Origin of the sequence: Bordetella genomosp. 4, assembly GCF_002261185.1 — a bacterium.
GTDB lineage: Bacteria > Pseudomonadota > Gammaproteobacteria > Burkholderiales > Burkholderiaceae_B > Bordetella_A.
In genome coordinates this window covers 112,835-169,089 of the sequence record NZ_NEVQ01000023.1, presented here as the reverse complement: position 1 = coordinate 169,089, position 56,255 = coordinate 112,835, and the positions used below count along the sequence as shown (strand labels likewise).

General features: G+C 60.6%; 52 protein-coding genes, 1 pseudogene and 1 riboswitch (2 of these 54 running past the window's edge). Of the genes and pseudogenes, 23 read left to right on the top strand and 30 right to left on the bottom strand.

The features are described 5' to 3' along the window. On the bottom strand, positions 1-416 hold the 5' end (the start) of the coding sequence (locus CAL20_RS25265) for an MFS transporter (protein ID WP_094839367.1). Its footprint begins 1,027 nt before the window's first position; the window shows 416 of its 1,443 coding nt (coding positions 1-416); its start codon is at positions 414-416; its stop codon lies off the left edge, out of view. 162 nt (positions 417-578) lie between these two features. Then, positions 579-1,145 (bottom strand): CoxG family protein, encoded by a 567-nt coding sequence (locus CAL20_RS25260; protein ID WP_094824136.1) that lies wholly within the window; start codon positions 1,143-1,145, stop codon positions 579-581. A 250-nt stretch (positions 1,146-1,395) separates the two neighbouring features. On the opposite strand from CAL20_RS25260, the gene CAL20_RS25255 reads away from it, so the two are divergent. The 3 genes from CAL20_RS25255 (at position 1,396) to CAL20_RS25245 (ending at position 6,033) form a co-directional block, all read left to right on the top strand. Then, positions 1,396-3,447, top strand: a complete 2,052-nt coding sequence (locus tag CAL20_RS25255; RefSeq protein ID WP_094839366.1) for an acyltransferase family protein — start codon at positions 1,396-1,398, stop codon at positions 3,445-3,447. A gap of 105 nt (positions 3,448-3,552) precedes the next feature. Next, positions 3,553-4,572 (top strand): lipopolysaccharide heptosyltransferase I, encoded by a 1,020-nt coding sequence (waaC, locus tag CAL20_RS25250; protein ID WP_094824138.1) that lies wholly within the window; start codon positions 3,553-3,555, stop codon positions 4,570-4,572. 21 nt (positions 4,573-4,593) lie between these two features. Then, positions 4,594-6,033, top strand: a complete 1,440-nt coding sequence (locus CAL20_RS25245; RefSeq protein ID WP_094839365.1) for a 3-deoxy-D-manno-octulosonic acid transferase — start codon at positions 4,594-4,596, stop codon at positions 6,031-6,033. A gap of 20 nt (positions 6,034-6,053) precedes the next feature. Here CAL20_RS25245 and CAL20_RS25240 read toward each other — a convergent pair whose 3' ends face one another. Continuing rightward, positions 6,054-7,331: an O-antigen ligase family protein gene (locus CAL20_RS25240; protein WP_094824140.1), complete on the bottom strand. Its 1,278-nt coding sequence runs from the start codon at positions 7,329-7,331 to the stop codon at positions 6,054-6,056. A 409-nt stretch (positions 7,332-7,740) separates the two neighbouring features. On the opposite strand from CAL20_RS25240, the gene CAL20_RS25235 reads away from it, so the two are divergent. Next, entirely contained in the window at positions 7,741-8,847 is a 1,107-nt protein-coding gene (locus tag CAL20_RS25235) for an MraY family glycosyltransferase (protein WP_094824141.1), read from the top strand. Continuing rightward, a complete protein-coding gene (locus CAL20_RS25230) occupies positions 8,847-9,980 on the top strand; it encodes a glycosyltransferase (protein ID WP_094839364.1) in 1,134 nt (377 codons plus the stop codon). Before CAL20_RS25235 ends, CAL20_RS25230 begins: the two co-directional genes overlap by 1 nt. Here the strand turns inward: CAL20_RS25230 and CAL20_RS25225 are convergent. The 11 genes from CAL20_RS25225 to CAL20_RS25170 form a co-directional block, all read right to left on the bottom strand. Then, the gene (locus tag CAL20_RS25225; protein WP_094824143.1) at positions 9,953-11,101 is read right to left on the bottom strand and encodes a glycosyltransferase family 4 protein; all 1,149 of its coding nucleotides are present in this window, start codon (positions 11,099-11,101) and stop codon (positions 9,953-9,955) included. The genes CAL20_RS25230 and CAL20_RS25225 overlap by 28 nt on opposite strands. After that, on the bottom strand, positions 11,098-14,757 hold the full coding sequence (locus tag CAL20_RS25220) for a glycosyltransferase (protein WP_094839363.1): 3,660 nt from the start codon (positions 14,755-14,757) through the stop codon (positions 11,098-11,100). The genes CAL20_RS25225 and CAL20_RS25220 overlap by 4 nt, the downstream gene beginning before the upstream one ends. Further along, the gene (locus CAL20_RS25215; protein WP_176456637.1) at positions 14,757-16,004 is read right to left on the bottom strand and encodes an FkbM family methyltransferase; all 1,248 of its coding nucleotides are present in this window, start codon (positions 16,002-16,004) and stop codon (positions 14,757-14,759) included. The genes CAL20_RS25220 and CAL20_RS25215 overlap by 1 nt, the downstream gene beginning before the upstream one ends. Then, positions 16,001-17,230 (bottom strand): ABC transporter ATP-binding protein, encoded by a 1,230-nt coding sequence (locus tag CAL20_RS25210; protein WP_094839362.1) that lies wholly within the window; start codon positions 17,228-17,230, stop codon positions 16,001-16,003. Before CAL20_RS25210 ends, CAL20_RS25215 begins: the two co-directional genes overlap by 4 nt. Next, complete coding sequence (locus tag CAL20_RS25205) at positions 17,230-18,015, bottom strand: ABC transporter permease (RefSeq protein ID WP_094839361.1); 786 nt, start codon at positions 18,013-18,015, stop codon at positions 17,230-17,232. The genes CAL20_RS25210 and CAL20_RS25205 overlap by 1 nt, the downstream gene beginning before the upstream one ends. A 153-nt stretch (positions 18,016-18,168) precedes the next feature. Then, entirely contained in the window at positions 18,169-19,581 is a 1,413-nt protein-coding gene (locus CAL20_RS25200) for a mannose-1-phosphate guanylyltransferase/mannose-6-phosphate isomerase (RefSeq protein WP_094839360.1), read from the bottom strand. A 168-nt stretch (positions 19,582-19,749) separates the two neighbouring features. Then, complete coding sequence (locus tag CAL20_RS25195) at positions 19,750-20,199, bottom strand: carboxymuconolactone decarboxylase family protein (protein WP_094824149.1); 450 nt, start codon at positions 20,197-20,199, stop codon at positions 19,750-19,752. 27 nt (positions 20,200-20,226) lie between these two features. Next, entirely contained in the window at positions 20,227-21,213 is a 987-nt protein-coding gene (locus tag CAL20_RS25190; protein ID WP_094839359.1) for a Bug family tripartite tricarboxylate transporter substrate binding protein, read from the bottom strand. 260 nt (positions 21,214-21,473) lie between these two features. After that, positions 21,474-21,626, bottom strand: a complete 153-nt coding sequence (locus CAL20_RS25690) for a hypothetical protein (protein WP_094824151.1) — start codon at positions 21,624-21,626, stop codon at positions 21,474-21,476. A gap of 10 nt (positions 21,627-21,636) precedes the next feature. Beyond that, positions 21,637-22,536 (bottom strand): type III pantothenate kinase, encoded by a 900-nt coding sequence (locus CAL20_RS25175; RefSeq protein ID WP_094824152.1) that lies wholly within the window; start codon positions 22,534-22,536, stop codon positions 21,637-21,639. After that, complete coding sequence (locus CAL20_RS25170) at positions 22,533-23,387, bottom strand: biotin--[acetyl-CoA-carboxylase] ligase (protein WP_094824153.1); 855 nt, start codon at positions 23,385-23,387, stop codon at positions 22,533-22,535. The genes CAL20_RS25175 and CAL20_RS25170 overlap by 4 nt, the downstream gene beginning before the upstream one ends. A gap of 268 nt (positions 23,388-23,655) precedes the next feature. On the opposite strand from CAL20_RS25170, the gene CAL20_RS25165 reads away from it, so the two are divergent. The 6 genes from CAL20_RS25165 (at position 23,656) to lipA (ending at position 28,956) form a co-directional block, all read left to right on the top strand. Beyond that, complete coding sequence (locus CAL20_RS25165; protein ID WP_094839394.1) at positions 23,656-24,309, top strand: alpha/beta hydrolase; 654 nt, start codon at positions 23,656-23,658, stop codon at positions 24,307-24,309. Between the two features lie 238 nt (positions 24,310-24,547). Continuing rightward, complete coding sequence (locus CAL20_RS25160; protein WP_094839357.1) at positions 24,548-25,801, top strand: D-alanyl-D-alanine carboxypeptidase family protein; 1,254 nt, start codon at positions 24,548-24,550, stop codon at positions 25,799-25,801. A gap of 226 nt (positions 25,802-26,027) precedes the next feature. Further along, positions 26,028-26,894, top strand: coding sequence for a D-amino acid aminotransferase (locus CAL20_RS25155; protein ID WP_094839356.1), 867 nt, complete (start codon positions 26,028-26,030; stop codon positions 26,892-26,894). 36 nt (positions 26,895-26,930) lie between these two features. Then, positions 26,931-27,206, top strand: a complete 276-nt coding sequence (locus CAL20_RS25150) for a YbeD family protein (protein WP_094824157.1) — start codon at positions 26,931-26,933, stop codon at positions 27,204-27,206. Positions 27,207-27,227: 21 nt separating this feature from the next. After that, positions 27,228-27,875 carry a lipoyl(octanoyl) transferase LipB gene (gene lipB / locus CAL20_RS25145; protein WP_094839355.1) on the top strand — a complete coding sequence of 216 codons (648 nt, stop codon included), beginning with the start codon at positions 27,228-27,230 and terminating at the stop codon, positions 27,873-27,875. Between the two features lie 76 nt (positions 27,876-27,951). Then, entirely contained in the window at positions 27,952-28,956 is a 1,005-nt protein-coding gene (lipA, locus tag CAL20_RS25140) for a lipoyl synthase (RefSeq protein ID WP_094824159.1), read from the top strand. A 5-nt stretch (positions 28,957-28,961) separates the two neighbouring features. Here the strand turns inward: lipA and CAL20_RS25135 are convergent, their stop codons facing one another. Continuing rightward, the gene (locus CAL20_RS25135; RefSeq protein WP_094824160.1) at positions 28,962-29,525 is read right to left on the bottom strand and encodes a cob(I)yrinic acid a,c-diamide adenosyltransferase; all 564 of its coding nucleotides are present in this window, start codon (positions 29,523-29,525) and stop codon (positions 28,962-28,964) included. 151 nt (positions 29,526-29,676) lie between these two features. Between CAL20_RS25135 and CAL20_RS25130 the strand changes: the two genes are divergently transcribed. Continuing rightward, entirely contained in the window at positions 29,677-30,018 is a 342-nt protein-coding gene (locus tag CAL20_RS25130; RefSeq protein WP_254924454.1) for a copper-binding protein, read from the top strand. A 24-nt stretch (positions 30,019-30,042) separates the two neighbouring features. Here CAL20_RS25130 and CAL20_RS25125 read toward each other — a convergent pair. From CAL20_RS25125 to CAL20_RS25110, 4 genes and pseudogenes are all read right to left on the bottom strand, one after another. Continuing rightward, a pseudogene (locus CAL20_RS25125) lies at positions 30,043-31,059 on the bottom strand (alpha/beta fold hydrolase). 210 nt (positions 31,060-31,269) lie between these two features. Then, positions 31,270-32,604 carry an ATP-dependent protease ATPase subunit HslU gene (gene hslU, locus CAL20_RS25120; RefSeq protein ID WP_094824161.1) on the bottom strand — a complete coding sequence of 445 codons (1,335 nt, stop codon included), beginning with the start codon at positions 32,602-32,604 and terminating at the stop codon, positions 31,270-31,272. Positions 32,605-32,641: 37 nt separating this feature from the next. Further along, positions 32,642-33,181, bottom strand: coding sequence for an ATP-dependent protease subunit HslV (gene hslV / locus CAL20_RS25115; protein ID WP_094824162.1), 540 nt, complete (start codon positions 33,179-33,181; stop codon positions 32,642-32,644). Positions 33,182-33,302: 121 nt separating this feature from the next. After that, positions 33,303-34,463: an MFS transporter gene (locus tag CAL20_RS25110; protein ID WP_179266740.1), complete on the bottom strand. Its 1,161-nt coding sequence runs from the start codon at positions 34,461-34,463 to the stop codon at positions 33,303-33,305. Positions 34,464-34,640: 177 nt separating this feature from the next. Between CAL20_RS25110 and CAL20_RS25105 the strand changes: the two genes are divergently transcribed. Continuing rightward, on the top strand, positions 34,641-35,087 hold the full coding sequence (locus CAL20_RS25105) for a winged helix-turn-helix transcriptional regulator (protein ID WP_094839353.1): 447 nt from the start codon (positions 34,641-34,643) through the stop codon (positions 35,085-35,087). A gap of 132 nt (positions 35,088-35,219) precedes the next feature. On the opposite strand, the gene dksA is transcribed toward CAL20_RS25105, so the two are convergent. The 3 genes from dksA to CAL20_RS25090 form a co-directional block, all read right to left on the bottom strand. Then, positions 35,220-35,684 carry an RNA polymerase-binding protein DksA gene (gene dksA, locus CAL20_RS25100; protein ID WP_094824165.1) on the bottom strand — a complete coding sequence of 155 codons (465 nt, stop codon included), beginning with the start codon at positions 35,682-35,684 and terminating at the stop codon, positions 35,220-35,222. Positions 35,685-35,741: 57 nt separating this feature from the next. Then, complete coding sequence (locus tag CAL20_RS25095) at positions 35,742-36,845, bottom strand: CobW family GTP-binding protein (protein WP_094839352.1); 1,104 nt, start codon at positions 36,843-36,845, stop codon at positions 35,742-35,744. A 410-nt stretch (positions 36,846-37,255) separates the two neighbouring features. Then, positions 37,256-37,768: a Fur family transcriptional regulator gene (locus CAL20_RS25090; protein ID WP_094824167.1), complete on the bottom strand. Its 513-nt coding sequence runs from the start codon at positions 37,766-37,768 to the stop codon at positions 37,256-37,258. A gap of 167 nt (positions 37,769-37,935) precedes the next feature. On the opposite strand from CAL20_RS25090, the gene CAL20_RS25685 reads away from it, so the two are divergent. The 7 genes from CAL20_RS25685 (at position 37,936) to CAL20_RS25060 (ending at position 45,370) form a co-directional block, all read left to right on the top strand. Continuing rightward, positions 37,936-38,085 carry a hypothetical protein gene (locus CAL20_RS25685; RefSeq protein ID WP_179266739.1) on the top strand — a complete coding sequence of 50 codons (150 nt, stop codon included), beginning with the start codon at positions 37,936-37,938 and terminating at the stop codon, positions 38,083-38,085. A gap of 11 nt (positions 38,086-38,096) precedes the next feature. Beyond that, complete coding sequence (locus tag CAL20_RS25085; RefSeq protein ID WP_094839351.1) at positions 38,097-38,846, top strand: metal ABC transporter ATP-binding protein; 750 nt, start codon at positions 38,097-38,099, stop codon at positions 38,844-38,846. A gap of 25 nt (positions 38,847-38,871) precedes the next feature. After that, entirely contained in the window at positions 38,872-39,747 is an 876-nt protein-coding gene (locus CAL20_RS25080) for a metal ABC transporter permease (protein WP_094839350.1), read from the top strand. A gap of 10 nt (positions 39,748-39,757) precedes the next feature. After that, positions 39,758-40,870 (top strand): metal ABC transporter solute-binding protein, Zn/Mn family, encoded by a 1,113-nt coding sequence (locus CAL20_RS25075; RefSeq protein WP_094839349.1) that lies wholly within the window; start codon positions 39,758-39,760, stop codon positions 40,868-40,870. Positions 40,871-40,875: 5 nt separating this feature from the next. Beyond that, positions 40,876-41,502 carry a DUF1007 family protein gene (locus CAL20_RS25070; protein WP_256981776.1) on the top strand — a complete coding sequence of 209 codons (627 nt, stop codon included), beginning with the start codon at positions 40,876-40,878 and terminating at the stop codon, positions 41,500-41,502. Continuing rightward, positions 41,502-42,626 carry a nickel/cobalt transporter gene (locus CAL20_RS25065; RefSeq protein ID WP_094839347.1) on the top strand — a complete coding sequence of 375 codons (1,125 nt, stop codon included), beginning with the start codon at positions 41,502-41,504 and terminating at the stop codon, positions 42,624-42,626. Before CAL20_RS25070 ends, CAL20_RS25065 begins: the two co-directional genes overlap by 1 nt. A 668-nt stretch (positions 42,627-43,294) precedes the next feature. After that, complete coding sequence (locus tag CAL20_RS25060) at positions 43,295-45,370, top strand: TonB-dependent receptor domain-containing protein (RefSeq protein WP_094839346.1); 2,076 nt, start codon at positions 43,295-43,297, stop codon at positions 45,368-45,370. 106 nt (positions 45,371-45,476) lie between these two features. Here CAL20_RS25060 and xerC read toward each other — a convergent pair whose 3' ends face one another. From xerC to CAL20_RS25035, 5 genes are all read right to left on the bottom strand, one after another. After that, positions 45,477-46,460 (bottom strand): tyrosine recombinase XerC, encoded by a 984-nt coding sequence (gene xerC / locus CAL20_RS25055; RefSeq protein WP_094839345.1) that lies wholly within the window; start codon positions 46,458-46,460, stop codon positions 45,477-45,479. A 138-nt stretch (positions 46,461-46,598) separates the two neighbouring features. After that, positions 46,599-47,282 carry a DUF484 family protein gene (locus CAL20_RS25050; protein WP_094824174.1) on the bottom strand — a complete coding sequence of 228 codons (684 nt, stop codon included), beginning with the start codon at positions 47,280-47,282 and terminating at the stop codon, positions 46,599-46,601. Positions 47,283-47,296: 14 nt separating this feature from the next. After that, positions 47,297-48,211, bottom strand: a complete 915-nt coding sequence (gene dapF, locus CAL20_RS25045) for a diaminopimelate epimerase (RefSeq protein ID WP_094824175.1) — start codon at positions 48,209-48,211, stop codon at positions 47,297-47,299. Between the two features lie 107 nt (positions 48,212-48,318). Next, positions 48,319-49,209, bottom strand: a complete 891-nt coding sequence (locus CAL20_RS25040) for a lysophospholipid acyltransferase family protein (protein ID WP_094839344.1) — start codon at positions 49,207-49,209, stop codon at positions 48,319-48,321. Beyond that, positions 49,202-50,116 carry a lysophospholipid acyltransferase family protein gene (locus CAL20_RS25035; RefSeq protein WP_094824177.1) on the bottom strand — a complete coding sequence of 305 codons (915 nt, stop codon included), beginning with the start codon at positions 50,114-50,116 and terminating at the stop codon, positions 49,202-49,204. Before CAL20_RS25035 ends, CAL20_RS25040 begins: the two co-directional genes overlap by 8 nt. Before the next feature lie 286 nt (positions 50,117-50,402). Between CAL20_RS25035 and metK the strand changes: the two genes are divergently transcribed. Beyond that, positions 50,403-51,566 carry a methionine adenosyltransferase gene (metK, locus tag CAL20_RS25030; RefSeq protein ID WP_094824178.1) on the top strand — a complete coding sequence of 388 codons (1,164 nt, stop codon included), beginning with the start codon at positions 50,403-50,405 and terminating at the stop codon, positions 51,564-51,566. 82 nt (positions 51,567-51,648) lie between these two features. On the opposite strand, the gene CAL20_RS25025 is transcribed toward metK, so the two are convergent. From CAL20_RS25025 to CAL20_RS25015, 3 genes are all read right to left on the bottom strand, one after another. Next, entirely contained in the window at positions 51,649-51,897 is a 249-nt protein-coding gene (locus CAL20_RS25025) for a DUF1289 domain-containing protein (RefSeq protein ID WP_094824179.1), read from the bottom strand. A 111-nt stretch (positions 51,898-52,008) separates the two neighbouring features. After that, positions 52,009-52,893 (bottom strand): alpha/beta fold hydrolase, encoded by an 885-nt coding sequence (locus CAL20_RS25020; RefSeq protein WP_254924457.1) that lies wholly within the window; start codon positions 52,891-52,893, stop codon positions 52,009-52,011. Positions 52,894-52,958: 65 nt separating this feature from the next. Continuing rightward, entirely contained in the window at positions 52,959-53,942 is a 984-nt protein-coding gene (locus tag CAL20_RS25015) for a Bug family tripartite tricarboxylate transporter substrate binding protein (protein ID WP_094824181.1), read from the bottom strand. Positions 53,943-54,086: 144 nt separating this feature from the next. On the opposite strand from CAL20_RS25015, the gene CAL20_RS25010 reads away from it, so the two are divergent. Further along, a complete protein-coding gene (locus CAL20_RS25010) occupies positions 54,087-55,010 on the top strand; it encodes a LysR family transcriptional regulator (RefSeq protein WP_094824182.1) in 924 nt (307 codons plus the stop codon). Between the two features lie 94 nt (positions 55,011-55,104). Next, complete coding sequence (locus tag CAL20_RS25005; protein ID WP_094824183.1) at positions 55,105-56,175, top strand: glycosyltransferase family 4 protein; 1,071 nt, start codon at positions 55,105-55,107, stop codon at positions 56,173-56,175. 63 nt (positions 56,176-56,238) lie between these two features. Continuing rightward, a riboswitch (S-adenosyl-L-homocysteine riboswitch) is annotated at positions 56,239-56,255 on the top strand (it continues 106 nt past the right edge of the window).

Here is a 56,255-nt window from a genome sequence, read left to right as displayed (position 1 = left end):
AAGTCCGCTGGCGCGGCAAAAGCCGTGGCGATCATCATGCCGCCGCCTATGCCTTGCAACGTACGGAACGCAATCAGTTGCGGCATGGATTGGGCCAGGCCACAGGAGATCGAGCCCAGCGCAATGATCGCCACAGACAGCAGCATCAAGGGCTTGCGCCCGAATAAATCGCCCAGGCGTCCAAAAATCAAAATGGACGCCGCGGTGGCAAGCAGATAGCCGGTTCCAACCCAGGCGTACAGCGCCATGCCATTGAGGGCTTGTGCGACGCGGGGCAGCGTCGTGCTGACAATGGTGGAATCAAAGGCGGCCAACACGACGGTAGCCGACACGCCCATCATCGCCATCAGCAAATCGCGCTTGGAGCGGGGGGGCTCCGGGGCGGTATCGGCAGAGGGCGTCGCAGGTGTGGTCATGCCGCCAAGGATATCATTGACAGGTCAGCGATCTAATCGTGAACGAAGGGCGATTCAAAGAAAATTCGACGATTCACATCATTCGCGCCTGCGTTCAAGGGATTGATCATGTTATGCCAGCAGTCGAACCGGAGCATGACAGTCCGTATCGCAGGCGCCATCCTATTTGAACAATGCGTGATATCCCACAATCATGACTACCACGGCTGCCACGGCCAGCCACGACCAGCGTGACGAGGCCAGGCCACGTTCGGGCTCTTGCACCGGTGGTGGAGGAGCGGTACGTGGAACCTTCGACATGTGATCGATGAAGGCCGCAAAGAATTTTTCCACCAGCTTGCCGCCGGCCTTCATGAGGATGGGTTCGCCGACCTTGCCCAGCGATCCTCCAGCCATGGCGGCGACCGTATAGGCCAGCCGCGTGCCGTCGTCCTTCTCGGATAAATTGATCTGCGCAGTCCCGATCGCCAGACAAGCAGTCGGGCTTTTACCCTCGAAGGCCAGCGCGCAACTGTGAGGCGGCTTCAGTTCGGAAAGCAAAACTTCTCCTTCGTAACTGGCTTCTACGCCGCCCACATTGGCATGCAAGGACAAGGCATACTCTGTCGGGGATCGTTTTTCGATTTTGACGCAACCCGGCAGGCATTTCTGCAGCACAGCAGGGTCCATGAGCGCGTCCCAGGTTTGGTGCTGGGTGGACGGAATCCATTGAGCATCGGCTATGCGCATGGCGGTCTCCTTGGTCTGCTTTTGAATTCATTGTGGACCTGACTGCCGCCGTTGTCATCTGTCTCGCGTCCGGTTCCCGTCGCAACACTGACACCTCGCCGTAGGGGAAATTAAAAATATGTAGCGAAATAGTACATTTAGACACGAGTAAACTAGGACAAAACCCAATATAAACAGCGGCTAGCATTAGGCATGGCCTGCATGCATGGAGTTTCCTGGGTGTTTTTACGCATGAGTTGTGCCACGCCGTATGTCGTCTTCTTTGTATTCCCCTGAATATCGTCCCGATATAGATGGTTTGCGCGCACTGGCCGTGCTGTCAGTGGTGCTGTGTCACGCAGGTGTGGCCGGCTTTGGCGGTGGCTACGTTGGCGTCGATATCTTCTTTGTGATTTCTGGCTATTTGATCACTGGGCAAATATTGTCCGGTCTGTATCAACGCGAATTTTCCTTCTGCGATTTTTACGCACGGCGCGCCAAACGCATCGTGCCGGCCTTGTTGGCGGTGGTTGCGTTCACCTTGGCCGCGAGCTTTTATCTGTTGATGCCGGACGAGTTGGCCGAGACAGGCAGGGCTGCTTGGCAGACGGCCTATTTTTTCTCGAATCACTATTTCTGGGGCTTGGGCAACGGTCACTGGGACTACATCGCCCAGGGCACGCAACCGCTGTGGCATCTTTGGTCGCTGGCTGTGGGCGTGCAATTCATGATCGTGCTGCCGGGCTTGCTGGTGCTGCTTTTTCGGGTGGGCCGACGCACCGATCCGGCGGGGCCGCGTCTTTTCGCGCCACCGCCCATATGGGTGGTGCGCAGCGTATTGATCGGGCTGGCACTAGTGTCGTTCGCCGTGAGCGGCGCGCTATTGCAAGCCGATCCGTCGGCCGCGTTTTATCTGCTGCCATCCCGGGCGTGGGAGTTGTTGTTTGGCGGCGTCATTGCATCGCTGGCAGGGTCGCGCCTGAGCCGGCCGCCACTGTGGTTCGCGGAAATTTGCTCGATTGTCGGGTTGATCTGCCTGCTGTGGGGGGTGTTGACCTATACCCAGGCGACGCCGTTTCCTGCCACGCACGCCTTGGTGCCGGTAGCCGGTACTGGCCTGATTCTCTACGCGGGCTATTCGCGCACGCCGGCCTGGATGACGCGGCTGCTGTCTTTACGGGCGTTCGTGCATGTTGGGCTGATGTCCTATTCGCTGTACTTGTGGCATTGGCCCTTGTGGGTCCTGTCGCGCTCGACAGTGTGGTCGGTCCACGGGTGGCCGCAAATCCCGGTGACGGGGTATCTTGCGCTCACCCTCCTGATTTCCTGGCTTTCTTGGCGTGGGATAGAGCGGCCTTTCCGGACGGGATGGTTTTCGAAGGCGGGGTCCAGGACGATACTTGCTGGGGCCCTGGGCGTGTGTATCGCATGTGTTGGCGCGGGATGGTGGACCATACATGCCAGCCGCACCGACCAGCAGAGCTTGCCGCCGGTACTGACGCAATTGGATCATGACACGAGCGTCGCGCCAGGTATCGAGTGCGAGGGCAAGCCGGAGCTCGACGCGATCCGTCTGGGGCAGTCCGGATGTGGGTTGGGGGATCCTGCGGTGGGGGCGTCTCAACCGGACTTCATCTTGCTGGGAGACTCGCATGCGCGGATGTGGGTCGGTGCATTCGATGCGTTGGCACGTGAATTGCAGTTGCATGGTCTTGCCATGGCGTATGCCAACTGCGCACCGTTGCGCGGCGCGGCTTCGCCGGTCCGCACCGATTGTGCTCAGATCACCGATGCCGCGCTGGAATATGTCGCGCGCTCTCCCGTTCAGCAGGTAATTTTGGCTGGTTTTTGGACCGAGGCAGAGGCCACGGCTTTTGCGGGGCCGGCAGTCGCGGCGAATGGTTCGCCGATGCCGGCATTGACGTTCAGTACCTCGTTACGCGACACCATTCGATATCTGCAGCAGGCCGGCAAAGCCGTAACCTTGATTCTGGATGTGCCGCGGCTGGCCAATGACGATGTTCCTCGCGATTCAGCTTTGCTTAGTGTCAACCAGAAAGGGACCGATGTGTTCGGGCCCAGTCTGGCCGATCATATGGCCCGCCAGGCGACTATCGTGAGGAGCATCGAGGAAGTCTGGCCGACGGTGAAGCCTTTTGGCATTGTGGATCCTGCCGTTGAGCTGTGCGCCACGGGGCAATGCCTGGTGGCGCGCGACGGGCGCACCTGGTACCGCAACGCGCACCAGGTGACCGACGACGCCGCTCGAGAATTGCGCGCGGTCTTTTTACCGCTATTGCGATCTGTGTCCGCACCGCGATGAGGCTGCCCACCAGGACGGGCACCATAAAGTTTACGTTTGTTGTAAATTGCCAGGATTCTGTTTTGCGGCCTGACCCGTGTTTTGTGGGTCCCCGCTAGTCCATTGATGGCAACCCGTATTCTTATTGTCCGTACTTCGTCGCTTGGCGATCTCGTGCACATGCTGCCCGCGATCTCCGATATTGCGCGCCATGTCCCCGATGCTGTCATCGACTGGGTCGCAGAGGAGGCATTTGCGGAAATACCGAGCTGGCACCCTGCCGTGCATGACGTGATCAAAGTGGCGCATCGGCGTTGGCGCAAGGCGTGGTGGTCCGAGCCCGTGAAAGCCGAGCGCCGGGCGTTGGCAGAGCGGTTGCGCTCGGTGAAGTACGACGTCGTGCTGGATATGCAAGCGCTGATGAAATCGGCCTGGCTCGTGCGCCAGACGCGCGGCGTGCGCCACGGGCTGGACTGGCGTTCGGCTCGAGAGCCTCTGGCATCGTTGTTTTACCAGGTACGTCACCGCGTCGAGTTCTGGCAGCCGGCCGTGACGCGGCAACGATTGTTGGCGTCTCTGGCGTTCGGCTATACCTACAGCGGCCCGCCGGATTTCGGATTGCAGGCGTTCGCGCAGCAGGCGCGGGCGCAGGCCCAGGCTTGCAAAGGCGTGGGTGATTGTGCCCGGCCGCACCATCATCTGAATACGGATCGTGGCTACGCCGTGATCATGCCGTCGGCCAGCCGTGACGACAAACTGTGGCCCGAGGAGGACTGGCGCGCCGTATTTACGCGGGTGCGCGAAGCCGGGTGCACATTGCGGTTGCTGGCAGGCAATCCGCAAGAGGCCGAACGCGCCCAGGCCCTGGTGGCCGGTTTCGACGGGGTCGAGGTGCTGCCCCGCATGGACTTGACGGCGATTGCCCGGCAATTGGCGGGTGCGCGCATCATGGTTGGGCTCGATAGCGGCTTGACGCACTTGTCGGCCGCCTTGGGACGCCCCACGGTGGGAATCTATCGGGCCTCCACCCCGGTACGCACGCCGTTGATCGGTTCGAATTTCACTGCAAGCCTCGGGGACCGTGGCGCTCCGCCGTCACGAGAGGCCGTCTTGGCCTCTGTCGACCAGGCATTGGCGGCAAGCTGATCGTGATGGCATCGGGCTGACATGCGACGCGGCACCTACACTCTGGCGTTGTATGCCCTGGCTCCCCTGGTCTGGCTTTGGATGGGGCGGCGTGCTCGCCGGGCCGGCGGCGACTGGGGTATTTTTTCAGGGGCAAGGTTCGGCCGCGCGGATGACCGCAGTCCGGCTCCCTTTGCCCGGCCGCCCATCTGGGTGCATGCCGTCAGCCTCGGAGAAACACGCGCGGCACAGCCTTTGATACAAGCCTTGCTGGAACGTGGATTACCAGTATTGTTGACGCATACGACAGCGACAGGCCGGGATGAAGGCGCTCGCTTGTTTGCCGAGGCCATCGCCGCCGGTCAATTGCGTCAGACATGGCTGCCCTATGATTTTCCTGGCGCCGTGCGCGGATTTTTGCGGCGTTATGGGCCCCGTTGCGGGCTGCTGATCGAGCGCGAGGTATGGCCGAACCTGTTGGCGCAGGCGCAGCGCCAAGGGATACGCATGGCGCTGATCAGTGCGCGATTTTCTGCCTCTTCGCTACGCCAGGCGGGATGGATGGGGCGGGCTTTGCGCGATGCGCTGGCGGGGCTGGATGCCGTGCTGGCACAAACCCCCGAAGACGCCCAGCGGCTGGAACAGGCGGGTGCGCGCCGGGTCAGCGTGACAGGCAATTTGAAATTCGATCTCAGCTTGCCCGCAGCGCAGGTCGAAGAGGGCCGGGCTTGGCATCAAGCGGTGGGGCGCCCAGTGGTGGCCGTGGCGAGCACGCGCGAAGGCGAAGACGCGTTATTCGTGCGAGCGATAAAGGCGCTACGCAACGCCCAGACGAACGGGATCGTCTCGAAAGCGGAATCCGGGGATACGTTGCTCGATATGGGGGCAGCGGCACGTGCCAGGAGCCAGCGGTCAGTGTTGTATCTGGTAATTCCCAGGCATCCGCAACGCTTTGAGGAGGTTGCCCAGCAACTGAATGCCGCGGGGCTGACATACATGCGGCGCACCCAAGCCCGCAAATACGCACCGCAAGACCTTGCGCCTCGGGCAATGCCGCAGCAGGGGCAATTGGCGCTGACGCAGACAGAAAGTTTGCCGCTCGCTGATCTCGATGTCGATGTGATGCTGGGAGACACGCTGGGCGAGATGCCGTTTTATTTCGCCGCGGCGGATGTGGCCATCGTTGCAGGCAGTTTCGTGCCGTTGGGTGGGCACAATCTGATCGAGGCCTGCGCCGCCGGCGTGCCGGTTATCGTCGGGCCACACACGTTCAATTTCAAACAGGCGGCAACCGATGCGATCGCCGCAGGCGCCGCACTGCGGGCCTCCGATGTGCCGGAAGCATTAGACGCAGCATTGGCCCTCTTGGACGACGAAAACCGTCGCCTGGCCATGAGCCGCGCGGCACGTGATTGGGCAGCCGCCCATGCCGGCGCTACCGAGCGGACCCTGCAGACGTTGCAGACGTGGTTGTCGTCTTAGCTGGCGAGCGCCGCGCGAGTTTATTTAGCCGGTAGCGCCGTTGTCGGCCCCTGTCCCAGGCCAGGCGCCGAAAGCGCGGTAAACAGCGCAATGAACGTCACGTACAGGCTGACCGTGCGCATGCCCCGGAACATGAGTTCGGTAAGGCCAAAGACGGCGAAACCCAGACACACCGCCAGTCCCATGGCCGCCGCCACGCGCTGCGCCTGCGGGACGTTATGGCGCATGCGGCCCGCGAACAGTGCCGCCGGGGCGAAATACAGAATGAGCAGGGCGAGGCCGCCAAGCAGGCCATTAGTGGCCAGCGCCAGCAGCAGATCGTTATGCGGTTCGCCGAAATCCCGGGCCACAAAAGACGAGACTCGACCCGCGGCAGCCAGCTGCTGCAGTTCGTCCGAGAATGTGGATTGACCGTCGATTCCCGACCAGGGAGAGTGTTTGATCGTATGCCATGCTGCGCCCCACAGCTGCAGACGTATGCACATGGACGTGTCGGCAGTGGGGGTCACGGTGACGCATTCGTGAATTTCGTGAACGCCTTGAGCGACGCGTTCACGCAATGCCGGGCTGGACGCACCGATAGCCAGTGCGGCCAGCCCAATGCCCAGCAGCGCAGCCAATGCCCGCATTGGGCGGTGGAGCCAGCCGGCCAGTACGATGCCGATCGCTGCAAAGACCGGGATGGCCATCCAGCCGGTGCGAGTTTGTGTCAGGACGAAACCCAGACAGGTGATGACCGCGACGGCGAGTTTGAACGCCTGTTCGGCTCGTCGATGGCGGGTGAGCTGCCAACTCAGGCTATAGAGAGTCAGCACGGCCATCAGCAGCATGAGGTTGCCGTAGCCGACGGCATTGAATTGGGGTGTCAGTGGACGCTCTAACGCTGGGCCTGCCAAATAGCACACGATAGCCGTGGCGCCAATGCCCGCGGCGTACACGCCCCAGACGAAATGGCGTAGCCGGTCACGGTCGATCAATAGAAAGCCCGCCAGCAGGAAAGGAAAGCCCAAGGCGATCCGCAGGCCGCGCTCAATGCCGGGGCCTTCCAAATGGCCGTTGAGCAACTGGCTGAGCAGGACGGCAGCCAGCGGCAGGCACAACACGAGCGCCAGCCAGCGGTAGGGATGCAGCAGCTGCAGCGCGCGTGCAGCAGGCGCGGTCAAGATAATGCAGAGACAGGCGAAAGCCAGTATGTAGACCAGACCGCTGCCTAAACCCACAGTGAGTGTCAGTACAGGCAGAAGTGCTACTAGTAAGGTAATGAGCAGCGAGGTACGGGGTAAAGATGATGGCGTCATGAAAAAGAAAGCGGCAGGCTGAGACGGCTTGGGCAGCCTATCGGCGCTGTCAAGCTGCTACGAAAGCGCGACAAAATTGTTACATAAGTTGTGTAAAATATTCTAAATCTACCTAGCCTAATGGAATCTTTTTGTGGTTTTTGCCACAGAGGTTGAAGGGCGTTGGGTTCTATTTCGCGGCTCAGACTACGAAGAGCGCAGAATCCAGGCTTAGTGGCTAGGAGGAGGCATTTGATCCAGCGAGTATAGCTGCGACTACTGAAATGAAGCGATAGATACGCATGCATCGGTGTCTGGCAGGGAGATGCGCAAATACCAGCGGATCAATCCAGAAACACTATGTATGGGTACCTACCTATAGAATCCGCACGGACCCCGGCAGCTTGGGGGGTTCTAACACTGCTTTGCTATGCAATATTTGTTGACGGCATTTCTTACCTCGTTGGTATTCACTGCGCTACTTGTTAGGTGCCGATCCTGGCGTAACGGCTGGACCCTGGATTCGGAACTGGGCAGCGTACAAAAGTTCCACGCCAAGCCTGTGCCGCGAGTGGGGGGCCTGTCGTTGGTGATCGCTATGGCTGCCACTTGTACGGTGGCCGGCTTTCGCGAGCCTGACGTTTTGTCGGGCATGCTGTTGCTGGGCCTGTCGGCTGCACCTGCCTTTTTGGGGGGATTCGCGGAGGACCTGACCAAGCGCGTACGGGTCTTGACCCGTTTGGCGTTGGCGATGGCGTCCGGGGCCCTGGCGTATTTTCTGCTCGATGCCGCGGTGACGCGGGTGGACATCATTGGCCTGGACTGGCTGCTGCAGTTCAGCGCCATATCGTTCGTTTTTACGATTGTGGCAATCGGCGGCGCAGCCAATGCCTTGAATATCATTGATGGGTATAACGGCTTGGCGGCAGTGGTGTCGGCGATGATTTTCGCTGGTTTCGCCTATGTCTGTTTTTATCTCGGCGACCGCATGCTGCTGATCGTGGCCCTGGGGATGCTGGGCGGCGTGATTGGCTTTCTGATCTGGAACTATCCGCGCGGCCATATCTTTCTGGGTGATGGCGGCGCCTATTTCCTGGGCTTCATGATCGGTGAATTGTCGGTGCTGTTGCTGGCGCGCCATCCCGAGGTGTCGGCCTGGTTCCCACTGCTGCTGTGTATCTACCCCGTATTCGAGACGCTATTTTCTATTTATCGCAAACGGTGGGTGCGCGGAAATTCGCCGGGGGCGCCTGACGGCGTGCATCTGCACATGCTGATCTACAAGCGTGTCGTACGATGGGTTGTGGGATCGCGCGAAGCGCACCATCTGACCTGGCGCAATTCCCTGACGTCGCCGTATTTGTGGCTGCTGTCGTCGTTAGGCGTCATCCCCGCTGTGCTGTTCTGGCAAATGCCCGTCGTGTTGATGGTGTGCGTGCTGGCATTTGCCACAGGGTACGTTGTGCTGTACCGAAAGTTGGTGCTTTTCCGTATTCCAAAATGGATGATTGTTAAGAAGAAGAGGCGCCGCCATTGATGCGAGTGACCCATGTCTTCAAAACCTTTGCGCCGGATACGTACGGGGGCATCGAGCATGCTATTCATACCCTGGCATCGCACACTGCGCCGCTGGGGGTGCAGAACAAGGTGGTCGTACTTACGCCTGGCCAGCCTCGACGTGAACGTTCGCCACATTACGAACTGGTGCGTTACAAGCGGCACCTGAACTTGGCTTCCACGGGCTTTTCTTTCAGCTTGTTCCGGCATTTCAAAGAAGAGTTGGCAGATACGGATCTGCTGCACTTGCATTTCCCCTGGCCGTTCGCAGATATTTGCTATCTGGCGCGAGGCGCGGGTATTCCTACGGTGCTGACCTATCACTCAGATGTGGTGAACCAGGCCCGGCTGAATACTTTTTACGCGCCATTGCGCGATCGCATGCTGGCACGCGTGTCGCGTATCGTGGCAACGTCTCCCAGCTTGGTCGACAGCAGTCCGGTGTTACGTCATTGGCGCGACAAGATCGACGTGATCCCGTTGGGTATTGAGCCATCTGTGCCGGCTCCTGGCGACGATGTGCGGGCGCTTGGATTCCATGAACGTTTTGGCACGCGTTTTTTCCTGTTTCTGGGCGTGCTGCGCTACTACAAGGGGTTGCATACGCTGGTGGATGCACTCAAGGGGCGCGATTATCCCGTCGTGTTGGCGGGGGACGGGCCAGAGCTGCCGGCGCTGCGTCGGCAGGCGCAACAGCTTGGTTTGAACAATCTGCATTTTGCGGGAGCCGTGTCTGATGACGACAAGCGAATATTGCTGAAAGCGGCTTACGGCTTTGTATTCCCTTCTCACCTGCGTTCTGAAGCATTCGGATTAGCCTTGGCCGAATCGGCTCAACAGGGTACACCGATGATTTCATGTGAGATCGGGACGGGCACCAGCTTCGTCAATCTGCACAACGAAAGCGGACTGGTCGTGCCGCCTGAAAACCCCGAGGCATTGGGAGCGGCGCTGGATCGATTCTGGAACGAGCCTGAGCAGGTGCAGCGGTGGGGCGAACAAGCGTATCGACGTTATGAGACGCTATTCACTGCCACGCGCATGGCAGGCAGTTATCGGGAATGTTATGAACGTGTATTGGCCGATCAAGCCAACCGCCGTGCTTCGGCATAGATTTCAACGGTCTGACGAGCGCAACGCTCCCAACTGAATTGCGAGGCGTGCGCCAGGCTGCGACTGACTTCTCTGCGGCGCCAGTCTTCGTCTTCCAGACCGCGTACGATGCATTCGCGTTGTGCGGCGATATCTTCCGCCTCGAACATCAGCGCACCCGGGCCGGCGACTTCTGGCAATGATGCGCGGTCTGAGCACACGATCGGCACACCGGATTTCATGGCTTCGAGTACTGGTAATCCAAAGCCTTCGTATAGCGAGGGAAACACGAAAAGCCGCGCCCCGGCAAATAAGGTCGCGAGTTGCTGGTTGGGTAGATAGTCCAGATAACGCAGCCAGCCAGCCGCTTCGGCCTGGCGTAGTCGGGCATGCAGCGTTTCGCTGGACCAGCCCTTGTGGCCCGCCAGAATCAATGGCCAACGTAGGCGCATTGACTCGGGCAGTCCTTCGTAGGCATCGAGCAGGGCGCTAATGTTCTTGCGGGGCTCCACCGTTCCCACGAATAGGGTGTATTCGTTGTGAGTCAATCCCAAGGGCGTCAGGACCGAGCGGGTCTCGCTCGCATCGCGAGGACGGAAATCGGGAGAGCCTGCCAGCGGTGTGGCTCTGATCCGGTCAGCGGACACGCCAAACAGCTGCATGACTTCGCTGCGCACGAACTCCGACGGGGTAATCAGGAAAGTGGCGCGTTTCAACGCGTCTTCGATCTCGCCGCGCATATAGCGCACCCGTTCAGCGGGATGGAACTGGGCGCAGCTATATACCGAGACGTCGTGAAACGTAGCGACCGATGGGCCCTTATGGCGCGGCAGATAAAAGTTCGGGCCGTGATAGACGGCGCCTTGGTGACGGCGCAGCGCACGGCCTCGCAGCGTGGGAAGCATGGCGCGGATGAGGCCGCGGCTCAACGGATTCTTCAGCAGCATGCCGCGCCAGTCCATTGCGACGCGCGGGGGCGTGTCTTGCTCGCCGGGCAGGTCGGTGGTGAATCCGAAGTTGCGCATCAACAGCAGTTCGGAAATCGCAGGCAGCAAGGCGAGTTGATGCGCCAACTCATAGGTGTAGCGACCGATGCCAGTCAAGGGGTAACGGATCGAATCGATCGACAGCACCACCTTCATTGACCGGCCCTCGTACACGACAAGGCGCAGAGCGTGCCATACAGTCGCCGAGCCAGGCGCTCATAGCGGTGATCGGCGCGCCAGCGTGTGGCCATGTCCAGAGTGCGTTGCACGTGATTCCGGTTTTGGGCGATATCGCGCAACAGCGTTTCCAACCCGCGGGCGATATCCGCCGGGGCGATGCCCGAGAGTCGGAAAACCGAATCGCCCAGATCGTCAAAGATGGATAGAGGGGTCACGACGACGGGTTTGCCCACTGCCAGACCATAGCGCACCGCGCCGCTGGCCGATTCGCCTGTCTTTTGATACGGGTACAGCATGATGTCCGTGCCACGCAGCAGCGCCAGGCTTTGCGCATCGGGGAGGAAGTCAGTGTGCAGTTCGACGTGATCTCCCAGATTCAACTCGGCGATGCGGGCACGGGCTTGGCGTATCAGCTCGGTCGATTCCGGTGCCGGATATTCGGCGTTGACCATGCGCAGCCGGACTGCCAGGCCAGCGCGGCGCATGATGTCCACCGCCTCGATCAACTCGATCAAGCCCTTGTGGGGCAGGAAAAAACCATAGCTTCCCAGCACGATTTCGCTCTTGCTGTCGGGGCGGCTGGCAGTGGCCTGCAAAGCGTCGTCGTCCACTGCGATGCCGTGCGGAAACAGCATGACGTTGTCTACCAGGTCTAATTGTTTCAGGCGATTCAGATCGCCCAGCGCATGCACGATGACGCGCGCACAGCGGCTCAGCGCATCGCGCAAAATGGCCAGCTTTTTGTGTGGCACGTGCGCGGGATCCACCGTGGCATGCATGACGACGGTGACAACACGCCCAGCATCGCATTGCGCCTGAAGGAAGCGTGCCAAGTTCTCCAGATTGAAAAAGCCATAGTTGAACTGCACGACCAACGTATCCAGGTTGCGTGCTTCGATTTGGGCCGAGAGTTCCGCCAGTGTTTCATGTTCGGCGGCGTCCCAGCAGCGCGATACGTTCTCGCCGTCGCGGGCGATGAGTTCAGGGTTGCGAGCAGCCAACACTTGGACGTGTGCGGGCAAGCAATGCAGCAGGTGTTCCGAGTAGGTGGCAATTCCGCAGCGCGTGTTCCAGGTCGTGATCCAGCCGATACGAGGCGCGGGCGAAGCTTGCGCCACCGCGCTGTCACGGGCATTGCGCACAATGCGGCCGGCAACGTCCTGCCAGGAAAAACGCGACAGCAGCAATTCGCGGCCGCGATTCACGCGCGCTTGGCGTGTTTCGGCAGATGCTTCGTAAACGTCTCGTATGGCGTCGCGCAAGGCGTCTATCTTGGGGTTTGCCCATACAGAGTCAAAGATGCCCAGGTGGCTTTGCGCATATTCAAAGTCGTAATCGACCAACCATGCAGTTTCCGGCGTGCAGAACTCCAGCTGTCCGCTCCATGCCGTCGTAACGACTGGCAAGCCGGATAGCATGGCCTCGGCCAGAGGCAGGCCAAAGCCCTCGGCTTTGCTCGGGGCAAGCAGCGCATGACATTGTTGGTACAACCCCTTGAGCTGCGCATCGCTCAGGTCGGCCTCGATAATCTGCACCTTGGGATACGACGGTTGCGCTGCGCGGGCCTGGGCCAACCAATCGTGGACTTCGTTGTGCGGATTGGCGAAGGTCTTGATGACCAGCACGACATCATCTTGCGCTGTAAAGGCCTGGCCATATGCTGCTAGCATGGCCTGGACGCCTTTGCGTGGAAAGCACGACGAGACGTGCAGGAAGCGGAATCCGGCGTCGGCTAGTGTCGCCGCACCGGTTTCGGCCTCGATGCGGTTCCAGTGGTCCACACCGTTACCGGACACGACACAAGGTACGTTCAGGCCATTGTCGACCATGACTTTGTGCACATGCTTCGAGACGACTGACATGCCTTGCAGACTGACGTTGAATGCGTCGATCCAGTCCAGCGGATAACCGGATTCTTCCCATGCATAGAGATGCATCAGATTCAGCCTCGCCTGCATGTCGTCGACTCGGGGAGGGTAGAGATTACGGCTGGCGACCCAGGCACTGCTGTGCGGCTGAGCGACGGCCCGCTCGTGCATCGTTGCCAGATCGGGATTGTGTTCGAGGAAGTTGGCATCGGGCTCGAAATCGCCCGGTCCTTCGGTGGAGTGCAGACTGACGTCGTGTCCCAACGCAGACAGGGCGCGAGCCAGCTCACGATTCATGATCGCCAGGCTGTACGAGCTGTCGAAAGGCCCTTCGATGCGCCAGTCGATGCGTTGTGGCAGTGCGCCTGCTCGAAAGAAGTCTTCGGCGACGGCCATATTGTGCGCAATGGCATTGGCCAGCAGCTTGAGATCGCGGTCCTCGAAGGGGGTTGCGCGGTGAATGGCGCTGATCGCCTCCAGCAGGGCACGGTAGCGAGTCTCAGCCGCTTGTTGGCGAGCTGCCCAGGAGGCGGCCGGGCCGTCGCGACGAGCCATGCGTTGCAAGAACTCCAACGTGAGTTGGCCCGCAGCTTCCCATGAGAATTTCTGTGCGCGCTGTCGTCCCCACTCGCGCAACGCTTGCAGGCGCCCGGGATCTCCGAGCGTGATGCGTATGCATTCGGCTATCGACTGTTCGTCCAAGGGATTGAACAGTGCATCGGGATTGCCGATGACCTCAGGCAAGCTGCTGGTATTGGAGCCGATGACTGCTGCACCGCAAGCCATTGCCTCCAGCGCGGGCAGGCCAAAACCTTCTTGCCACGAGGGAAACACGTACAGCTTGCAACAGCGATACAGCTGAGCCAATTCGTCGTCATTCACATAGCCGGTAAATACGACTTCTTGATCTTGCAGGCCGGATTGCGCGGCGATGCGGCGCAAGTTGTCGATATCACCTTGCGGCATCTTGCCGGCCAAGACTAATTGGTGACTTTGGCGCGTAGAGGCGTCCAGCAACGCGTAGGCGCGTACAAGCCGGGGTAGGTTCTTGCGTTCATCCGCTCCACCCGAGTAGAGCAAGAAGTCGCGATGAATGTCGTAACCGCGCAGGAATGCCTGGTCTTGTGCCGCACTGGAAGTAGCGGGTTGATGGAAGACAGGTGCGCATCCCTCAAGCGAGCAAATCACCCGTTGCGGATCCAAGCGCAGCGCCGCGCAAGCTTCCTGACGCGAGTATTCCGATACGGCTACCCACCCTGTCGCCGCCTGCAGGGTGTCGATTTTGCGTTGATAGAACTGTTTGTACGTCGGATTGGGATCCAGATAGTACGCTGCATTGCTCAGCGGAATCAGGTCGTGGATAGTGACAACCACGGGTATACCCAAGTCGGCCTCGAGGCCCGTGACGGCGTCATCGACGTAGCCTTCAAACAGGCTCGGAATGAATATGACGTCGGGATCCAACGCCTGCAGAAAAATCGTGCGGAGCTTTTCGGCGGCCAGGCGCCGCGGTGTGTTGCCAGGGTCGCGTTCATGTACCGGGCCGGCTGTTTGCCAAGTCAGTACGTGGCTGGCCGGCACCAGATCCTTAAAGGCGGCCTTGATAGGTTCGATGGTTTCCGGGAACAAGTCATTGACGAGCAAGATCAGTTCATGTTCACCGCGCAACTTGGCAATGGCTTGGGCGATCAAGACGGTATAACGGCCGATTCCGCGGAATCGGCTTTCAGTCTGCGCACCCTGCATGTCGATCAGCAGGCGCATCAGTGATTCTCCTTGCGCAGGGTTTGCAGCAGGTCGTTGTAGACGCGTCGGCCGCGCGGCGTCAGCAGCGCGTCGGCAGGCGGTGTCACGAAGTGCGGTGAAAAATCGGCTGCCGTGGCCTGGCTCATGCGGCTATACAGGCGAAACAACGGACCATACAGGCCGGTTTTATGGGCGAGGCGGGCCAGGGCGCTGCGCAGTCCGGGGCGCGCACGTACGAATCGGATGCCCAGGCGCGCGGCTTGGACCGCTCCCCGGCGTAACCGGCTTTTCAGACCTTGTTCTTGCAGTCGGGTACGCTGGATACCCAGCCAGCGTAACGGTGCGGTCACTCTCCATGAGGTGCTGTAGAACATGTCGGCCAGCCGTGCCTCGCGTTCAGCCAGATCGGCCGACAGCGCATCGAGCTTTGCATCGCGTTGAGCTAGCTGCTCGCTCAGCGTCGCAGTTTGCGTAGTCAGCCGCTCATTCAATGCAGCAGCCTCCGAACTCATTTGTTCGACCTGTTGCTGCAGCACCTTGATACGGGCCTCGTTGTCCAGCGCCCAGTCGTGCAACGCCTGTGTTTTAGCCGTATTGAAGGCATCAAAGACATTAGGCGGGTATTTCAGGGCCTCGAGTAGATCCTGATGTTCGTTGGCCACGTAAAAGCGGTTCAGCCCGTCGGAATAGGCATGCAGATAGCCTGCTTGCAGGAGCAGGGTTTCCCATTGCGCGTAGCTCTCGATTCTGGAATTTGGCAGAGTGGCCTCGGCCACCACGATCCATGGACGAAAGCGCGTAAAATCCATGCCGCGCAGGACTTCGTACTCGAATCCTTCGACGTCTATCTTCAGGAAATGAATGTCGGCAGGCCCATGTTCGGCACAGATATCCGCGAGCGTGCGGACATCGACGGTATGCCATTGACCCTTGTTGCCCTCTGCTTCATGGCGCGCCGCTACCTCGGCATCCATGGTTGCCCAACCGCGCACATTGCTTTCCCAGATCTTTAGCTGGCCGGGTTCAGCGCCAGCGCCGCAACCCAGATTGATGTCACGCGGCCGGTCAGCCCGCAGTTTTTTCAAGTGCTGCTGCAGTGGCTCGATATTGATGCCATGCCAGCCTCTATCGTAGAACAGCTTGGTAACGGAGTCCGTTTCCGGGTCGTTGGCACCAACGTCGATGTAGAAGCCTTCGGAGACAGATTTCAACGCTCGCCAGAGCATGATGTCTTCGAGGTTCTGCGCGTAAGACACGAGATTCATTTCAATGAGATTCCTATCTTGGGCTCCAGCCATGAACTGCCGATGAAATCGGTTTTGTCCATGTTGACGATCTGGAATACCAGGGCCAGATCGCGCCACTCGTAATTTTCATCGAGGTGGGTTTCGCTGTTCACCAGGGCGGTCTGAATGGAATACGTACCTGGGCCAAGGTTGAGCGGAAAATCACAATCATAGGTAAGGCGTTGTCCGGCACGGACGTCGTTGACGGGTTGACGCGTATGCGCCGTATTTGTGCCGTACATGACTTGTCCCAATCGGTCTTTGATACCGTAGCCCAGAATCAAGGTTTTGAGATCTTTGCGTACGTCGACTTGAATACGCAGGCGAACTTTCTCGCCCACATTCAGCGTCTGGGCAGCGACGCCCTTTTCGTTGATCAAGGCTATCTCGCTGACTGTCGCCTCGCCAGTTCCGGACACGGTTTGCAGCGTACCGTCCTCGAGTTCGGTCTGCTTGATTTCTATCAAGTGCCCTTCCCGCTGCGCGAGCAGGGCGTTGTAGTAGTCCATGACGGCTTCGGGCTTGCCCTCGTGAGCGATATTGCCCTGATTTAACAGAATGGCGCGGTCGCAGATGCTCTGGATGGCTTGCTTGTCGTGAGATACCAGCAGCAAGGTGGTGCCTTGCGCACGGAATTCACGAATCCGGTCGAAGCTTTTGTGCTGGAAATAAGCATCGCCCACCGATAGGGCTTCGTCGATGATCAGGATGTCGGGGCGGACAGCCGTGGCCACGCTGAATGCGAGCCGGACCTGCATGCCGCTGGAATAGACGCGTACCGGCATGTCGATGTATTCGCCGATTTCCGCAAAGGCCTCAATGTCGTTCATCAGGCCGTTGATCTGTTCGCCTGAATAACCCAGAAGCTGCCCCGCCATATAAACATTTTGGCGTCCGGTGAAGTCCGGGTGAAAGCCCATGCCTAGCTCCAGCATGGCGGCAACCCGGCCCGACAAGGAAATGGAACCCGTGGTCGGTTGTGTAGTGCCCGTGATCATCTTGAGCAGTGTGCTCTTGCCCGCCCCGTTGAACCCAATGATGCCTACCGCCTCGCCGGGCGCGACGGTGAAATCAATATCCTGGAGCACCCATTTCAGGCTGTGACGCTTACGCGACCCAGGCAAGATCCATTCTGCGAGCCGGTGCCAGCGGGTTGGATAATCCTTGTAGGCCTTGCCTACGTTCTTGACGACGATAGCACCCATTACAGTTCATCCACCATTTCGCCGACGTGTTTACGGAACAGGTTCATGCCAATAAAGCAGAGCACGATGCCCAGGATTGCGCAGGGCAAAAGACTGGACCAGGACGGGTAGCGATGTTCGACCAGGATGGTCTGGCAGGCACCGACGACGCCTGCCATGGGGTTGAACTCGAGCAAATGCTGGAAGCGTTCCGGAATGACGTTGCGAGGATAGACGATGGGGGTGAGCCAGAACCAGAATTGCAGGAAGATCCCAAAAAACTGGCCCACGTCGCGAAAGAACACATTCATGACTCCCAGCGTCATGCCCAGGCCAATTGCGAACACGATCAGGATGGCCAGTATGGGAATCAGCGCCAGGAATACCAGGCCGGGAAAGTTGCCGCTGATGATCAGAAATGCGACGAACAGGCCGAAAATAATGCAGAAGTTCAGAATGGCGCTGCCCAGAATGGTGACAGGCAGGCACAATCTGGGGAAGTTGATCTTCTTCAGCAGGTTGGCATTGTCGAGAAATACGTTTTGCGAGCGGCCGACGATTTCGGTGAACAAGCCCCAGGTCAACACACCGGCGCACAAATATACGCTGTAGGCGAACGTCGTATTGGCGCCGGGCAGTTTTGCCCGCATCACACCGGAAAAGATCACGGTGTAGATCAGAATCATCGCCAGCGGATTGATGACATTCCAGGCCGCGCCCAGCAGCGAGTTCTGGTATCTCGACTGGAATTCGCGTTTGATATTGCCGAGTATGAAGCCGCGGTAGGCGTACAGGGCTCTTAGCATAGTGTTCTTGGTGCGATAAGCATTACAGATGAGCGCACGGGAGCGGCACGGGTCTTTCGCGATGCTCGAGCGCGATGACTACCGGGATACTACAAAGAATAGCGGCTCCGTTTGGAGCCTTGGGGGGTAAACAAGCCGTTCCGTGCGTATAGTTCAGCACCGGCCGTAGACGTCTTCGAACCGTACGATATCGTCTTCGGCCAGGTAGGAGCCGCTTTGGACTTCGATCAGCACGAGGTCGATCTTGCCGGGGTTTTCAAGCCGATGTCTATGGCCGGCGGGAATGAACGTGGACTCGTTGCTGGCCACCAGCATTTCGCGATCGCCGTTGACGACGCGCGCCATGCCTTCCACGACGATCCAATGCTCGCTGCGGTGGTAGTGCATTTGCAGCGACAGTGAGGCGCCTGGCTTGACGACGATGCGTTTGATTTTAAAGCTCGGACCGTCTTCGAGCACAGTATAGGTGCCCCAAGGACGGTGCACGGTGCGGTGCAGCTTGACGCTTTCGTGGCCGGAGCCTTTCAATTGGCTGACGAGGGCCTTGACGTCTTGGGCGCGTGTCTTGTCGGACACCAGCAACGCATCGGGCGTGTCGACGATGATCAGATTGTCCACGCCGACCGCGCCTACCAAGCGCTCCTCGCTGCGGATGTAGCAGTTACTGACGTCGTGCAGGACGACTTCGCCTTCGACGCTGTTGCCTTGCCCATCGGTTTGTGCAAGATCGCCCAACGCGCTCCATGAGCCGATGTCGCTCCAGCCGATGTCGCACGTCACTACCGCGGCATCAGTGGTTTTTTCCATGATGGCGTAGTCGATCGAGATGTCTTCGGCCTGATGGAAGGCGTCGGCGTCCAGTTCGATTTGGAACTCTGTGTCGTTGCTCGTTTTCCGGCCGGTTTCAAGCGCTGCTGCGACGTCCTCGCTGATCTGCGGCGCATGCTTGCGCAGTTCGCGCAGGGCGGTTCCGGCCGTCAGACAGAAGATGCCGGCATTCCAGGCATAACGGCCGCTGTTGACATATTCGGTAGCCGTTTCCAGGTTCGGCTTTTCGACAAAACGCAATACGTCGGTGCCTTTGGCCTCGATATAGCCATAACCGGTCTCGGGCGACGAGGGCTTGATGCCGAAGGTGACGACCTTGCCTTGCTGGGCCAGTGTGATCGCTTTGGTGACGGCCTCGCTGAAGGCCGCCGCATCGGAAATCAGGTGGTCGGCGCTGAGCACCAGCAGGACGGCATCGTCTCCATGGCGGGCTTGCACGGTCAGTGCTGCCGCGGCCAACGCTGGGGCGGTATTGCGGCCCTCGGGCTCTAGAATGAAACCACGCGGTACCGTGATGCCAGTTTCGCGGTATTCGTCCACCGTTTTGAATAGCAGGTCGCGATTCGTGACTGAAACGATCTCCGCGACATCGGATAAGCTGCTTGCCCGCAAGAATGCCTTTTGCAGCAGGCTTTGGCCATCGGCCAAGCGAATGAACGGCTTGGGATGCAGTTGCCGGGAAACGGGCCAAAGGCGCGTGCCGGCTCCTCCGGACAAAATAACGGGGACAAGTTTCATAACGGTAATTCCGCTACTTATTACTAGATAGCGGTTTTGGGCATAGTCTTGAGATGAGGCATCATAAACGAATTTCGTAAATGTAACAGGAAGGAGTGTTGTCTAATCGCAAGGGTCTGTGAGCAGGTGCCGTAATGCCCGCGCCTGAATGTGCGGAAGACGCAGCCATTACTCCGCAAACAAATCCGCCTGCCGTGGATCCGCCGGCCGCAACTCATAACCGATGTCTGCCGCAACATCACGCAAGATGTTTTGCGCCAAATTAAACGCCGTATTCGCAGCCGGCACCCCCGCATAGATCGCATTCTGCAGCAGCACTTCCTTGAGCTCGTCCGGGGTAAGGCGCGAGTCATCTGCGGCAGTCAGCGCTGCGCGCACATGGAGCTCGAATTCTTCCCAACGCCCCAGCGCCAGCGTGACAGCCAGGACCATCATGCGGCGCGATTTGTGAGGCAGGCCGGGGCGGCTCCAGATGTCGTGCCATGCGTAGCGGGTGATGAGGTTCTGGTAGTCGGCGGTAAAGGAGGTGGCGCGGGACAGCGAGCGCTCGACCCATGCGTCGCCCAGGACGGCGCGGCGGTTTGTCAGACCGTGTTCAAAATCGTCTTGGCGGCTCATGGGTTCCTCCTTTTACTTATCGCAGATTTAATTGACCGTGATGTTATTGGCCTTGATCACCTCGGCCCAACGCGCTTGTTCTGTATCGATGAAACGCGCGAACTCTTCGGCATTGGAGCCGACCGGGGTCAGGCCCAGTTTGGCTAGTTTGTCGCGTGTTTCCGGACGTGCGAGGGCTTTTTGCACGAGATCCTGCAGCTTGGCCACGACCTCGGGCGCCGCGCCTGCGGGCAGGAAAAAGCCGTTCCACTCATACACATTGAAATCTTTGAGACTGGGATCGGACTCTGCCACGGTGGCGACATTGGGCAATTCAGGCATGCGCTTGTCGGAGGAGACAGCCAGCGCTTTGAGTTTGCCGCTGGTGACATAGTTCAGGCTGGATGCGGCGTTGGCGAAGTACACGTCGACCTGGCCGCCCATGACGTCAACGATGGCTGGCGCGCCACCCTTGTAGGGAATGTGTACGGCGTCGATGCCTGTGTCTTTTTTCAGTAGCTCAGCGGCCATCTGTGCGAGGCTGCCAGGCCCATAGGATGCATAGGTGTAGTGCCCGGGTTTTGCTTTGGCAGCGGCGATGAAGTCGGACAGATTGTTAAAGCTCGATTTTTCCGCGGCAACCAGGATATTCGGGACGGAGACTGCCTGCGATACCGGGATGAAGTCTTTCTTGGCATCGTAGGGCAGCTTGCGCAACCCCGGGTTGATGGTGAATGCCGAGGAGTCGTACAGCACGGTGTAGCCATCGGGTTTGGCGCGTGCGACGTAAGAGGCGCCGATCGAACCGCTGGCGCCGCCTTTGTTTTCGATGACGATGCTCTGTCCGGAAACCGCGCCCATGCCTTCGGCGATGATGCGTGCGGCGTTATCGGCGCCACCGCCAGCCGAATACGGCACGACCAGAGTGATGGGCTGATCGGGGTAGCCGGCGGCTTGGGACGCGGTGGCGGCTACGGTCAAGGTGCTGGCAATGGCTGCCAAGGCCAGCCAGCGCTGCGTATGGGCGCTTTTCATGGTGTCTACACTCCTGTTTCTGAACGAGGCCTTGTTGCGTTGGGAATTCTTAACGCAAAAAGAAGAAGGGCTCGTTTCGTGTGGCCGCCATCGTAGCGTGAGAGAGGGGCAGGGCCTGCCGGGCACCAGCACGGGTGTCCGGTTGATGGACGTTTTGAAACAAGTGTTCGTTGCGTGGCCGTTTTAAGCGAGGGGGCCGAGGTTGCCGGCTCGAGGCGGTCCGAGTTGGCTCGGCGCAACCGAACAGGGCTGCGCGCGGGTTACGGGCCGACGCGGATGCGTTCCACATTCAATTCCTGGCCGAATCTGGATCGGTCTCGGCCAGCATCGTCGGGCCGCGCGCCGACCCAACCCTGTCCCAGCGCATAGGCCCAGACGTTGGCGACGACGATCAGCAGAAAAAGCACGCGCATGAGGGTTCGCTCACAGGGATTGAGGGTCGGTTTGGGATGCGATGAGGGCCAGGCCGTCGAGGACAGGGCGGTCCAGATAGCATGGGACAGGGACCGGGCCCATCGTACTGCCCGCCTGCGCCAGCAGGCGCTGCGTTTCGTGTTCCATCTCGGGCCACCCGCCGCCTGCGACATAGAGCGCGGCAGGCTCGCCATAGCGCTGGCAGGCAGCCAGCCACTGCCGCACGACCGCGCCGGCCTGTGCGGCAGCGATGCCGGAGGCAATGGCTTGGTGCGTGTCAGTCGGAAAATCAGTGACGGACCCCTCGGCCAAGGGCAAATTGGCGGTGCCGCGAGCGAGCGAACTGCGCATCAAAGCCGGGCCAGGAAGAATCAGGCCACCGATAAAGGTGTCGTCGGGCCCTACTGTGTCGATAGTCGTAGCCGTGCCAAACGAAGCCAGCACGAATGGAGCGTGTCCGGCCGCCAAACGGCTGCGCACACCGAGTAGCGATACCAGGCGGTCGGCGCCGAGTTGCGTGGGCTGGGTGTAGCCGTTTTTCAAATGGAGTAGATGGGCGCCCGAGGTGACCCAATGTACGGGGCAGTTGTGGCGTGCAAGCGCATCGCGAATGCCGGCCCCTCGTTCGTCACCGGCAACATTGACGCCCAAGGCCGAGACGGGTTTGTGTGTCAGCGTGCCGAGCCAGTCTCCCAGCGCGTGCGGATCAAGATTATCAAAGGCGATCGCGGCGGGCTCGCGAGAGCCCGCGGCACCCGTCGAGCCGGTGAGGTTGGATTCATCGCCCGACGGTGCTGTGCTGCCAGCCGTGGATGCGCATTGAACATCGTCCGATGCGCCAGTCCCCGCGGACGGACGCAGCCAGCCGACCTTCAGACGACTGTTGCCTGAGTCGATCAGCAGAATCATGGCGCTCGCTCCGCGGTGCGTGGGCGAATCGAGATTTCGCCGACGGATACGGGGACGAGCCCCTGAGGTGTCTGCACCAGGAGCCGACCATGTTCGTCCAGGCCCTGCGCCGTGCCGCTGAATAGCACGGCGCCTTGGTCTATCACATTGATGTCGCGGCCTGCCAGGGCGTCAATAGCGCTGAATCGTTGGCGAAAGGCGTCGAACCCGGCGGTTTCCAGGTCCCGAACAGCCTGCCGCCAGGCATTTGCCGAGGCGCATACGATATCGGCCACGCTGACGGCGGGGCTGCCTGTTTGCTCAACGACGGTCGCCCAGTCAGCGACGGACCGGCCAAGCCTCTGCGAGAGCTGATCAGCGTCAGTCAGGTTCACCCCCATGCCGATCACAATGGTGTAGGTGTCCGGCAGAGCCAGATTACGGGTCGATTCGACCAGGACGCCCGCTAATTTGGCATCGTGCCATTGCACGTCGTTGGGCCATTTGACGCGCAGCGCGCCAGCGTCGGGTGCCAGGCTGCGCAGCGCCTCGCAGGCGGCCAGCCCGGCCAGAGGCGACAGGGCAGGCAGCCGATGGGGCGGCATGCGTACGGGAAAGGCGCACGAAAACATCAGCGTGGCCCCGATACGATTCTGCCAAGGGCGTCCGGCGCGTCCGCGGCCAGCCGCCTGCTGGTGGGTGCCTAGCAGCCAGGGGCCCGAACAGTGGCGCGCCCGCGCGAGCAAGTCGGCATTGGTCGACCCGGTGCTGGCAGGCCAGGCAATGTCCTGAAAGCCGTCCAATCGCGCAGACAGCTCGCGTACCAACGCCTCGGGCGTCGGCAGATCAATGGGGCGGGCATCAGTAAGCATGGCGGCGATTGTAGGGCACGAGGCCGGGAGGGGTCACGGCGCCTGTGACAAAACGGTTCACAACTGGCATGTCGGTAGGCGCTTGATCAAGCGTAGCGCCCTGCGCAAGCGCGCGGACTGCGCCAACGTAGGCCCGCAGGGCGGGCCACAGCAGAATTAACGATGAGGCCGTCGTTGCACAGGCGACGCGGCCTCAGCCCATCAAGCCAGACAGAGCGATGGCGAGGTTGGTAACATGCAGGCTGCTTTTTTAATTTGCGCCCACCTCATGTCTGCTCGTACCGAAATCCAGGCTTTTACCGGCGAGGCCGGCCGTATAGATTGCGCCATTGATTGGCCCGCTGGTACGCCACGGGGCTGGGCGTTGGTTCTGCATCCGCATTCTCTGCAAGGCGGGGCGCGGGATAACAAGGTGGTGACCACGATCTCCCGCGCATGCGTACAGCACGGCCTGGTTGCCGTGCGTCCGGATTTTCGCGGAGTAGGTCAATCCGAAGGACAGTTCGACAAGGCCCGCGGTGAGACACAGGACATGCTGGCGCTGGTCGCGCAAGTCCGGGAACGCTACCCTGAATGGGCGTCGGCGCCCTGGGTGTTGGCGGGGTTTTCCTTTGGAACGGCAGTCGCGGCACAGACATACGCGGGCCTGGCCGACGCGGGCGATACAGCGCTGCCTGTGGCATTGATGCTGATGGGAGCGGCGGTCCAGCGTTTTCAAGAGACAGAGGTCGCCGTACCGGCCGACACGCTGATGGTGCATGGCGAACAGGACGACGTGGTGCCTTTGTCTGAAACGCTGAACTGGGCGCGTCCACGGGATGTGCCGATTGTGGTCGTACCAGGCGCTTCGCATTTTTTCCACGGCAAGCTGCTCGTGTTGCGAGCCTTGGTGCAAGCACGCCTGAAGGTCGCCTTGGACTGATTCTCGCCCATTCGCAGGCTGCATGATGTCACGCATCGGGCCTGCCGGACCTTGTGCCATTGCGCCTTTACCGTTGTTGAACGTTATCGCTGCCGCGCGGTCAGACTGGCCTGCCTATAATGATGCTGCTTTTCATGAGGCCGGTTGTTGATGATGCGGCCTTTGACCGCCTGCAGGCTTGTTAACCCAATGTGTGTCACCCGCCTGAGTTGCTTTTGATCGTGGACCCTTTTTGCCGATGAAACTCACTCGTTCCTTTCCGTCTTCTGTTGCGTTTTCCCGCCGTGTCCTGGCTGGCGCGGTGTTGTCGGCGCTGATGGCGTCAACATCTGCCGCCTGGGCGCAACAACAGCAGCCGGCGGCGCCTACGCCAGCCGTAGCGGCTGCGGCCCCGGCCGGCGTCGCGCAGTTGGCGGAGCTATCGGCTGTGCCCGCGCCCACCATCGCAGCGCGTGCGTGGATCACCATTGACGTCACCAGCGGCCAGGTATTGGCTTCGTCGAATCCGGACATGCAAATCGAGCCAGCCTCGCTGACCAAGATCATGACGGCTTACGTGGTGTTCAATGCGTTGGACGAAAAACGGATCACGCTGGAGCAACAGGTACCGATTTCCGAGCACGCCTGGCGCACTGGTGGGTCGCGCATGTTTGTCGAACCGCGCAAGCCCGTCACGGTCAACGAACTCATTCAAGGCGTGATCGTGCAGTCCGGTAATGATGCGTCTGTGGCCTTGGCCGAGGCGGTGGGCGGCACCGAGGCGTCGTTTGCGACGCTGATGAACCAGGAGGCCGAGCGCCTGGGCATGGCTCATACGCATTTCATGAATGCCACGGGCTTGCCTGATCCGCAGCACATCACCACGGTGTCGGACCTGGCCAAACTGGCTGTGGCCCTTATCAAAGATCACCCCGAAGAATTCCACTACTACAAGCAAAAAGAGTTCACCTATAACAAGATTACGCAGCCCAACCGTAATCGCCTGTTATGGGCGGACCCCTCGGTCGACGGCATGAAAACCGGTCACACCGATGCGGCCGGTTATTGCCTGGTGTCGACTGCGTTGCGTGGCGACCGCCGCGTGTTGACCGTGCTGGCTGGCGCAGACAGCGAAGCCACGCGCGCCGAAGAAAGCCTGAAGCTTCTGAATTGGGGCTTCCAGAATTTTGACTCGGTCAAACTGTACGACCAGAATCAACCTGGCCTGGACGCTCGCGTCTGGGAAGGTACGGTCGAGACCGTCAAGCTCGGCCCGCCCACGCCTCCGATCTGGGTGACCGTCCCGCGCGGCAAGTCCGGCGAGATCAAACCCGTGGCGCAACGCACCGATCCGCTGGTCGCACCGCTGACCAAGGGCCAGCAAGTCGGTACGCTGCAATTGACGCTGGACGGCAAGGTCTTGCGTACTGAGCCGTTGGTGGTCCAGGATGCAGTCGAACGCGCCGGCTTTTTTGGCCGTATGGTCGACTTGGTCAAACGTCAGTTCGAATAGGCTTTTTTAGCGAACTAATACGCACTGTCGAGCTGGGGCAAGCAGGCCTATCCGCTGGCCCCCGGGTGAAAAAATCATCGGGGCGAGCAATCGCCGGGGCAGTGCAGTACATTTTCTTTTTTACGATTCATATCCATGAACAGGCACAGCGAAGGTTCGGCGTATAACGGCGATCCGAAGCTGTGCCTGTTCATTTTTTAGCTATCTTAGAATTTAGGGGCCATTCATGATTCCGGGCATGCCAGGCGATAGCCAGGTGTATCTCAACGGTGAGTTCACGCGCGTCGACGAGGCCAAAATCTCGGTGCTGGACCGGGGGTTCATTTTCGGTGATGGTATTTACGAGGTCGTGCCGGTCTATCACGGCAAGCCGTTTCGCATGACCGAGCATATGAATCGCCTGGACCGCAGCTTGCAGGCCTTGCGCATTCCATCACCGAAATCGCGCGAGCAATGGCTGGAGCTGGTAAATGAGCTGATCCGCCGCTCGGCGACACCGAGTTGCGTGGTCTATCTGCAAGTCACCCGCGGCGTCTACAAGCGCGAGCATGCCTTTCCCACAACGGAAATCACGCCCACGGTGTTCGGTATGACGACGGAATTCACGCCGCCCACGGCCGAGCAGCGCGAACGAGGCATCCGCGTGATCAGTATCCCTGACGAGCGCTGGCTGCATTGCGAAATCAAGTCCGTGTCATTACTGGGCAACGTACTGGCGCGTCAGCAGGCAGCCGAGGCGGGGGTGGACGAGGTGATCCAGTTCCGTGATGGCTTCATGACCGAAGGCTCGTCCAGCAATTTCTGGGTGGTGTCCGCGGGCAAGCTATTGGCGCCGCCGAAGGACAACTTGATCCTCGAAGGGATACGCTATGGTTTCATGGCCGAGTTGGCAGAGGAAACCGGTGTCCCGTTCGAAGCCCGTCGTATTACCCAGGACGAAGTCGCCTCGGCAGACGAAATCCTGGTGACCTCGGCGACCAAGGAAGTGCTGCCGGTGTTGCAACTTAATGGCAAGGCCGTCGGCAACGGCCGACCCGGCCCGGTTTATGCGAAGCTGCGGGCAGCGTATGATGCCCGTATTGCTGCTTTGTAAACCGACATTGCCCCTACGCGCATTGCGGTAATTGTTATGACTACCATCCCCCCCGAAGAATCGCTGATCGAGTATCCCTCGGACTTTCCCATCAAGGTCATGGGCAAACAGCATCCCGAGTTTGCCCAGACGCTGACCGAGGTGGTGCTGCAGTTCGACCCGGGATTTGACCCGGCCAAGGTCGAAATGCGGCCCAGCAAGGGCGGCAACTACATGGGCCTGACGTTCACTGTGCGCGCGACCTCGCGTGAGCAGCTCGACAATCTGTATCGCGCCCTGCATGGACATCCCATGGTGTCCATCGTCCTGTAAGGCTGGCCATTTGGCATTGTCATGATCAAATGGTTGACCCGGCCGGCCGAGTACGAGCCGGTATGGCAGGACATGCGGGCTTTTACCGCGGCGCGCAACGCGGGCACGCCCGACGAGGTTTGGCTGTGTGAGCACGCCCCGGTGTACACCCTGGGGCAGGCCGGCAAGCCCGAGCACCTGTTGAACCCGGGGGCGATTCCCATCGTGATGTCGGACCGCGGGGGCCAGGTGACCTATCACGGGCCCGGTCAGGTAGTGGCCTATTCTCTGTTCGATTTGCGCCGCGCCGGACTGTTTGTGCGCGACTATGTCCGTCTGCTGGAGGACGCGGCCATTGGCACATTGAGCGATTTTGGCATTACCGATGCCTGTCGGCAGCCCGGTGCGCCGGGCGTGTATGTGCCGTATGGCGCCGGCGGCCATGTGGCCAAAATTGCTGCATTAGGTATCAAAATACGTAACGGCTACGCCTATCATGGTGTTGCATTGAACGTAAACATGGATTTGTCGCCGTTTTTGGGCATCAACCCCTGTGGTTACGAGGGATTGGTGACCGTCGATATGGCGACTTGCGGGGCGCGGCAGGATCTGAAGACCGTCGGAGAACGCCTCGCGGAACGCTTGTTGACCGCCTTGCCGCCGCCTGTGCGCAAGGATGCTGCAGGTTGACGCGCTAAAATGCCCTTTTCTTCCCCCCGTCCAGCGCCGTGTTATCGACGTGCGCCGGTCATGACGAAGGTGATGTATGTCTACTCTTGAGCCCACTGCTGCTGCGACCGAAGTGCAAGCGACCGCCACAACGCCGGCCGCCTACGACGCCACGCAAAAGCAAAAGTCGCAGGCCAAGACCGCACGGATTCCGATCAAGATCGTGCCGGCCGAGCGCCTGAAAAAGCCCGAGTGGATCCGCGTCAAGGCCGCTGCGCCGGGGTCGCGTTTTTACGACATCAAGCGCATTCTGCGCGAGCACAATCTGCACACCGTGTGCGAGGAAGCCTCCTGCCCGAACATCGGCGAATGTTTCGGCAAAGGCACGGCCACCTTCATGATCATGGGTGACAAATGCACGCGGCGTTGCCCGTTCTGTGATGTGGGGCACGGCCGCCCCGATCCGCTGGATGCCAACGAGCCCGAGAATCTGGCGCGTACGATCGCCGCCATGAAACTCTCGTACGTGGTGATCACTTCGGTTGATCGCGACGACTTGCGGGATGGGGGCGCTGCCCACTTTGTGGATTGCATCTCGCGCATCCGTGCCTTGTCGCCTACGACGCGCATCGAGATTCTGGTGCCCGATTTCCGTGGCCGTCTGGAACGCGCGCTGGCGATTCTGAATGCTGGCCCCCCCGATGTGATGAACCACAACCTGGAAACCGTGCCCCGTTTGTACAAGCAGGCGCGTCCGGGCTCGGACTATGCACACTCACTGAAACTGCTGGCCGAGTTCAAGCAGCTGCATCCCGAGGTTCCGACCAAGTCCGGGCTGATGCTGGGACTGGGCGAGACTGACGAGGAAATCCTGCAGGTCATGCGCGACATGCGCGCCCATGGCGTCGATATGCTGACCATAGGCCAGTATCTGCAGCCCTCGGAACACCACCTGCCGGTGTTGCGCTACGTGCATCCCGACACGTTCGCCATGTTCGAGCGCGAGGCTTACGAGATGGGCTTTACGCACGCCGCCGTGGGCGCGATGGTGCGCTCGTCGTATCATGCCGACGAGCAGGCGCATGCCGCCGGCGTGAACTGAGATATTTATTGCGGCTGGGCCCGCGAATGGGCGCTGGTCCAGAACACATCGCTCGTTCCGTGGACCCCATTCAGGTGGCGGGCGAGTACAAACATCAGGTCTGACAACCGGTTCAGATATTGGCGCACCGAAGCATTGAGGACGTCGTGCCGTTCGAGGGTGATCACCGAGCGCTCTGCCCGGCGCGCTACGGTGCGAGCTACATGAGCCAGGGCAGCTACTCGGGAGCCGCCGGGCAAGATGAATTCGCGCAGCGGCGGCAGGGCGCCGTTATAGTGGGCCAGGCGCTCATCTAAAAACGCTACCTGAGCATCGGTCAGCGTGGTGTGGCCCGGGATGCAGAGCTCTGCGCCCAGGTCGAACAAATCGTGCTGAATCGTGCTCAGATCCGCCTGCACGGGATCGGGCAGGGATTCCGTGCGCAGCAGGCCGATGACACTGTTGAGCTCGTCCACATCCCCTAGCGCCGCCACACGCGGCTCATCTTTGCGCAGGCGGCTGCCATCGCCCAGGCCGGTCGTGCCATCGTCTCCGGTTCGTGTAGCGATGGCGGAAAGTCGGTTGCCCATGTAGAAGGTCTCTTTGCGTGGTGGTTATGTGTGGAAACAGATTGGTAGTGTAGTGCCGAGGGTAATGCCTGCGGACGCGTTATCCTGTATTCCTGTGCAGCGTCGGCAATAGCCAGCGTTCTGGGCCGCAAGTTCGGCCGAAGGAGAGGTGATGAACAAGATGCATCGCGTAGTGGGACGAGTGTCAATGGTTTTGGCGATAGCCCTGACCGGTGTGGCCCTCTGGCAGCCCGTGCCAGTCCTGGCTGCCGACCAGCAGCCATCAGCCAAGGACGCCACCGCGACGGCGAGTGGCGAAGTGCGGCGGGTCGACGCCGCGGCAGGCAAAGTCGCGATCAAGCATGACGCGATATCAGACTTGGAATTGCCCGCAATGACGCTCGTGTATCAGGCCAGCCCGGCTCTGTTGGCCAATATCAAGCCTGGCGACCGCGTGAGGTTCACGGCTGCCCGTCAAAATGGCAAATATGTCGTGACGGCGATCAGTAATTAGATCGCCGGCAGCGGGCACGGTGCGCTACAGCATCTGATCCAATTCCTTTACCAGACGCTCATGGAATCGCTGAGGATCCTGGATTTGCGGCGAGTGTCCTAATTCAGGGAAAGCCACCAGCCGGGCGCCCGGGATCGCCTGCGCAGTGGCGGGCCCCAAAGCTGCATAATTACCCAGCTTGGCAGCAACATCCGGGGCAGCTGCATCCTTGCCCGGTGCCGTGTTGTCCTTCTCGCCAATCAGCAAGAGAGTCGGTACGCGCACTTGGCCGAACTCATGTACCACCGGCTGGGTATACACCATGTCATAGGTCACGGCCTGGCTCCAGGCGACCTGCTCGCGCCCTTCGCCCTGATACATGCCGGCTGCCATCGCGACCCAGCGGTCGTATTCGGGCTTCCAGGTGCCGGCGTAATACGTGTTCTGCTAGTACTTCTTGATACCCGCAAAGCTCGTTTTCAATTCGCGTTCATACCATTCGTCCACGGTGCGATAGGGCACCCCCTTGGCCTTCCAGTCTTCCAGGCCGATGGGGTTCACCATCACCAGTGCATCGACGTGGTCCGGGTACATCAGGGCATAGCGCGTAGCCACCATGCCGCCCATGGAATGGCCCATGACCACCGCGCGCTCGATATCCAGGCTCTGCAGCAAGGCATGGGTATTGGCGGCCAGTTGATGGAAGCTGTATTGATAGGCGGCTGGTTTGCTCGATTTGCAGAAACCGATCTGGTCGGGCGCCACTACCCGGTAACCGGCGTTCGTCAGGGCGTCGATGGTGCCTTCCCAGGTGGCGCCGCAGAAATTCTTGCCGTGCAACAGCACGGCGGTGCGGCCATTGGGGCGTTCGGGCCGGATGTCCATGTAGGCCATGGACAACGACTGACCTTGCGAGGTCAGCTTGAATTCACTGACCTGGTGGGGATAATTGAAACGTTCGAGGCGGGGCCCATAGTCGGGCACGGCTGGCTGAGCGTGAACACCGGCGGCCACGAAAAGCGCTGTAGCGGCAAGGGTGGGTTTGAACATGCGAGCCTTCATTGAAGATGAACGAATTCATGCGACATCCTCTCGCTGCGATAGTTCAGCTTGTTGTCAGCGAGCGCTCGTACCGATGCTCGATTTGGGGTGTAACAGTGCAAACACGCCGGCCTTCGCCTGCATCCGTCGGAGCGCGTTGCAGCGCTCAGCGGGTATGACGAGGTCCAGGTGCCGCGTGCCGGCATTGGCCGGCACGCGGCGGCTTTTGCGTTACAGCACGTAGCGTGCCAGATCCTGGCTGGCAGCAGCTTCCGAGAGCTGGGCCTCCACGTAGGCTGCGTCGATCTTGACGGTCTTGCCGCTGCTGGCCGTCGCGTCGAAAGAGAGCTCCTCGAGCAGTTTTTCCATGACGGTGTACAGACGGCGCGCACCGATGTTTTCGGTGCGCTCGTTGACTGAAAACGCCAGCTCGGCCAGGCGCTCGATGCCGTCGGGGGTAAAGTCCAGATGCACGTCTTCGGTAGCCAGCAGTGCCGAGTATTGCTTGGTCAGCGAGGCGTCGGTATCGGAAAGGATGCGTACGAAGTCCTGGGCCGACAGCGATTCCAGTTCGACCCGGATCGGGAACCGCCCTTGCAACTCGGGAATCAGGTCGGACGGTCGCGACAGGTGGAACGCACCCGAGGCAATGAACAGGATGTGGTCGGTGCGCACCATGCCGTAGCGGGTGTTGACGGTGGTGCCTTCCACCAGCGGCAGCAAGTCACGTTGTACGCCCTGACGCGAGACGTCGGCGCCACCGCTTTCCTGGCGGGCGGCGATTTTGTCGATTTCGTCCAGAAAGACAATGCCGTTCTGCTCGACATTGGCGATTGCGACCGTACGCAGATCATCCTCGTTGATGCGCTTGGCGGCTTCTTCTTCGACGATGAGCTTGAAGGCCTCTTTGACCTTCATTTTCTTGGGCTTTTTCTTGTCGCGGGCCAGGCCTGCAAACATGCCGCGCAACTGCTCGGCCATTTCTTCCATGCCCGGCGGGGTCATGACGTCCATTTGAGGGACGGCCTGGGCGACTTCGATTTCGATTTCTAGGTCGTCGATCTTGCCCTCGCGCAGGCGTTTACGAAAGGTCTGACGGGCATTGCTATCGTCGTTACGCTCGGGCTCGCCGGAGGCGTTGCGGGCAGGCGGTACCAGGGCGTCCAGAATGCGGTCTTCGGCTGCGTCTTCTGCCTGCGTGCGCACACGGCGCATTTCCAGTTCGCGCGTTTGCTTGATCGAGTATTCGGTCAGGTCGCGGATGATGGTGTCGACATCACGGCCGACATAGCCGACTTCGGTGAACTTGGTGGCTTCGATTTTGATGAAAGGCGCGTTGGCCAGCTTGGCCAGGCGGCGGGCGATTTCGGTCTTGCCCACGCCGGTGGGGCCGATCATCAGGATGTTCTTGGGGTGGATCTCATGGCGCAGGGGCTCGTCGACTTGCTGACGGCGCCAGCGATTGCGCAACGCTACGGCCACTGCGCGCTTGGCGCGGTTCTGGCCAATGATGAATTTGTCGAGCTCGGAGACGATTTCCCCGGGGGTCATGGTGGATGCGGACATAAACGGAATCCTTGCTACAGCCGGCCGAAGCGGGCGCTTATTCGCCCAGCGTTTCGATGACGTGATTCTGGTTGGTGTAAATGCACAGGTCGCCGGCGATTTCCAGCGACTGTTTGACGATGTCTTGGGGCGGCAACTCGGTGTTGCGCAGCAGTGCGAGCGCCGCCGATTGGGCGTAGGCGCCGCCGGAACCGATGGCGGCCAGGCCATGTTCGGGTTCGAGCACGTCGCCGTTACCCGTCAGCACCAGGGTGTGCTCGGCGTCGGCCACGATGAGCATGGCTTCCAGGCGGCGCAGCACGCGGTCGGTGCGCCAGTCGCGCGTCAGCTCGACCGCGGCGCGCATCAGGTGCCCTTGGTGTTTTTCGAGTTTGGCTTCAAAGCGCTCTTGCAGGGTAAAGGCGTCTGCTGTGGCGCCGGCGAAGCCCGCCAGAATTTTGTCATGGTACAGGCGGCGGATTTTGCGGGCTGTACCTTTAATGACGATATTGCCCAGGGTGACTTGGCCATCGCCGCCCAGCGCGACACGGTTGCCGCGGCGCACGCAGACGATGGTGGTGGCGTGAAATTGTTCCATGCTTTCCTTCCTATGAAGGTCTGATCTGGGGGCGATGCGGCCGATTTCAAGGCGCCGCCCGAGCTTTAAGTGTATGCCGCCTGCCGGGACGCAGGCGTCAGTATTTCAGTATGTTTCTGTACTAATCGTGGACGCGTCGGATGGCTATCCAGAACAGCAGGGCCGACAGGCTGACTGCAGCCCCCAGGACGCACACGCCCTGCCAGCCGGCATAGGCGTAGGCCGCCGTCGTGCTGATCGCTCCCAGTCCGCTGCCGGCTGCGTAAAACAGCATGTACAGGCCCACCAGCCGACTGTGCGCCTCGGGTCGCGTGCGAAAGATCATGCTTTGGTTGGTGACGTGCAATGCCTGTCCTCCGAGGTCGAGCAGTACGATGCCTACTATCAGCGCCCAGAGTGACAGGTCCATCAGGGACAGGGGCCACCATGCCACTAGCAGCGCGGCCAGCGCCAGGGCACTGGTGCGTTCGCCGTGCCCTCGGTCGGCCCATCGACCGGCGCGGGCGGCCGCCAGCGCACCCACTGCGCCTACCAGGCCAAAGGCGCCAATAACGGTATGGGAAAAACCATAGGGGGGCGCGCTCAGCGGCAGTACCAGCGCGCTCCAGAAAATGTTGAACGCTGCGAACATCAGGAGTGCCAGCACGCCTCGTATCTGGAGCACCTTTTCCTGGCGCAGCAGCGTCAGCATGGACGCAATCAGGCGTGGATAGCTCATCCCGTCCGATACGGTTTTCAAGACCGGCAGACGTCTCCACAGCGGTAATGCCAGCATCAGCATCAGGACAGCCGCACTGAGATAGACGCCACGCCAGCCGGTCAGATCGCTGACGCCTCCCGCAAAGACACGCGCGAGCAGCAGGCCGATGAATACGCCGCTTTGAGCTGTCCCGACGACGCTGCCTCGCTCATGAGGGCCAGACACACTGGCGGCATAGGCGATCAGTCCCTGCGTCATGGCCGTACCCAGCAAGCCGACGCCGAGCATCCCAGCCAGCAGCACGGCGGCGGACTGCGCTGTGCCCACGACGATCAACGCTGCTACCAGCGCCAGCAGTTGGATTGCCATCAGACGCCGGCGATCCATCCGGTCTCCCAGCGGCACCAGCAACAGCAGCGCCAACGCGCAACCCAGCTGAGTGGCGGTAACCACGCCGCCGATCGCCGCCTGGCTGATGCCGAATGTCTGCGCCAAGGCGTCAAGCAATGGCTGGGCGTAATAGACGTTGGCCACGCTCAAGCCACTGGCGGTGGCAAACAGCCACACCAAACCACGGGGCATATCGACGCGCCTGCTCGGTGCATGGCTACGAACGTTCAGTGAGGGGCAGGCGAGACAGGGTTTCATGATCTGAATATGTTCAAACTAGTTTTAAAATAAAACTAGTTTGAATGCTAGGCGATGCAGTTTTAAAATGCAACTTGGTGGTGCGCTTGCATCAGATTGCCTGGAGACCTCATGGCTAGCCGCAAGACCATAGACGATGAACCGTGCCCGGTTGCACGCTGCGTCGATGTTGTTGGAGACCGCTGGTCATTGCTCATCGTGCGCGACGCCTTCGATGGCGTACGTCGTTTCGGCGATCTGCAACGCAGCCTGGGGGTGGCGCGCAATATTCTGTCTGATCGGCTGCGCAAGCTCGTCGATGCCGGTATCTTGCAAATGCAGGCGGCGTCGGACGGCACGGCCTATCAGGAATACGTGCTGACCAGCAAGGGGAAAAGCTTGTTTCCCATTGTGGTGGCGTTACGGCAGTGGGGCGAGCAGCACTTGTTCGAGCGGGGCGAGCGCCATTCGGTGCTGATCAATAAGCGCACGGGCAAGCCGGTTGCGCGGATGGTTCCGACTGATAAAGACGGGAGCGCATTGCCGCCCGATGCAACAGAAGTGCGCAAGATCAAGTAGGTAAACACACGCAGACAGATGATTGAACCGTTTCCGATCTGATGTCCACGGCAATATCCGGGCAATGAAAAAGGCCGCATTAGTTGACTAATGCGGCCCGGAAAGACGAAAACGAAAACGCAAAAGGAGGGATTAATCTCCGTAGAGCTTTTGACGCATTTCGCGCCGTTCTTGCGCCTCGAGAGAGAGCGTGGCGGTCGGGCGGGCCAGCAGGCGCGGGATGCCGATGGGTTCGCCGGTCTCTTCGCACCAGCCATATTCCCCGCTATCGATGCGGGCAATGGACTGCTGCACTTTCTTCAGCAGTTTGCGCTCGCGATCGCGAGTACGCAACTCGAGAGCGTGTTCTTCTTCGATGGTGGCGCGGTCGGCGGGGTCGGGCACGAATTGCGTTTCACGCAGGTGCTCGGTGGTCTCGCCGGCGTTGGCCAGGATGTCCTGTTCGAGTTGCTTGAGTCGCTCTTTGAAGAACGCCAGCTGGCGGTCGTTCATATATTCCGACTCGGGCATGGCCAGCAATTCTTCTTCGCTGGGCAGATCAATCGCCGTATCGCTAGTCGACTTGTTTGATTTTTTGGTTGCTGCCTTGGTAGCCATGAAAACACTCCACTATGAATCGATCCTGGCGCGATTGCGCGCGTCGGGATTGCGGCGTTAGCCCGCCAGGCACTGCTCCAAGCCCCGGGTGAAAATTTCCTGGGGCAGCTTGCGGCCGATAAAGACCATCTTGGTAGACGGCTTTTCGGCTGCGGTCCACGGCTTGCCGGGTTCGGCACCCATCATCATATGCACACCCTGGAACAACATGCGGCGGTTGATGCCTTTCATGTACAGGATGCCTTTATAGCGCATGAGGTCGGGACCGTAGACCTGCACCACACCGCCGAGGAATTCTTCCAGCCGCGCGGGATCGAACGGCTTGTTTGAACGGAAGACGAATGCACCGATCTCGTCGTCGTGGTGGTGATGATGGTGATGTTCGTGATGGCAATGCGCCCCGCATTCGCCCTCGTGGTCATGATCATGATCGTGATCATGGTCGTGGTCATGGCCGTGGCTGTGCGCCGCGTCGGGGTGCTCATCGGCCAGGAAATCCGGGTCGATGTCGAGAATGGAATTCAGATTAAAGCCGCTGATGTCGATGATGGACTTCAGGTCGACTTCGCCAAAATTGACCGGCGTAATGGGCGCGCGCGGATTGATACGCACCAGACGGGCACGCAGCGCTTCGTAGTCGGCCTCGTTGACCAGGTCCTTTTTGGAGACCAGGATACGGTCGGCAAAACCGACTTGTTTCTGAGCCTCGGACTGGGCGTCCAGCGTTGCCATGCCATGCTTGGCGTCGACCACCGTGACGACGGCGTCCAGACGGTAGTATTCGGCAATCTCGTCGTCCATGAAGAACGTCTGGCACACGGGGCCAGGGTTGGCCATGCCAGTGGTCTCGAGGATGACGCGTTCGAAATTGAGCTCGCCCGCCACGCGCTTGGCACGCAGGTCAGCCAGCGTGCGCATCAGGTCGCCACGTACCGTGCAGCAGACGCAGCCGTTGCTGAGCTCGATGATTTCTTCCTCGCTATCCTGCACGAGCAAGTCGTTGTCGATGCTCTCCGGCCCGAATTCGTTTTCGATGACGGCAACGCGTCGGCCGTGGAATTCGGTCAGGATGCGCTTGAGCAGGGTGGTCTTGCCTGCACCGAGAAAACCGGTGAGGATGGTGACGGGAACCATTTTGTCCAAACTGCGCTGGGTATTCATGGCAAGGCGGTAAGCTGAGAGCCCCAGGCGCACGCGTGCGTCCAAGGCATAAAAAAACAGGCGGCCGCGGTTGCGACCGGACGCAGGATTACAGCACAGTAAGGGCAGGTGGGCAAACCCCGGGACAACCCCGGCATCGCACTGCAGTTACAGAGGCATAAAGCGGCGCTGTAATCTATTCGATGCAGTTATATGGGGATGTATGGCTGCATTTCAAGAGGGCGGGGCTATCTGCCGTGCATAGAGGACGGATTGTCCGTCGAACTTCTCTATATGCTGCGTTGCAGCGGCAGACAGGCAGACTGACGGATGCATGTCATCGCGACCGCGTGACGCTGGCTTTTCAGGACATGCGAGACGGGGAGTATTGCCGGAAAATGCCCCCGGGACTCGCCGCCGGGTTAGCCATTTCAATGTGTATGGCCGTGATGATGGCGATGGCCGGCATCTGCCGGCTGTTTTTTCTGGCATTGAGGGCAGAGCGCCCGGATCTCGGTTTCGTGCGTGGCCAGGGCAAAGCCTGTCAAGGCCACGCGATCGGCCAATTGTTGGCTCATGGCGGGGTCGCTGACCTCGGCCACGGCTCCGCAGCCCGTACAGACCACCAGCAAATCATGCGGCGCGCCTGCCGCGTCGTGGCAGGCGGTCCAGGCATTGACCGCGTCCAGGCGGTGAATCAGCCCCTCGTCCATCAGAAAGTCCAGCGCCCGGTAGACCGTGGGAGGCGCTGCGCCCGGATGCTCGGCGCGCATGGCGTCCAGGAGTTCGTAGGCCTTGAGGCTGCGGCCGTGACGCAGGAGCAATTCCAGCACCTTGCGGCGAATCGGCGTCAGCCGGCGGCCGCGCTCGGCGCAGAGCGATTCGGCGATATTGAGTTGTTCGCCAATGGAGTCGGGGCGAGTGGAGCGAGGCGGGGTGGGCATTGATCGTGGCAGCCGGATAGCGCCGGACAGGCAATCCCGCGAAGGTATCAGAAAACGGGCCGTACGGGGAGCGCCAAGCCGGTCTTGCTCGTATTTGTTATGATATAACATAACTAATTGAATGAATAAACAGCCTGCTTTCCCGGAAATGGGCTGTATGTGTGGATATGTCTCATATTGTTTCTATTGGGCCCGTTCGTCCTCAAGGCTCAGCGCTGCGAGCCTCTGTTTTTTTCCGCTTGGGTGTCGCGGCCGTCGTGGCGGCGGGTCTGTGGGCGTTGACGGGATGGGCCATGGGCTGGTGGGCCGGCGTGTGAGCGGGGTTGCAATGCTTAACGCCGACACGGGGGCGGATACGAACGTGTCCAGCTATCCGGTGATCGGGTTGCGTGAGGCGGCCTTCGGTTGGCGCGGCCAGGCAGCGGTGCGAGCCGTATCCGGGCATTTTGACCGCGGCTCCATGACGGCCATTGCAGGGCCCAATGGCGCGGGGAAGTCCACTTTGGTCAAGGGCATGGTGGGGTTGATGCGTCCGTTGGCCGGCAGCCTGGATATCGATGCCCAGGATCGTCACCGTTTGGCGTGGCTGCCACAGGCCGCGGAAATAGACCGCTCCTTTCCCATCACGGTGCTGGACATGGTGGCCATGGGTGCATGGCGTCGTGTCGGCGCCTGGCGCGGCTTTGGTCATACGGAAACACAGCGGGCTTGGCAGGCGCTGGAGACTGTCGGATTGGCTGATGAGGCGGGCCGCATGGTGGGCGCGTTGTCAGGGGGGCAGATGCAACGGGCTTTGTTCGCCCGGTTGATGTTGCAGGACGCTCAGGTGCTGTTATTGGACGAGCCCTTTGCCGCCGTAGACAGCCACACCGCCGAGGTGCTGATGCAATTGCTATGCGAGTGGAATCGCCAAGGGCGCACCGTGGTGGCCGTATTGCACGATCTGGCCATGGTGCGTGCGCATTTTTCGCAGACCTTGTTGCTCGCCGGGCGGCAGATCGCTTGGGGGCCGACGGCCGAGGTACTGACGGCCCGCAATCTGGCAGCAGCGCGCGGCGTGCTTCGGGAATGGTTGTGAGGCGCGGCGTGGAAGGGGGATTGCGATGACGTTGCTGGACTGGACCGTGGCGCCGTTCGCCGACTATGCCTTTATGCGGCGCGCACTGGCGGGTACGTCGGCGGCGGCGTTAGGCGCGGCGCCGCTTGGCGTCTTTTTGGTGTTGCGGCGGATGAGCCTGATGGGTGACGCCATGTCGCACGCGATCTTGCCGGGTGTGGCGGCGGGCTTCCTGCTATCGGGTTTGTCGTTGTGGGCCATGCTGCTGGGCGGCTTGGTCACGGGTTTGCTGGTCGCTGTACTGGCGGGCGTCGTGGCCCGGCTGACGCCTTTGCGCGAAGACGCGAGTTTTGCGGCGTTCTATCTGATTTCATTGGGGTTGGGTGTATTGCTGGTATCGATGCGCGGCTCGAATATGGATTTGCTGCATGTGTTGTTCGGCACCGTGCTCGGCCTGGATGACGCGTCCCTGTTGCTGGTGACCAGCGTTGCGAGCGTGACGTTGATGGCGATGGCGCTGCTGTATCGGCTGCTCGTGGCCGAATGTCTGGACGCGGGCTTTCTGCGAGCCTGCGGCGGACGCGGCACGTTGGCGCATATGGCCTTTCTCGTTTTGGTTGTTGTGAATCTGGTAGCAGGGTTTCAGGTGATGGGGACCTTGATGGTGGTGGGCATGATGATGTTGCCTGCCGCTGCCGCGCGTTTCTGGCAGCCAACCGTGGCCGGGCAAATCGTCTTGTCAGCGATCTTTGGAATCGTGTCCGGCCTTTCTGGCCTCTTGTTTTCCTATCACTACAACTTGCCGGCATCGCCCGCCATCATTCTGGCGGCGGGGCTGGCGTATCTGGTTTCTGTGGCTTGCGGGCCGCAGGGTGGGTTACTGCACGGCCTGATGGCTCATGGCCGCACCCGTTTTCGCTAAAGGAAGAACGATGCACAACTATTCTGCCGCGCAAGCACGGCGCCGTATATTGATGATGCTGACGTTGGGGGCGGCCAGTGTGTGCGCGCCTGTTGTGGCGCATAGCGCCGAGCCGCTGCGAGTAGTCGCCAGCTTTTCAGTGTTGGGCGATATGGTGCGCGAAATCGGTGGCGACGATGTGTCGGTGACGACCTTGGTCGGCCCCGATGGCGATGCCCATTCGTACGAGCCCACGCCGGCGGCTGCACGCCAATTGAAAGCGGCCAGCGTCCTGGTAGAGAACGGATTGGATTTCGAAACGTGGTTGCCTCGCCTTGCGAAAGCCGCGGATTTTTCCGGGGCCACTATTGTTGCGACGGCAGGCATCACGCCGCGAAAAATGGCTGAGCAACAAGAAGGCGGTCATGGCCACGCCGGCGGCGGGGCGCATGATCACAGCGTCGGCAAGAAGCCGGCTCAAGGAAACGACGATACGCATGGCCACGACCATGATCATGATGAAGGTCAACATCACGATGAACACGAGCACGGCCATGACCACGATCATGATGACTCTCACGCTCACGCGGACGGCGGCCACCATCATCACCACGGTGATCAGGACCCACACGCCTGGCAAAGCCTGACCAACGGCGTCGTCTACGCCCGCAACATCGCAGAGGGCCTGGCCGCCGCCGACCCGGCGCACGCCGCGGCCTATCGTCAACGCGCGCAAGCCTATATCGCGCGCATCGAGGCATTGGATGCACAGATTCGCAAGACTTTTGCCGCCATCCCTACCGAACGCCGCCAAGTGGTCAGCTCGCACGATGCCTTTGGTTATTTCGGTGACGCCTATGGCGTGCGATTCATTCCCGTGGCCGGCTTGTCCACCGACGCCGAGCCCTCGGCAGCCGATATGGCGCGCATCATCGAACTGGTCAAGCGCGAACACGTGCCCGCCGTGTTTGTCGAAAATGTCAGCAGCCCGGCTTTAGTGCAACAGATCGCGCGCGAAACGGGGGCACGTACCGGTGGTACGCTCTACTCCGATGCGCTGGCTCCATCCGGACAGCCGGCGGCGACTTATCTGGGGATGTTTGAATGGAATGCGCGTCAGCTTTCCGAGGCCTTGCAGCCGTAGTAATGATGGCCTGTGCCGCACCGGTGGCGCAGGCTCATCCGCATATGTGGATAGACGCTCGCGCACGTATCGCCTTTGATGGGCAGGGCCGAATGACGGCGATTCAGCAGGATTGGCTGTTCGACGAAATGTTCGGCGCCTACACGACCCAAGGCCTTGAAAAAGGCCCCGATGGCAGCCTGCCTGCCAAAACCTTGCAGGGTATGGCGAAAGATTGGATGCAGGCGTTGGGTGAGCCGATTTCCCACTATTTCACGCAGGCAACCGTAAATGGAAAGCCGGTGAAATTCGCCGACCCACGTGATGCCGTGGTGAGTTGGGACACCAAATCGCAGCGATTGACGCTGTCGTTCACGCTGCCTCTTGCGCAGCCCATGGCGCCGGACAAACAAGGTGTGCAGTTCGATATTTACGATCCGACGTATTTTGTCGCGTATGACTTTGGTGCGCCCGGTGCGGTGTCGTTGATCGATGCGCCGAAATCGTGTCAGCAATCCTATCGGCCGCCCGGCGAACTCGATTGGCAGACCATGCAGAAATTGGCGGCGATCCCTGCCGAGGCGGAGACCGTACCCGATGAGCTGTTGGCCATCACGAAAGGACTGACGCATCGTATCGATGTGAGTTGCTGATGAGAAAGGTAAATGCGGCGGTGTTGGCATGGGCATTGTTGCTCTGGCTGCCGCCTTTGGCTGGATGGGCTCAGAGTGCGCATCCATTTGGCGTGCCGGAAAGCGGGGGCGGCGTGGCGGGGCCAAGCTGGCTGAATGGCCTGTTTGCGCAGATCTCTGCGTGGCAATCGCATTTCTACAGACAGCTCACCGGTGCGGTACGCGCCTGGCAGGCCGATGGAACGGCCGCGTGGGGGTTGTTAGGCCTCTCGTTTGCGTATGGCATATTCCATGCGCTGGGTCCAGGTCATGGCAAAGCCGTGATTGCTTCGTATGTCCTGGCTAACCGCCAGACCGCTCGCAACGGCGCGTTGTTGGCGCTTTTGGCTGCGCTATTGCAAGCCCTGGTCGCCATTACGTTGGTCGCTGTCATGGCCTGGTTGTTGCACGCGACGGCGCCGGAAATGAATCGTGCCACACGCTGGCTGGAAACCGCGTCATACGCATTGATCACGCTGTTGGGAGCATGGCTGGTTTGGAGCAAAGCGTTGCGGCCCTGGCTGCGCCGACAGGGCCATCATCATGTCCACGATGCGGAGCAGGGGCATGCACACAGATCTGTACATGATGATCATGGTCATCACGAAGCGCACGATCATCGAGAGGCAGAGGGGCATCAACCCAGCCATGCCCAGTTGAGCATAGACGCTGAACGTGCGTCTCATGTCATTCCGATCCACAACGCTCATCACCATCATGACGATTGTGGTTGCGGGCATGTGCATGTCCCGTCGCCCGATCAAGTCGCAGGTGCGCTGGACTGGCGCAAAGCCATGTCGGCCATCTTCGCAATGGGTTTGCGGCCCTGCAGCGGCGCGCTCATTGTCCTGGTCTTTGCATTGTCGCAAGACTTCTTCGCGGCGGGGATAGCCGCGGCGTTGGCCATGGGGGTGGGGACGGGGCTTACTGTTGCTGCCTTGGCGGTTTTTGCCGTTGTGGCGGCGGGGGCGGCTACGCGGGTGGGGGCCTATGCTTCTGCTGTCTGGATGACTCGGGTACGTGTGGGGATTGAGGTGGCGGCGGCGGTGTTTGTGTTGCTGCTGGGAGTGTTGTTGTTGGGGGGGCAGATTAGTGGAGGAGGGTGATTCGCGGGGGGCGTTTTTGAGTTGCGGGTTGCGTTCTATTGACGCCGACGTCCGCCGTGTAAAAGCGGTGCCGGCCCTATCGCCCGGTCCGGCCGCCTGCGCGGCCAGACTTCCCTTCACCAGCCTCGCCAGGCGGGGCGGCTGGGCAAACTCGCTCCGCTGCGCTCCACTCAAACATGCCCAGCCGACCTCCCCCCCGCCTGACAAGGCTGGTTCGGCGGGCTCTACGGGCCGGCACCGCTTTTACACGGCGGACGTCGGCTCACGTTGTCTGCATATGACGGATGTCCCCACGGTTGTTGGTACGGGCACTGGCAACATCGTCCTCGATCGGCCGACCGTACACGCTACAACTTACGACTCGATTTAGTCGCGAGTCGCGCCAACCAGCAACCGCGGCATGCCGCTACTGCGAGTCCCTGCCGGGTGCCTGGAAGCCGCGCCGGCCCGTAGAGCGCGGATTTAGCCCGCGAAGCGGGCCGAGGCCCCTGGTCATGGGCCGAGTCCGTGCGATAGGGCCGGTGCGGCTTCCAGGCACCCGGCAGGGACGTCTTCCCAGAGACACATTCCGCCAGCTGACCGAGCAATCGCCGTAATTCTGCACTCGCAATTGATATGTTATATCATCTCGTAGTTTTTAGAATGATATAACATAATCGGGACGGGAAATGACTCTGAACCCTCATCCGCTAGCGCTGACACTCTCCCTGGCGCTAGCCCCTGCCGTGCAGGCACAACAAGCTCCAACGGCCGACACCAATGCAGACACTGCTGCTACCTTGGCTCCCATCACCGTTTCGGCCAATCCTCTAGGCCTGGACCCCGACAGCATGGCCTTGCCCGCACTGGTGCTGGACGGCAATGCGCTGATCGAACGTCGTCAAGGCACGCTGGGCGATACGTTGAACGGCCTGCCGGGCATCAACTCGGATACGTTCGGCGGTGGCGCTAGCCGGCCTGTGATCCGCGGCCAGACCGCGCCACGGGTCAAGGTGCTGTCAGACGGCTCGGAGTTGATGGATGCTTCCAGCATTTCCCCCGACCACGCCGTGACGACAGAGCCCCTCTTGGCGCAACGCATTGAAGTCCTGCGCGGTCCGGCCACGTTGTTGTACGGGGGCGGCGCCATCGGCGGCGTCGTCAACGTGCTCGATAACCGTATCCCCACGGCAATCCCGGAGAGAGGCGTTGAAGCCGAAGCAGAGGTCCGCGGTGCGACCGGCACTAACGAACGTGCAGGCGCAGTGAGCATCACTGCCGGCACAGGCCAGTTTGCCGTCCACGTGGAAGGTATGAAACGACGCACCGACGATTACGACGTGCCGGATTGGACCAGCAAAGAGCTGGCAGGCTCGTATAGCGAGTCCTCGCAAGGCAGCCTGGGCCTGTCGTGGGTCACGCCGCGCGGTTATGTCGGGGTGGCATTCACCTATCTGGACAGCAAGTACGGTTTGCCCGGTCACAATCACGAATACGAGGGTTGCCATCCCCATGGCACGCATCTGCATTGCGGCGGCCACGACGATCACGATCATGAGGGTGAAGACGGTCACGATCATGACCACGAACATGGTGAGGATGAGGATCCTCCCTACGTCAAACTGCGCAGCAAACGCGTGGACGTCCGTGCGGAATACACCGAGCCTTTCGCCGGCTTCGAAAAAATCCGCTTTCGTGGCGGCCTGACGGATTATCAGCATCAGGAAATCGAAGGCGGAGAAGTCGGCACTACCTTTAAAAACCGCGGCTATGACGCGCGGCTGGAGCTGGAGCACAAGCCGCTGTACGGCTGGCGCGGTGTGATCGGTCTGCAGAACTCGTTCAGCGATTTCAGCGCCGAAGGCGAAGAGGCGTTCTTGCCACGCAGCGATACGCAATCGACGGGCATCTTTCTGCTAGAGGAGTATCGTCTTAACGATTGGCGCTTTGAGGTTGGTGCGCGCCAGGACTGGCAGCGTATTTCTCCCGAGGGCGATAACCCGCGTTCCAGCCAATCCGGCACGTCGCTGTCGGCCGCCGCGATCTGGGATTTTGCGCCGCAGTATTCGGTGGCCTTGTCGCTGTCGCGCTCTCAGCGCCTGCCCACCGCACAGGAGCTGTATGCCGACGGCGTGCATTTGGCGACGAATACCTACGAAATCGGCAATGCAGATTTGAGCAAGGAAACTTCGCACAATATCGATTTGACCTTGCGCAAGCACCAAGGCGATACGACGTTCAGCGTGAGCGCTTTCCATAATCGGGTCAAGAACTACATTTATGCGAACACGCTCGATCAGTACGAGGATTTCCGTTTGATCGAATACGCGCAGCATGACGCGGAATTCACAGGCATCGAGGGCGAGGTGCGCCACCAGTTCAACAAGGTGTTTTCGGCCGGGGTGTTCGGTGACTACGTGCGTGGCAAATTGACCGGTGGCGATGGCAATCTGCCGCGTATTCCCGCCGCGCGAGCGGGGGTGCGGGCCAACGTCAAGTGGAAGCAATGGTCAGGCGGGGTGGAATATGCGCATGTATTTCGCCAGAACGATATCGCGTCGTATGAATCAAGCACCGGAGGCTATGACATGGTGAATGCCGTGGTGAGTTATCGCAACACATTTGGCTCCGACACTGCCTATGAGATCTATCTGCGCGGGACGAATCTGCTGGACAAGTTGGCGTATAACCACGCCTCTTTCATCTCGACCGCGGCGCCGTTGGCCGGTCGAAGCGTGCTATTGGGAGTACGGGTGACTTACTGATAGTGATCTGAGCGTCAACGCTGGCGGCAGTATGTCGCCAGCACATCGGCAATCAGCTCGGTGATTATGCGAGCCACCAGGGTGGTGGTTGTTGTCGCCGGTAAATCTAGGATTTACGTCCCGCTCGTGGATGAGCCTGGTCATAGGCTTTGGCCAGATGCTGGAAGTCCAGTCGGGTGTAGATCTGCGTCGTAGAGATGTTGGCATGACCCAGCATCTCTTGCACCGCCCGCAGGTCTTGCGCGGATTGCAGAACGTGGCTGGCGAAGCTATGGCGCAACACATGAGGGTGTACGTGCGCAGGCAGGCCGGCTGCCTGCGCGAATTTCGCAAGCTGTGTCTGTACAACACGAGGCGAGATGCGCCGGCCTCGCGTTCCGACGAACAGGGCATTGGCGTCGGTATCAGTAGCGCTCGCCGCCACCAACTGGGATCTGACTTCGATCCAGCGTTGTATGGCCGTCAACGCGGCTTGCCCGACAGGGACGCTGCGGCGTTTGCCGCCTTTGCCCAATACGACGACCTCGGCCTCGGCGAGGTTGAGCCAACTCGACGATTCGTAGTCGGCGGTACGGGTGTAGTGCAAATCGAGCCCCACGAGCTCAGAGAGCCGCAGACCGCTGGAATACAGGAGCTCGAACATCGCGCGATCGCGCAAGCCTGCGGGCTCGGTGGCCAGTTGCGCCGAGGCATGATCCAGCAGTGCCTGTGCCTGTTCCACAGAGAGTGCCTTGGGCAGGCCGCGCGGGGCTTTGGGGGCGCGCACGCCGACCACGGGGTTGCCGGCCAGATCTATCGTGGGCGCCCACCATTGATAAAAACCTCGCCAGGCGGCCAGCGTGCGGGCCAGGCTGCGCGGTCCCAGGCCCTGCGCATGCAGGCGGGCGGCAAACTGCCTGATGTGGCTGTTGGTGAGCTGCTCGAGCGGCAGCTTGACTGCATGGGCCAAGGTGGCCAACTGGCGCATGTCGCGTCGATAGGCGTCCAGCGTGTGAGAGGAATAGCGCCGATGGGCCTGCAAGTGTTGCAGCCACGCATCCAGGGGCTGCGGCAGGGATTCTGAAACGGGATCGGGCACTGGCTCGGTCATGATGGATAAGCCTCAGGTCCAGGCATCGCCGCTTTTACGACGAGGGGCAGGCACGGGCGACCGGCCTGCGATCCGTATGGGTTAAAGGTAAGCACGGGATTGACGTGGTGTGCTCCTGATCCCTGTCCTCTCGATATGTCAGGCTGGATTCTGCGGCGCAGGCGTATTCAGCCGGCGCAGTGTTGCCGAAGCCAGGCGGCCGATGGCTTCGAGAAATACCGTGCCCATTTCCGGGTTGAAGCGGGCAGGATCATCTGACCCCAGTACGAGCAGGCCGATGCTGGGTTGATCCACGTCGAAACGCAGCGGAATCAAGGCCAGCGATTGGGGCTTGGCGTCCAGCCAGTTCACCGCCTCGAATTCGGTGTCCGGGCCGCAGTACGGCGTTTTCAGGCTATCGGTAAAGTCGCGTACATCCTGCGAGACAGGAGCGCCATAACCTGTGGGAGCCAGTCCGGCCAGGTTCCACAACCGCAGGCCGACATGATTCAGGTCGAACTGCTCGGCCAGACCCAGTGCGATTTCGCCCGGCAGATGTTGCGGCTCGCTTTCGCCCAGCAGGCGCGCACACCATTGCGAGACATGATCGCCAATGGCCTCATTCGAATCGGCGTTGTTGATCAGCTCATTCAGGCGCCATTCGAGTTCGCGATTGCGCTCACGCAGGGCCAGAATCTGCCGCTCGCCCAGCGAAATGGCGCGCGTACCGTGTGGGTGCGGGACTTGCAGTGTGGCAAAGACCTCGGCGTGCTGATCGAAGAATTCCGGGTTGTTTTGCAGGAAATTCGCGATGTCCTGGGCTGTGAGAGCGGTATCGGTCATTGAATGCGTAGCGTTTATCGGCCTAGGGCCATGGAGAAAACCAGCTTGTCGATATCGACCTGGCCGTTATAGACAGAAGTGGCGGGGCCTGTCATGCGCAGGCGTTCGCCGTTCCAGTCCACGGTGAGGGTGCCGCCCCGGGTATGGACCCGCACAGGCGAATCCAGCAGGCCGCGGCGAATGCCGGCAGCGACGGCGGCGCAGGCGCCTGTCCCGCAAGCCAGGGTCTCGCCCGCTCCGCGCTCGTACACGCGCAGTCGGATGGTGTGGCGGTCGACGACTTGCATAAAACCCGCGTTGACGCGACGGGCAAAGCGGGGATGGCGTTCGACCAGCGGGCCAATGATGCCGACGGGCGCAGTGTCCACGTCGTCGACTTGTTGGACGGCATGGGGATTGGAAATCGCGACGGCCGAGACTTGTACGCTGCGTGGCGCATCCGCAGGCGCGTCGGGCAAGTCCAATTGCCACAACGTGTCCTCGCCCTGCGTGTGCGAGGCCAGGCCATCGGTATCGAACGGCAGAGCCGCCGGATCGAAGCGGGTCAGGCCCATATCCACGGTGACCTGTTCGTCGTCACCTTCGTCCAGCACCAAAATGCCTGTTGCGATTTCAGCGCGCAGCGGGTTGCGGTCGGAGAGATGCTGCTCGTGTACGAATCGCACAAAGCAGCGTGCGCCGTTGCCGCAGTGCTCGACCTCCGACCCATCGGCATTGAAAATGCGATAGCGAAAATCCGCATCCGAACGCGTGGCCGGCTCGACCAGCAGAATTTGGTCCGCGCCGATGCCGAAATGACGATCGGCCAGGGCGCGCGCGCGCTCGGGCGTCATGTGGATGGCTTGGCGTACGCCGTCGAGCACGACAAAGTCGTTGCCCGCGCCATGCATTTTGGTGAAGTTCCAGATCATGGGAGGATTATCGCGCATTACGTGAGGGCGTGGCAGGGGGATGAAATGGCTGGAGACAGTCGGTCACCCCGTATTTTTTGTGTGATGCTGGTGGCGAGCAAGCCAACGCCTGCCCCGCAAAGCATTCAATAATATTTGGCTTGACCCAGGGGGCGTGTCTTAAAGCGCCGGTGAACCCAGTAGTACTGGCTGGGGCAACGCCGGACCCAGCTTTCGATGTGCTGGTTCAAGCGTGCGGTGGCTTCTTCCAGTGTGCCTTCGCCAGGGAAATCCGCCAGCGGCGGCATGACTTCGACGCGATATCGGCCTGTATCGGGATTCCAGAAATCGATCACGGGCACCACCGCCGCATCCCATTTGCGGGCCAGTTGAGCGGTAGCCTCGAGCGTGGCTGCCGGTACGCCAAAAAAAGGCACAAACACCGCGCCCTGGCGGCCAAAGTCCATATCGGGCAGGTAATACACCGGCCGTGGCGCGCGCAGATGGCGGATCAGATCGCGCACGCCGTCTTTGCGGCTCACGAGAAATACCTCGTTGAATCGGCCGCGGCCGTTACGCACCAGGGTGTCCACTGCCGGATCGCTCTGAGGCGTGTACATGGTGGCGCTGCTGGGCACATCCATCGTCAAGCGCGTCGCGGCCGCGTCCAGCGCCACAAAATGCGGCGCCAGCAGCAGGACCCGCCGGCCCTCGGCGATCAAGGCGTTGATGCGCTCGGCACCCTCGGTGGTCACCATTTCGCGTATGGCCTCGGGCGTGCCGTACCACAGGACGCCCCGGTCAACGATAGTCTGTGCCAGCGCGCGGAAATGCGCTCGCATCAAGCTTTCCCGTTCTGTCTCGGAGAGTTCAGGAAAGCACAGTTTCAGGTTCAGGCGCACAATGCGCACCCGCGAGCGGGCCAGTTTGCGGGTCAGCCAGCCGAGTCCGGCACCTATGCGTTGGCGGGTGGATGGCCGGATGCGGCCGAACCAGGCGAATAACGCGTTCAGGGCTCGCAGTTTGAAATCATTCATGAGAGGCAGCCCCGGGGGATGCGGACGAGGACGGCTTGTCGGACGCCTGAGGCCCAGGCATGGGCGGAATGGGCGGCGCGCCGCGTGGGGTCTTATAGCGGTTGTAGCTCCACAGGTATTGATGCGGCACGTGGCGAATCACCTTTTCCATGGCGGCGTTGAACAAGGCGGCCTGGGCCTGTGGATCCTGTGGCAATGGATCGGGCACGCGCGAGAAATGGACGCGCCAACCGCGGCCTTTTGGCAGGCGTTCGCCCGCCACGACAATCACGGCGACCTGGGTTTGTGTAGCGAGTTTGCCAGGCAATGTCATGGTGTACGCCATGCGCCCGAAAAATGGCGCCCAGACGCCGTCGCCTTCGCCGGGGGCCTGGTCGGGCAGGAGACCGACAGCTGTGCCCCGGCGCAAGGCGCGCACGAACTCGCGTACGCCCTGCATATTTGCGGGTACTGCCTTCAGGCCGGAGGTGTTACGCGCGGTATCGAGCAATGGCGCAAAAGCTGCCATGCGAGGCGGCCGGAACATGACGGTCACCGGGACGTGGCGCGCCACGGCGACGTAGCGCGCCGTGATCTCGAAACATCCGAGATGCGGTGTCAGGAACAGGATGCCCCGATTTTCGGCCAAGGCAGCCTCGACCACGTGAAAGTCGTCGGAAACCGTCTTGGCGAGGCTCTCTGCGCCGCGGAACCAGACCTTGGGCATTTCCATCATCATGGCGCCGGTTTCGGCGGCCGCCCGGCGGGCAAATGCGGGATCCGGATAGCCCGCCTGGGCGGCGTTGGCCTGCAGGCGTTGCCGGTAGCGCCCCGGAAACGCATAGACCAGGCGGCCCAGCACTCGCCCTACCATGTGCAAGACAGGCAGGGGAAGCAAGGCAACGGCGCGAAACAAGGCAAGCAGCATGCGGGTTGGATCATATGTCGCATCGTGAAGCCCACGGTGCGAAGTTTCTACAGATAAGCGTATGAATTTATGCCATAAGCATGGACCCGGCATTTTCGCCTAAAATGCGTTCTGTCGCCGAGTTAACCGACAACTTGCGGGGCGACGCCTGTTACGCGCGAGCGTTTCGGGCAAAATCCGCTAAAGCGTCGCGCCCAGATCCTTATCCATTCAGGTTCAGATCCGCGCGCAACGCGCCTCGTTAAACCTGTGTGCCGGTTTTTGCCGGTCTCGTAAGGACGTATCCGTGGCCAGTAACGATTTTCTCTTTACCTCTGAATCCGTCTCCGAAGGGCATCCGGACAAGGTCGCCGACCAGATCTCCGATTCCATTCTCGACGCCATTTTTACCCAAGACCCGAACGCGCGCGTTGCCGCCGAGACGCTGTGCAACACCGGACTGGTCGTGTTGGCCGGTGAAATCACCACGACCGCCAACGTCGACTATATCCAGGTCGCGCGCGACACCATCCGCCGCATCGGTTACGACAATACCGATTACGGTATTGATTACAAAGGCTGCGCGGTGCTCGTGGCCTATGACAAGCAGTCGCCTGACATCGCTCAGGGAGTGGATCGCACTTCCGAAGACTACCTGAACCAGGGCGCGGGTGACCAAGGCCTGATGTTCGGTTACGCCTGCGACGAAACCCCGGACCTGATGCCGGCCCCGATCTGGTACGCGCACCGTCTGGTGCAGCGCCAGAGCGAGTTGCGCAAAGACGGCCGCCTGCCGTGGCTGCGCCCGGATGCCAAGTCACAAGTCACGTTCCGCTATGTCGACGGCCGCCCGGTCGAGGTCGATACCGTGGTGCTGTCCACGCAGCATGCGCCCGAGATCTCGCAATCGTCGATTCACGAAGCCGTCATCGAAGACATCATCAAGCCCAGCTTTCCTGATGGCCTGATCACGCCGAAGACAAAATTCCTGGTCAACCCGACCGGCCGTTTCGTGATTGGCGGCCCGCAAGGCGATTGCGGTTTGACGGGGCGCAAGATCATTGTCGACACGTACGGCGGCGCTTGCCCGCACGGCGGTGGTGCTTTCTCCGGCAAGGATCCGTCCAAGGTTGACCGTTCGGCGGCGTATGCTGCGCGCTACGTAGCCAAGAACATCGTGGCCGCTGGCCTGGCCCGTCAATGCCAGGTGCAGGTCAGCTACGCCATCGGTGTGGCCGAGCCGATCAACATCACCGTCTACACCGAGGGCACCGGCGTGATTCCCGATGACCAGATCGCCAAGCTGGTGCGTGAGCACTTCGATCTGCGTCCCAAGGGCATCGTCAACATGCTCGACCTGCTGCGCCCGATCTACACCAAGACGGCGGCATACGGCCACTTTGGCCGTGCCGAGCCCGAATTCTCTTGGGAAGCCATCGACAAGGCTCAGGATCTGAAGAAAAGCGCTTAAGTCCTTCTGATGCTGATCTGACGGCCACCCAGAGGGGTGGCCGTTTCGTTTATGGCCATCGCAATATTGAGCACACGCCTCACTATCCCTTGCGACGCGGGTATCCCTGGGCACGGATCCGGTGCCACACAATCTGTTTTTCTTCTTCGGTCATGAAAACCCAGTTGGAGACTTCCATGGCCGTGCGGCCGCAGCCGCGGCAGATCTCGTCGAACAGCGTGGAGCAGACTGCTACGCAGGGGGAATCGGTCGCAACAAAAGCGTTTTGCGACGGCTCTGCGTCGCCAGGGGCAGCTGTGTCGCTGCCAGAGGTGGATAGGGTGTGACTCATCAGGCGCAGCTTAGCATCCGCGGTGCGTCCCTTTTTGCAAGGCCCTGATGCAGGGTCGGATAAGCACGCACGTGATGGTCGGATTATCCGGCCCGGCTACGCTGGAGCCGATCAGTTAAATAACCGCCGTGCTTCGTCCACAATCAACTCAGGGATTTCCTCGGCCAGATAATGCGCACCGGGCAAGGCACGGCCCGCGATGTCGTCGGCTACGGCGCGCCATAGTCCCAGCACATCGAAATTCTGTCCGACGGCGCCGCGCTCGCCCCAGAATACGCGCACGGGCATGCGCAGGCGCTCGCCTTGTGCTCGGCCGTCACGGTCGTGTTGCAGGTCGATGGTGGCTGAGGCGCGGTAGTCCTCGCAGATGCCGGTGGCCCAGTTCGGCAGCTGGGCGCAGCGTTCGTATTCGGCTAACGCTTCGGGGGTGAATAGCGCCAGGCCCCCCGGCCGGCTGCCCATGACGGAGCGGATATAAAACACCGGGTCATGTTCGATCATGGTCTCGGGAATCGGCGCGCGTTGAATGAGCCAGAACCAATGGAAATACGCTTGTGCAAAGGCACGCGTGGTGCCTTCGTACATATCCAGAGTGGGTGCGATATCCAGCAACATCATGCGCCGCACGCGCGCGGCATGATCCAGCGCCAGACGATGTGCGACACGCGCGCCGCGGTCGTGAGCCAACACATCGAATTGATCGTGGCCCAACGCGGTCATCAGCTCGGCCATGTCACGCGCCATCTCGCGTTTTGAATGCGAGGCGTGATCGGACGTGGCCTCGGGTTTTTCGCTGTCGCCGTAGCCGCGCAAATCTGCGGCGATGCAGGTGTGATTGCGAATCAGCTCGGGCCAGACGCGATGCCAGATGACGTGCGTCTGCGGGTGGCCGTGCAATAGCAGCAGTGGTGGTCCGTCGCCCTGGATGCGGGCGGCTATGCGTACGCCATTGGCCACAAAGGTTTGCAAAGGCAGATCGAATAGTGAGTCAGTCACGTGCGTTCCCATTCAAGGCATACAACAATACACGGCCAATCGCGTGTCGGATCACCAAAAACTCCTTAGTTAGGTTCGATGCCGGCGGCCTGGATGACACCGGCCCAACGCTTCATCTCGGCAGCAACCATATCGTCGGTTTGGCTGGGGGTGGAGATCAGCGGTTCAAAACCTTCTTTTTTCATGCGTTCGACCACCTCCGGCGAACGCAATGCATCGCCCAACTTGGCATTAAGTGTGTCCACCACCGCCTGGGGTGTGCCTGCCGGCGCACTGATCACAAACCACGTGTTGAATTCGTAATCAGGCAGACCCGATTCGGCGATGGTCGGCACATTGGGCAAGAGCGGAGATCGGGTTTTTCCGGTCACCCCCAGTGGCTTGAGCTTGCCGCCGTCGACCTGCGGTTTTGCAGCAGACAGCACCGGAAAGCTCATCTGCACTTGCCCGCTGATCGTGTCCAGCATGGCGGGGCCGCCGCCTTTATAGGGCACGTGCAGGATTTGTGTTTTGGAGACGGACTTGAATAGCTCTGCCGCCATGTGAAAGGTGCTGCCGGTCCCGGCCGATCCAAAGCTCAACGCATTGTCGGGCCGCGCGCGAACGTAGGCCAGCAGCTCGGCGACATTGTTGACCGGCAGGCTGTTGGTCACCGTCAGCACATGCTGCGACGTCGCGATCGTGCCCACCGATCGCAGGTCTTTCAGCGTATCGAAGGGCATGTCCTTGAATAGCGACGGATTGATCGCCAAGGACATCGTGTTGATGGCGAGCGTGTAGCCATCAGGCTGGGCACGTGCCACGGCCGCCATGCCGATATTGCCGGAGGCTCCTGCACGGTTTTCCACCACCACGCTTTGCCCCAACTGCTTGGCCCAGGCATCCGCGATCAAGCGGGCCGTGATGTCCACGCTGCCCCCCGGTGCGAATGGCGCGACCAACGTAATGGCGCGCTGAGGGAATGTCTGCCCCGAGGCGGATGTCGCGACGATACAGCCTGCGGCTGATACGACTGCGCAGAGGAGCTGTCGGGAAAGCAATGACGTCATGGAGGTCTCCTTTGGGGCCGCGAATCTGGCACGGCTGTGGTTTGATGTTGTACAGCCAGTGTATAGGCCAAGTTTGTTCTTATAATTAATTAATAAATAAACCGTTATTTAAAATAATTTAATAATCGACAGGCCGAGACGCCTATGAATGCCATCTCTGATTTGGCGTTTTTTTCACTGCTGGTGAAACACGGCAATTTGTCGGCAGCGGCACGCGAGCTCGGCTTGACACCGCCAGCCGTAAGCACTCGGCTGGCCAATCTGGAACGCCGCCTGGGCGTACGGTTGCTCAACCGTACCACCAGACGGATTACCGTCACGCATGAGGGCGAGCGCTATCTGGCCGAAGGCAACCGCATCCTGGCTGACCTGGAAGCACTGGAACGCAGCATCGCCAGCGGCCAGGCCCAGCCCCGCGGGCTGCTCAGATTGAATGCCACCTTTGGGTTCGGGCGCGCCCACATCGTGCCGGCGGTGTCTGATTTCTCGCGCGCGTTTCCCGAGGTCGAGGTCCAGATGCGTTTGACGGATCGCCCCGTCAACCTGTTGGACGAAGGCTTTGATGTGGCCGTGCGTTTTGGCGACATTCCCGATGCCCGGCTCACGGCGCGCAAGATTGCGTCCAACCGGAGGCTGCTCTGTGCGTCGCCCCGCTATCTGCAGACAGCGGGCGAACCGCGTGCGCCAGGCGATCTGTCGCGTCACCGTTGCATCGTGGTACGTGAAAATGATGTGGCCTATGGTACGTGGCACCTGCGCAGCGGACAGCGTGTGGAGACCGTCAAAGTGCGCGGTCCGCTGAGCTCGAACGACGGCGAGAGCGCGCTGCAATGGGCGTTGGACGGCCACGGCATCGTCATGCGATCCGAATGGGAAACCGCGGCGTATCTGCGTTCGGGGCGATTGCGGCAGGTGTTGTCTGACTGGCATACGCCGCCGGCCGACATCCATGCCTTGTATCCGGAACAGCTGAATCTGCCCGCCAAGACCGTCGCGTTCGTGGATTTTCTGGTCCAGCGGTTCGCCGGCCATGTACGGCCGCCGGGCAGCGACCGGGACGTGTGGTAAATCCTCGTCTTGCAGCCGTCATATTTCTGTCTTTGACGTGTCACATTAGGCAGGCTAAATCGCGAGATCGATGACTTTCGCGCCGGGGATACCTATGCGTATCGTTTTGGTTACTGATGCCTGGCCTCCCCAGGTCAATGGTGTGGTCCGTACCTGGACCACCATGCAGCGCCTGCTGACGCAATGGGGACACGAATTGATCGTGGTCAATCCCAATGGCGCCCCGTCGGTGCCCGCGCCGTCCGAGCCGGAGCTGCGCCTATGTCTGACGCCGGGCCGCCAATTGCGGCGCATCCTGGGCGATACCGTGCCTGATGCCTTGCACATCGCTACCGAGGGGCCGCTGGGCCTGGCGGCAAGGCGCATGGCCTTGCGCAAAGGGTGGCGGTTCACTACGTCGTTTCACACGCTGTTTCCAGATTATCTGCAGGCACGGATGGGCATTCCCGCATCGCTGCCCTGGCGATTCATGCGCTGGTTTCACCGACCGTCGGCTTGTGTACTGGTGCCGACGCCGACCGTACGCGACATCGTGGCGGCTCGTGGGTTGGCAAACCTGCGCGTGTGGTCCCGCGGAGTGGATGCTGCGCACTTTCGTCCAGGCAAGCGAGATGCGTTCGAGGATCTGCCGCGGCCGATTTTCCTGAACGTGGGCCGTGTTGCTCGTGAAAAGAATCTGGATGCGTTCCTGTCGCTGGATCTGCCAGGCAGCAAGGTGGTGGTCGGCACGGGACCCGATGAGGCTCGGCTGCGCAAAGCCTATCCCAACGTCCGCTTCCTGGGCATGCAGCCGGATGCAAAACTGCCGGCTTATTATTCGTCGGCCGATGTTTTCGTATTCCCCAGCCTGACAGACACGTTCGGCCTGGTAATGCTGGAATCCATGGCCTGCGGTACCCCCGTGGCCGCGTTTCATACCGAAGCGCCGCTCGCGGTGATCGATGCCGGGGCCACGGGGTTCGTGAATGACGATCTGGCAATGGCGTGCCGTCAGGCGCTGGAACTCGACCGTACGGGTGTACGCGAGGGCGCATTGAAGCGTACTTGGGAAAAGATTGCGCAGGATCTGCTGCAGGCATTGGTGCCTTTGACGCCGGCGGGCGAGGCTGCCTGGCCCATCTCGGCAAATTCGGCGGCAACGAACTCACTGACCCCGCAGGTATAAGGCGCTTTCCCGTTTTGGCGCCGTTTGGTTGCATCCCTCGTTGCACCCGGTACAATTCACCTCAGTCCTGAGGAGCGCTG

Excerpts from the sequence above, each read along its gene's own strand:
- CAL20_RS25005 (WP_094824183.1), top strand. The coding sequence starts at position 55,105 with ATGCGTATCGTTTTGGTTACTGATGCCTGGCCTCCCCAGGTCAATGGT.
- CAL20_RS25035 (WP_094824177.1), bottom strand. The coding sequence starts at position 50,116 with ATGCTGCTTGCCTTGTTTCGCGCCGTTGCCTTGCTTCCCCTGCCTGTC.
- CAL20_RS25160 (WP_094839357.1), top strand. The coding sequence starts at position 24,548 with ATGAAACTCACTCGTTCCTTTCCGTCTTCTGTTGCGTTTTCCCGCCGT.
- CAL20_RS25155 (WP_094839356.1), top strand. The coding sequence starts at position 26,028 with ATGATTCCGGGCATGCCAGGCGATAGCCAGGTGTATCTCAACGGTGAG.
- CAL20_RS25110 (WP_179266740.1), bottom strand. The coding sequence starts at position 34,463 with ATGCCCCGTGGTTTGGTGTGGCTGTTTGCCACCGCCAGTGGCTTGAGC.
- CAL20_RS25150 (WP_094824157.1), top strand. The coding sequence starts at position 26,931 with ATGACTACCATCCCCCCCGAAGAATCGCTGATCGAGTATCCCTCGGAC.
- CAL20_RS25105 (WP_094839353.1), top strand. The coding sequence starts at position 34,641 with ATGGCTAGCCGCAAGACCATAGACGATGAACCGTGCCCGGTTGCACGC.
- hslV (WP_094824162.1), bottom strand. The coding sequence starts at position 33,181 with ATGGAACAATTTCACGCCACCACCATCGTCTGCGTGCGCCGCGGCAAC.
- CAL20_RS25050 (WP_094824174.1), bottom strand. The coding sequence starts at position 47,282 with ATGACCGATACCGCTCTCACAGCCCAGGACATCGCGAATTTCCTGCAA.
- CAL20_RS25175 (WP_094824152.1), bottom strand. The coding sequence starts at position 22,536 with ATGATTCTGCTGATCGACTCAGGCAACAGTCGTCTGAAGGTCGGCTGG.
- CAL20_RS25095 (WP_094839352.1), bottom strand. The coding sequence starts at position 36,845 with ATGAATACCCAGCGCAGTTTGGACAAAATGGTTCCCGTCACCATCCTC.
- xerC (WP_094839345.1), bottom strand. The coding sequence starts at position 46,460 with ATGACCGAGCCAGTGCCCGATCCCGTTTCAGAATCCCTGCCGCAGCCC.
- CAL20_RS25170 (WP_094824153.1), bottom strand. The coding sequence starts at position 23,387 with ATGCTTACTGATGCCCGCCCCATTGATCTGCCGACGCCCGAGGCGTTG.
- lipB (WP_094839355.1), top strand. The coding sequence starts at position 27,228 with ATGATCAAATGGTTGACCCGGCCGGCCGAGTACGAGCCGGTATGGCAG.
- CAL20_RS25240 (WP_094824140.1), bottom strand. The coding sequence starts at position 7,331 with ATGACGCCATCATCTTTACCCCGTACCTCGCTGCTCATTACCTTACTA.
- CAL20_RS25200 (WP_094839360.1), bottom strand. The coding sequence starts at position 19,581 with ATGAAACTTGTCCCCGTTATTTTGTCCGGAGGAGCCGGCACGCGCCTT.
- CAL20_RS25075 (WP_094839349.1), top strand. The coding sequence starts at position 39,758 with ATGCACAACTATTCTGCCGCGCAAGCACGGCGCCGTATATTGATGATG.
- CAL20_RS25040 (WP_094839344.1), bottom strand. The coding sequence starts at position 49,209 with ATGAATGATTTCAAACTGCGAGCCCTGAACGCGTTATTCGCCTGGTTC.
- CAL20_RS25205 (WP_094839361.1), bottom strand. The coding sequence starts at position 18,015 with ATGCTAAGAGCCCTGTACGCCTACCGCGGCTTCATACTCGGCAATATC.
- CAL20_RS25245 (WP_094839365.1), top strand. The coding sequence starts at position 4,594 with ATGCGACGCGGCACCTACACTCTGGCGTTGTATGCCCTGGCTCCCCTG.
- CAL20_RS25135 (WP_094824160.1), bottom strand. The coding sequence starts at position 29,525 with ATGGGCAACCGACTTTCCGCCATCGCTACACGAACCGGAGACGATGGC.
- CAL20_RS25235 (WP_094824141.1), top strand. The coding sequence starts at position 7,741 with ATGCAATATTTGTTGACGGCATTTCTTACCTCGTTGGTATTCACTGCG.
- dapF (WP_094824175.1), bottom strand. The coding sequence starts at position 48,211 with ATGCGCGATAATCCTCCCATGATCTGGAACTTCACCAAAATGCATGGC.
- CAL20_RS25060 (WP_094839346.1), top strand. The coding sequence starts at position 43,295 with ATGACTCTGAACCCTCATCCGCTAGCGCTGACACTCTCCCTGGCGCTA.
- CAL20_RS25190 (WP_094839359.1), bottom strand. The coding sequence starts at position 21,213 with ATGAAAAGCGCCCATACGCAGCGCTGGCTGGCCTTGGCAGCCATTGCC.
- CAL20_RS25685 (WP_179266739.1), top strand. The coding sequence starts at position 37,936 with ATGTCTCATATTGTTTCTATTGGGCCCGTTCGTCCTCAAGGCTCAGCG.
- CAL20_RS25215 (WP_176456637.1), bottom strand. The coding sequence starts at position 16,004 with ATGAATCTCGTGTCTTACGCGCAGAACCTCGAAGACATCATGCTCTGG.
- CAL20_RS25090 (WP_094824167.1), bottom strand. The coding sequence starts at position 37,768 with ATGCCCACCCCGCCTCGCTCCACTCGCCCCGACTCCATTGGCGAACAA.
- CAL20_RS25085 (WP_094839351.1), top strand. The coding sequence starts at position 38,097 with ATGCTTAACGCCGACACGGGGGCGGATACGAACGTGTCCAGCTATCCG.
- CAL20_RS25165 (WP_094839394.1), top strand. The coding sequence starts at position 23,656 with ATGTCTGCTCGTACCGAAATCCAGGCTTTTACCGGCGAGGCCGGCCGT.
- CAL20_RS25195 (WP_094824149.1), bottom strand. The coding sequence starts at position 20,199 with ATGAGCCGCCAAGACGATTTTGAACACGGTCTGACAAACCGCCGCGCC.
- CAL20_RS25080 (WP_094839350.1), top strand. The coding sequence starts at position 38,872 with ATGACGTTGCTGGACTGGACCGTGGCGCCGTTCGCCGACTATGCCTTT.
- CAL20_RS25260 (WP_094824136.1), bottom strand. The coding sequence starts at position 1,145 with ATGCGCATAGCCGATGCTCAATGGATTCCGTCCACCCAGCACCAAACC.
- CAL20_RS25230 (WP_094839364.1), top strand. The coding sequence starts at position 8,847 with ATGCGAGTGACCCATGTCTTCAAAACCTTTGCGCCGGATACGTACGGG.
- waaC (WP_094824138.1), top strand. The coding sequence starts at position 3,553 with ATGGCAACCCGTATTCTTATTGTCCGTACTTCGTCGCTTGGCGATCTC.
- dksA (WP_094824165.1), bottom strand. The coding sequence starts at position 35,684 with ATGGCTACCAAGGCAGCAACCAAAAAATCAAACAAGTCGACTAGCGAT.
- CAL20_RS25015 (WP_094824181.1), bottom strand. The coding sequence starts at position 53,942 with ATGACGTCATTGCTTTCCCGACAGCTCCTCTGCGCAGTCGTATCAGCC.
- CAL20_RS25220 (WP_094839363.1), bottom strand. The coding sequence starts at position 14,757 with ATGCGCCTGCTGATCGACATGCAGGGTGCGCAGACTGAAAGCCGATTC.
- CAL20_RS25065 (WP_094839347.1), top strand. The coding sequence starts at position 41,502 with ATGAGAAAGGTAAATGCGGCGGTGTTGGCATGGGCATTGTTGCTCTGG.
- CAL20_RS25070 (WP_256981776.1), top strand. The coding sequence starts at position 40,876 with ATGGCCTGTGCCGCACCGGTGGCGCAGGCTCATCCGCATATGTGGATA.
- CAL20_RS25010 (WP_094824182.1), top strand. The coding sequence starts at position 54,087 with ATGAATGCCATCTCTGATTTGGCGTTTTTTTCACTGCTGGTGAAACAC.
- lipA (WP_094824159.1), top strand. The coding sequence starts at position 27,952 with ATGTCTACTCTTGAGCCCACTGCTGCTGCGACCGAAGTGCAAGCGACC.
- hslU (WP_094824161.1), bottom strand. The coding sequence starts at position 32,604 with ATGTCCGCATCCACCATGACCCCCGGGGAAATCGTCTCCGAGCTCGAC.
- CAL20_RS25130 (WP_254924454.1), top strand. The coding sequence starts at position 29,677 with ATGAACAAGATGCATCGCGTAGTGGGACGAGTGTCAATGGTTTTGGCG.
- CAL20_RS25225 (WP_094824143.1), bottom strand. The coding sequence starts at position 11,101 with ATGAAGGTGGTGCTGTCGATCGATTCGATCCGTTACCCCTTGACTGGC.
- CAL20_RS25025 (WP_094824179.1), bottom strand. The coding sequence starts at position 51,897 with ATGAGTCACACCCTATCCACCTCTGGCAGCGACACAGCTGCCCCTGGC.
- CAL20_RS25255 (WP_094839366.1), top strand. The coding sequence starts at position 1,396 with ATGTCGTCTTCTTTGTATTCCCCTGAATATCGTCCCGATATAGATGGT.
- CAL20_RS25210 (WP_094839362.1), bottom strand. The coding sequence starts at position 17,230 with ATGGGTGCTATCGTCGTCAAGAACGTAGGCAAGGCCTACAAGGATTAT.
- CAL20_RS25690 (WP_094824151.1), bottom strand. The coding sequence starts at position 21,626 with ATGCGCGTGCTTTTTCTGCTGATCGTCGTCGCCAACGTCTGGGCCTAT.